Source organism: Massilia sp. 01N417, assembly GCF_056399645.1.
The window spans coordinates 222,581-279,946 of the sequence record NZ_JBFTRS010000006.1 but is presented as its reverse complement, the minus strand read 5'-3'; the positions used below and the strand labels follow the sequence as shown (position 1 = coordinate 279,946).

46 protein-coding genes (2 of these 46 only partly in view) are annotated in these 57,366 nt (G+C 65.6%); 16 read left to right on the top strand and 30 right to left on the bottom strand.

All coding sequences use genetic code 11. The features are described from left to right. From leuB to AC1DOQ_RS09525, 6 genes are all read right to left on the bottom strand, one after another. Window positions 1-159, bottom strand: partial view of a 3-isopropylmalate dehydrogenase gene (gene leuB, locus AC1DOQ_RS09550; RefSeq protein WP_477362518.1) — the beginning only. It extends 912 nt beyond the left edge of the window; the window shows 159 of its 1,071 coding nt (coding positions 1-159); its start codon is at window positions 157-159; its stop codon lies off the left edge, out of view. Between the two features lie 12 nt (window positions 160-171). Further along, the gene (leuD, locus tag AC1DOQ_RS09545) at window positions 172-819 is read right to left on the bottom strand and encodes a 3-isopropylmalate dehydratase small subunit (RefSeq protein ID WP_477362516.1); all 648 of its coding nucleotides are present in this window, start codon (window positions 817-819) and stop codon (window positions 172-174) included. Window positions 820-928: 109 nt separating this feature from the next. Then, a complete protein-coding gene (locus tag AC1DOQ_RS09540) occupies window positions 929-1,051 on the bottom strand; it encodes a lipoprotein (protein ID WP_442124945.1) in 123 nt (40 codons plus the stop codon). 101 nt (window positions 1,052-1,152) lie between these two features. Further along, entirely contained in the window at window positions 1,153-2,553 is a 1,401-nt protein-coding gene (gene leuC / locus AC1DOQ_RS09535; protein WP_477362514.1) for a 3-isopropylmalate dehydratase large subunit, read from the bottom strand. Between the two features lie 220 nt (window positions 2,554-2,773). Then, window positions 2,774-4,645, bottom strand: a complete 1,872-nt coding sequence (locus AC1DOQ_RS09530) for a chemotaxis protein CheA (protein WP_477362512.1) — start codon at window positions 4,643-4,645, stop codon at window positions 2,774-2,776. Next, complete coding sequence (locus tag AC1DOQ_RS09525) at window positions 4,645-5,526, bottom strand: protein phosphatase CheZ (protein ID WP_477362510.1); 882 nt, start codon at window positions 5,524-5,526, stop codon at window positions 4,645-4,647. The genes AC1DOQ_RS09530 and AC1DOQ_RS09525 overlap by 1 nt, the downstream gene beginning before the upstream one ends. A 371-nt stretch (window positions 5,527-5,897) precedes the next feature. Between AC1DOQ_RS09525 and AC1DOQ_RS09520 the strand changes: the two genes are divergently transcribed. The 3 genes from AC1DOQ_RS09520 (at window position 5,898) to AC1DOQ_RS09510 (ending at window position 8,279) form a co-directional block, all read left to right on the top strand. Next, a complete protein-coding gene (locus AC1DOQ_RS09520; RefSeq protein ID WP_477362508.1) occupies window positions 5,898-6,362 on the top strand; it encodes a universal stress protein in 465 nt (154 codons plus the stop codon). Window positions 6,363-6,467: 105 nt separating this feature from the next. Then, entirely contained in the window at window positions 6,468-7,112 is a 645-nt protein-coding gene (locus AC1DOQ_RS09515; protein WP_036232923.1) for a response regulator, read from the top strand. Between the two features lie 372 nt (window positions 7,113-7,484). Further along, window positions 7,485-8,279: a Crp/Fnr family transcriptional regulator gene (locus tag AC1DOQ_RS09510; protein ID WP_477362544.1), complete on the top strand. Its 795-nt coding sequence runs from the start codon at window positions 7,485-7,487 to the stop codon at window positions 8,277-8,279. 71 nt (window positions 8,280-8,350) lie between these two features. Here AC1DOQ_RS09510 and AC1DOQ_RS09505 read toward each other — a convergent pair whose 3' ends face one another. The 7 genes from AC1DOQ_RS09505 to AC1DOQ_RS09475 form a co-directional block, all read right to left on the bottom strand. After that, window positions 8,351-9,469 carry a glycine zipper 2TM domain-containing protein gene (locus tag AC1DOQ_RS09505; RefSeq protein WP_477362506.1) on the bottom strand — a complete coding sequence of 373 codons (1,119 nt, stop codon included), beginning with the start codon at window positions 9,467-9,469 and terminating at the stop codon, window positions 8,351-8,353. Window positions 9,470-9,536: 67 nt separating this feature from the next. Continuing rightward, window positions 9,537-10,205, bottom strand: coding sequence for a ligase-associated DNA damage response endonuclease PdeM (gene pdeM / locus AC1DOQ_RS09500; protein WP_477362504.1), 669 nt, complete (start codon window positions 10,203-10,205; stop codon window positions 9,537-9,539). Next, window positions 10,202-12,697, bottom strand: a complete 2,496-nt coding sequence (locus AC1DOQ_RS09495) for a ligase-associated DNA damage response DEXH box helicase (RefSeq protein ID WP_477362502.1) — start codon at window positions 12,695-12,697, stop codon at window positions 10,202-10,204. The genes pdeM and AC1DOQ_RS09495 overlap by 4 nt, the downstream gene beginning before the upstream one ends. After that, on the bottom strand, window positions 12,694-14,325 hold the full coding sequence (locus tag AC1DOQ_RS09490) for an ATP-dependent DNA ligase (protein WP_477362500.1): 1,632 nt from the start codon (window positions 14,323-14,325) through the stop codon (window positions 12,694-12,696). The genes AC1DOQ_RS09495 and AC1DOQ_RS09490 overlap by 4 nt, the downstream gene beginning before the upstream one ends. Next, window positions 14,318-15,385: a ligase-associated DNA damage response exonuclease gene (locus AC1DOQ_RS09485; RefSeq protein ID WP_477362498.1), complete on the bottom strand. Its 1,068-nt coding sequence runs from the start codon at window positions 15,383-15,385 to the stop codon at window positions 14,318-14,320. Before AC1DOQ_RS09485 ends, AC1DOQ_RS09490 begins: the two co-directional genes overlap by 8 nt. A 21-nt stretch (window positions 15,386-15,406) precedes the next feature. After that, window positions 15,407-17,122 carry a RecQ family ATP-dependent DNA helicase gene (locus AC1DOQ_RS09480; protein WP_477362496.1) on the bottom strand — a complete coding sequence of 572 codons (1,716 nt, stop codon included), beginning with the start codon at window positions 17,120-17,122 and terminating at the stop codon, window positions 15,407-15,409. 445 nt (window positions 17,123-17,567) lie between these two features. Further along, the gene (locus AC1DOQ_RS09475; protein ID WP_477362494.1) at window positions 17,568-17,900 is read right to left on the bottom strand and encodes a DUF805 domain-containing protein; all 333 of its coding nucleotides are present in this window, start codon (window positions 17,898-17,900) and stop codon (window positions 17,568-17,570) included. A gap of 123 nt (window positions 17,901-18,023) precedes the next feature. On the opposite strand from AC1DOQ_RS09475, the gene AC1DOQ_RS09470 reads away from it, so the two are divergent. Beyond that, window positions 18,024-19,940 carry a PAS domain-containing hybrid sensor histidine kinase/response regulator gene (locus AC1DOQ_RS09470; RefSeq protein ID WP_477362492.1) on the top strand — a complete coding sequence of 639 codons (1,917 nt, stop codon included), beginning with the start codon at window positions 18,024-18,026 and terminating at the stop codon, window positions 19,938-19,940. Window positions 19,941-19,982: 42 nt separating this feature from the next. On the opposite strand, the gene ahpF is transcribed toward AC1DOQ_RS09470, so the two are convergent. From ahpF to AC1DOQ_RS09420, 10 genes are all read right to left on the bottom strand, one after another. Continuing rightward, window positions 19,983-21,566, bottom strand: a complete 1,584-nt coding sequence (gene ahpF, locus AC1DOQ_RS09465; RefSeq protein WP_477362490.1) for an alkyl hydroperoxide reductase subunit F — start codon at window positions 21,564-21,566, stop codon at window positions 19,983-19,985. A gap of 305 nt (window positions 21,567-21,871) precedes the next feature. Further along, window positions 21,872-22,435 carry an alkyl hydroperoxide reductase subunit C gene (ahpC, locus tag AC1DOQ_RS09460; RefSeq protein ID WP_230025919.1) on the bottom strand — a complete coding sequence of 188 codons (564 nt, stop codon included), beginning with the start codon at window positions 22,433-22,435 and terminating at the stop codon, window positions 21,872-21,874. A 144-nt stretch (window positions 22,436-22,579) separates the two neighbouring features. Then, complete coding sequence (locus AC1DOQ_RS09455; RefSeq protein WP_477362488.1) at window positions 22,580-23,794, bottom strand: hybrid sensor histidine kinase/response regulator; 1,215 nt, start codon at window positions 23,792-23,794, stop codon at window positions 22,580-22,582. Continuing rightward, window positions 23,791-24,399, bottom strand: coding sequence for a chemotaxis protein CheB (locus tag AC1DOQ_RS09450; protein WP_477362486.1), 609 nt, complete (start codon window positions 24,397-24,399; stop codon window positions 23,791-23,793). Before AC1DOQ_RS09450 ends, AC1DOQ_RS09455 begins: the two co-directional genes overlap by 4 nt. After that, window positions 24,399-25,190, bottom strand: coding sequence for a CheR family methyltransferase (locus tag AC1DOQ_RS09445; protein WP_477362542.1), 792 nt, complete (start codon window positions 25,188-25,190; stop codon window positions 24,399-24,401). Before AC1DOQ_RS09445 ends, AC1DOQ_RS09450 begins: the two co-directional genes overlap by 1 nt. Window positions 25,191-25,210: 20 nt before the next feature. After that, the gene (locus tag AC1DOQ_RS09440) at window positions 25,211-28,672 is read right to left on the bottom strand and encodes a response regulator (RefSeq protein WP_477362484.1); all 3,462 of its coding nucleotides are present in this window, start codon (window positions 28,670-28,672) and stop codon (window positions 25,211-25,213) included. A 122-nt stretch (window positions 28,673-28,794) separates the two neighbouring features. Then, the gene (locus tag AC1DOQ_RS09435; RefSeq protein ID WP_477362482.1) at window positions 28,795-31,350 is read right to left on the bottom strand and encodes an excinuclease ABC subunit UvrA; all 2,556 of its coding nucleotides are present in this window, start codon (window positions 31,348-31,350) and stop codon (window positions 28,795-28,797) included. Window positions 31,351-31,509: 159 nt separating this feature from the next. After that, on the bottom strand, window positions 31,510-32,577 hold the full coding sequence (locus AC1DOQ_RS09430) for an SDR family oxidoreductase (protein WP_477362480.1): 1,068 nt from the start codon (window positions 32,575-32,577) through the stop codon (window positions 31,510-31,512). Between the two features lie 73 nt (window positions 32,578-32,650). Further along, on the bottom strand, window positions 32,651-33,901 hold the full coding sequence (locus AC1DOQ_RS09425) for a glycosyltransferase (RefSeq protein WP_477362478.1): 1,251 nt from the start codon (window positions 33,899-33,901) through the stop codon (window positions 32,651-32,653). Between the two features lie 192 nt (window positions 33,902-34,093). Continuing rightward, the gene (locus AC1DOQ_RS09420) at window positions 34,094-34,918 is read right to left on the bottom strand and encodes a PEP-CTERM sorting domain-containing protein (RefSeq protein ID WP_477362476.1); all 825 of its coding nucleotides are present in this window, start codon (window positions 34,916-34,918) and stop codon (window positions 34,094-34,096) included. A gap of 425 nt (window positions 34,919-35,343) precedes the next feature. On the opposite strand from AC1DOQ_RS09420, the gene AC1DOQ_RS09415 reads away from it, so the two are divergent. Further along, window positions 35,344-36,942 (top strand): ATP-binding cassette domain-containing protein, encoded by a 1,599-nt coding sequence (locus tag AC1DOQ_RS09415; protein ID WP_477362474.1) that lies wholly within the window; start codon window positions 35,344-35,346, stop codon window positions 36,940-36,942. Window positions 36,943-36,944: 2 nt separating this feature from the next. Here the strand turns inward: AC1DOQ_RS09415 and AC1DOQ_RS09410 are convergent, their stop codons facing one another. Both AC1DOQ_RS09410 and AC1DOQ_RS09405 read right to left on the bottom strand, forming a co-directional pair. Then, window positions 36,945-37,412 (bottom strand): cyanophycin metabolism-associated DUF1854 family protein, encoded by a 468-nt coding sequence (locus AC1DOQ_RS09410; RefSeq protein WP_477362472.1) that lies wholly within the window; start codon window positions 37,410-37,412, stop codon window positions 36,945-36,947. Between the two features lie 2 nt (window positions 37,413-37,414). Then, a complete protein-coding gene (locus tag AC1DOQ_RS09405) occupies window positions 37,415-39,700 on the bottom strand; it encodes a cyanophycin metabolism-associated ABC transporter (RefSeq protein ID WP_477362470.1) in 2,286 nt (761 codons plus the stop codon). A 293-nt stretch (window positions 39,701-39,993) separates the two neighbouring features. On the opposite strand from AC1DOQ_RS09405, the gene AC1DOQ_RS09400 reads away from it, so the two are divergent. From AC1DOQ_RS09400 to AC1DOQ_RS09380, 5 genes are all read left to right on the top strand, one after another. Further along, window positions 39,994-42,168: a cyanophycin synthetase gene (locus AC1DOQ_RS09400; RefSeq protein WP_477362468.1), complete on the top strand. Its 2,175-nt coding sequence runs from the start codon at window positions 39,994-39,996 to the stop codon at window positions 42,166-42,168. Between the two features lie 14 nt (window positions 42,169-42,182). Beyond that, entirely contained in the window at window positions 42,183-44,759 is a 2,577-nt protein-coding gene (cphA, locus tag AC1DOQ_RS09395; protein ID WP_477362466.1) for a cyanophycin synthetase, read from the top strand. A gap of 146 nt (window positions 44,760-44,905) precedes the next feature. Further along, on the top strand, window positions 44,906-45,259 hold the full coding sequence (locus AC1DOQ_RS09390; protein WP_477362464.1) for a hypothetical protein: 354 nt from the start codon (window positions 44,906-44,908) through the stop codon (window positions 45,257-45,259). Window positions 45,260-45,336: 77 nt separating this feature from the next. Further along, the gene (locus tag AC1DOQ_RS09385; protein WP_477362462.1) at window positions 45,337-45,555 is read left to right on the top strand and encodes a hypothetical protein; all 219 of its coding nucleotides are present in this window, start codon (window positions 45,337-45,339) and stop codon (window positions 45,553-45,555) included. Between the two features lie 150 nt (window positions 45,556-45,705). Then, window positions 45,706-45,930: a hypothetical protein gene (locus tag AC1DOQ_RS09380; RefSeq protein WP_477362460.1), complete on the top strand. Its 225-nt coding sequence runs from the start codon at window positions 45,706-45,708 to the stop codon at window positions 45,928-45,930. Between the two features lie 119 nt (window positions 45,931-46,049). Here AC1DOQ_RS09380 and AC1DOQ_RS09375 read toward each other — a convergent pair whose 3' ends face one another. Next, window positions 46,050-46,580: a hypothetical protein gene (locus AC1DOQ_RS09375; protein WP_477362458.1), complete on the bottom strand. Its 531-nt coding sequence runs from the start codon at window positions 46,578-46,580 to the stop codon at window positions 46,050-46,052. 377 nt (window positions 46,581-46,957) lie between these two features. Between AC1DOQ_RS09375 and AC1DOQ_RS09370 the strand changes: the two genes are divergently transcribed. From AC1DOQ_RS09370 to AC1DOQ_RS09360, 3 genes are all read left to right on the top strand, one after another. Beyond that, window positions 46,958-47,641, top strand: coding sequence for a hypothetical protein (locus AC1DOQ_RS09370; RefSeq protein WP_477362456.1), 684 nt, complete (start codon window positions 46,958-46,960; stop codon window positions 47,639-47,641). A gap of 377 nt (window positions 47,642-48,018) precedes the next feature. Beyond that, window positions 48,019-50,718, top strand: a complete 2,700-nt coding sequence (gene mutS, locus AC1DOQ_RS09365) for a DNA mismatch repair protein MutS (protein ID WP_477362454.1) — start codon at window positions 48,019-48,021, stop codon at window positions 50,716-50,718. Further along, entirely contained in the window at window positions 50,718-51,806 is a 1,089-nt protein-coding gene (locus AC1DOQ_RS09360) for a hypothetical protein (protein WP_477362452.1), read from the top strand. The genes mutS and AC1DOQ_RS09360 overlap by 1 nt, the downstream gene beginning before the upstream one ends. A 75-nt stretch (window positions 51,807-51,881) precedes the next feature. Here AC1DOQ_RS09360 and AC1DOQ_RS09355 read toward each other — a convergent pair whose 3' ends face one another. After that, window positions 51,882-52,424, bottom strand: coding sequence for an FKBP-type peptidyl-prolyl cis-trans isomerase (locus AC1DOQ_RS09355; protein WP_477362450.1), 543 nt, complete (start codon window positions 52,422-52,424; stop codon window positions 51,882-51,884). A 79-nt stretch (window positions 52,425-52,503) separates the two neighbouring features. Between AC1DOQ_RS09355 and AC1DOQ_RS09350 the strand changes: the two genes are divergently transcribed. The 3 genes from AC1DOQ_RS09350 to AC1DOQ_RS09340 all read left to right on the top strand — a co-directional run bounded on the left by AC1DOQ_RS09350 (window position 52,504) and on the right by AC1DOQ_RS09340 (window position 54,622). Continuing rightward, complete coding sequence (locus AC1DOQ_RS09350; protein ID WP_477362448.1) at window positions 52,504-53,625, top strand: ribosomal protein uL16 3-hydroxylase; 1,122 nt, start codon at window positions 52,504-52,506, stop codon at window positions 53,623-53,625. Window positions 53,626-53,642: 17 nt separating this feature from the next. Then, complete coding sequence (locus tag AC1DOQ_RS09345; RefSeq protein ID WP_477362446.1) at window positions 53,643-54,113, top strand: DUF7931 domain-containing protein; 471 nt, start codon at window positions 53,643-53,645, stop codon at window positions 54,111-54,113. 239 nt (window positions 54,114-54,352) lie between these two features. Then, window positions 54,353-54,622, top strand: a complete 270-nt coding sequence (locus AC1DOQ_RS09340) for a hypothetical protein (RefSeq protein WP_477326051.1) — start codon at window positions 54,353-54,355, stop codon at window positions 54,620-54,622. Window positions 54,623-54,854: 232 nt separating this feature from the next. Here AC1DOQ_RS09340 and bamC read toward each other — a convergent pair whose 3' ends face one another. The 3 genes from bamC to AC1DOQ_RS09325 all read right to left on the bottom strand — a co-directional run. After that, a complete protein-coding gene (gene bamC / locus AC1DOQ_RS09335) occupies window positions 54,855-55,994 on the bottom strand; it encodes an outer membrane protein assembly factor BamC (protein ID WP_477362540.1) in 1,140 nt (379 codons plus the stop codon). A gap of 24 nt (window positions 55,995-56,018) precedes the next feature. Next, entirely contained in the window at window positions 56,019-56,912 is an 894-nt protein-coding gene (gene dapA / locus AC1DOQ_RS09330; protein ID WP_477362445.1) for a 4-hydroxy-tetrahydrodipicolinate synthase, read from the bottom strand. Between the two features lie 114 nt (window positions 56,913-57,026). After that, on the bottom strand, window positions 57,027-57,366 hold the 3' portion of the coding sequence (locus AC1DOQ_RS09325) for a class I SAM-dependent methyltransferase (RefSeq protein WP_477362443.1). Its footprint extends 212 nt past the window's final position; only the last 340 of its 552 coding nucleotides appear in the window; its start codon lies off the right edge, out of view; the stop codon is at window positions 57,027-57,029.

Genomic DNA, 57,366 nt, shown 5'->3' with positions numbered 1-57,366 from the left:
GGTGGCGGGCGGCAGCGGATGGCCGTGGGCCGCGTAGCCGGCGCCGCCGACCTCCGCGCTCTCCAGCTCGAAGCGCTCGTCCAGCGCGTTCAGGACCTTGACCGCCTGGGCCGTGATCTCGGGACCGATGCCGTCGCCCGGCAGGATTGCAATCTTCATGTGATTCCTTGCTTAGATCGTGTTGGCGAGCCAGGGCTGGGCGCGCAGATGGCGTTCCTCGAAGGCGCGGATCTCGTCGGCGTGGCGCAGGGTCAGGCCGATGTCGTCCAGGCCGTTCAGCAGGCAGTACTTGCGGAACTCGTCGATCGCGAATTCGAAGGCCAGCTTGCCGTCCGGCGTGCGGATCACCTGCTGCTCGAGGTCGACCACCAGCTTGAAGCCGGGGAAGGCCTTGACCTCGTTGAACAGGTGGTCGACCTGCTGTTCGTTCAGCACGATCGGCAGCAGGCCGCTCTTGTAGCAGTTGTTGAAGAAGATGTCGGCGAAGCTCGGCGCGACGATGGCGCGGAAGCCGAACTGCTGCAGGGCCCAGGGCGCGTGCTCGCGCGAGGAGCCGCAGCCGAAGTTCTTGCGGGCCAGCAGGATGGAGGCGCCCTGGTAGCGCGGCTGGTTCAGCACGAAATCCGGATTCAGCGGGCGCTTCGAATTGTCCATGCCCGGCTCGCCATGGTCGAGGTAACGCCACTCGTCGAACAGGTTGGGGCCGAAGCCGGTACGGCGGATCGACTTGAGGAACTGCTTGGGGATGATGGCGTCGGTGTCGACGTTGGCGCGGTCGAGCGGCGCCACCAGTCCTTCTTGTACGGTGAATTTGTCCATGGTCTGCTTCCAACTGCTAGTCAGCGGGGTCAGTGCCGCAGGGGTCAGAGCCCGGTGTTGCCTTTAAAAGGGCTCTGACCCCGAAGTTCGCGGCGTATGCCTATCAAAATTATTTCCCGCCCGCGCCAGTAATCACCTGGCCAACCTTCTGCACGTCCTTGCCGACGCCGGAGATGGTATTGCAGCCAGTGACAACGAATGCGATGAGTGCGAGAGCGAGTACTTTTTTCATGGTATCCCTAATATTGATGTCATGATCCGGCCAGGATGATCGACCCCGGCCGGCTAGGTTACGGTTCGTTTCCGGCGCGGATGGCGCCGACGAATTCAATTTTATAGTGCGCGCACGTCGACGAAGTGGCCCGCGATCCCCGCCGCCGCCGCCATCGCCGGCGACACCAGGTGGGTACGTCCGCCCTGCCCCTGCCGGCCTTCGAAGTTACGGTTCGAGGTCGAGGCGCAGCGCTCGCCCGGATCGAGGCGGTCGGCGTTCATGGCCAGGCACATCGAGCAGCCCGGCTCGCGCCATTCGAAGCCGGCGGCCTTGAAGATCTTGTCGAGTCCTTCGCGCTCGGCCTGTTCCTTCACCAGGCCGGAACCCGGCACCACCATCGCCAGCTTGACGTTGGAGGCGCGCTGGCGGCCGCGCACCACGGCGGCGGCGGCGCGCAGGTCCTCGATGCGCGAGTTGGTGCAGGAGCCGATGAAGACCTTGTCGATGCGGATGTCCTCGATCGGCGTATTCGGCTTGAGGTCCATGTAGACCAGCGCCTTTTCCATCGCGTCGCGCTTGACCGGATCGCGTTCCTTGTCCGGATCGGGCACGCGGCCGTCGACCGTGGTCACCATCTCGGGCGAGGTGCCCCAGGTGACCTGCGGGCGGATCTCGGCCGCGTCCAGGGTCACGACCATGTCGAACTTCGCGCCCGGGTCGGTGTGCAGGCTGCGCCAGTAGGCGACCGCCTGCTCCCACTGCGGGCCGACGGGCGCGAACGGGCGGCCCTTGACGTAGTCGATGGTGGTGTCGTCGACCGCCACCATGCCGGCGCGCGCGCCCGCTTCGATCGCCATGTTACAGACCGTCATCCGGCCTTCCATCGACAGCGAGCGGATGGTCGAGCCGGCGAACTCGATCGCGTAGCCGGTGCCGCCGGCGGTGCCGATCTTGCCGATCACGGCCAGCACGATGTCCTTGGCGGTGACGCCGGCCGGCAGCGCGCCGTCGACCTGCACCAGCATCGCCTTCGACTTCTTCGCCAGCAGGGTTTGCGTGGCCATCACGTGTTCGACTTCGGAGGTGCCGATGCCATGCGCCAGGCAGCCGAAGGCGCCGTGGGTCGAGGTGTGCGAGTCGCCGCAGACCACCGTCATGCCGGGCAGCGTGGCGCCCTGCTCCGGGCCGATCACGTGGACGATGCCCTGGCGCTTGTCGTTCATGTTGAAGTAGGTGACGCCGAAGGCCTTCGCATTGCTGTCGAGGGTCTCGACCTGCAGGCGCGAGGTCGGGTCCGCGATGCCGTGGCTGCGGTCGGTGGTCGGCACGTTATGGTCGGCTACGGCAAGGTTGGCGGAGGTGCGCCATAGCGGGCGATCCGCCACGCGCAGGCCTTCGAAGGCTTGCGGGCTGGTCACTTCGTGAACCAGGTGACGGTCGATATAGAGCACGGTGGTGCCGTCCGCGTCGGCACGCACGACGTGCGAATCCCAGAGTTTGTCGTAGAGCGTCTTTAACATGATTTCAATCGCTAGCTATCCACTTGAACAACCGCCTTATGCGGGCATGGTCTTTGATTATGCCATATTTGTGCAGTGCGTCAGCCCGGGCCTTCGGCAAGATTATTTCAACCGGCTCATCCGCATGCAAATTTAATTTGCAGCCAATAGCATGTTTGCAAATAAAAAAAGCCCGCGCAGAGTATGCGCAGGCTTTTCTTGGCTTTGTTTTCGTGTTGCTTTATGCAGCCAGGCGCACGCTCGAGCGGCAGCCGTCCATCAGGAAGGACAGGCCCACGACCAGCACCAGCGAACCCTCGGCGGAGCGCGCGGTACCGGTGATGCCCTCGACGTGCAGGGCCGTCATCGGCTTGATCACCAGGTCGGCCGTGCCGTCCACCGCTTCCACCGCGATGATGTAGGGCTGGGGCGCGTTGATGACGATGCCGACGCGCTCCGAGCACTCCTCGTAGCCCAGCGAAGCCGCCAGCGAACGCACCGGCAGCGGACGGCCCTGGTCCTTCAGCACCGGGGCGCCGCCGACCTGCATGAAGGTTTCCGGCAGCTCGACCACGCGCTCGACCACCGCCATCGGCAGCGCCAGCTGGGCGCCCGAGGTCGACACCAGCATGGTCGGCACGATCGACAGTTCGATCGGCAGGCGGATCGAAAATTTGGTGCCGGCGCCGAGCCTGGAATCGATGCGGATCGCGCCGCGGTTCTTCTCGACCGCGGTCTTGACCACGTCCATGCCGACGCCGCGGCCCGAGACCGACGACGCCACTTCCTTGGTCGAGAAGCCCGGCAGGAAGACCAACTGGTAGGCCTCGTCGTCCGAGGTCGCCTGGTGCTCGGTGATCAGGCCCTTCTCCATCGCCTTCTTGCGCAGCTTGGACGGATCCATGCCGCGGCCGTCGTCCTGCAGCACGATCATGACGCTGTTGGCTTCCTGCCAGGCTTTCAGCAGGATGTAGGCCTTGGCCGGCTTGCCGTTGGCGACGCGGTCTTCCGGACCTTCGACGCCGTGGTCCAGCGCATTGCGCAGCATGTGCACCAGCGGGTCGTAGAGGCTGTCCACCACCACGCGGTCGACTTCGGTCTCGGCGCCTTCGATGGTCAGCTCGACTTCCTTGCCGAGGTCCTTGGCCAGCTCGCGCACCAGGCGCGGGAACTTCTGGAACAGGCGGCCCACCGGCTGCATGCGGGTCGCCAGCGTGGCGCGCTGCAGCTCGGTCGAGTAGCGCGAGGCGCGTTCCAGGGTCTCGGTCAGGGTCGCCATCAGCGTGGCGGCCTGGCCTTCGAACTTGAACTGCGACAGGCGCTCGAGCAGCACGGCGGCCTGGTTCGCGGCCTGCACCGATTCGCCCGCCACTTCCAGCAGCGCGTCCAGCTTGACCGCGTCGATACGGATGCTTTCGTCGGCCTTGGCGGCGGCGTTTTGCGCCGGCTTCTCGGCGCCACGGCGCTCGATGCCGTCCCAGCCGGACCTGGCCGGGGCAGCTTCCGCGGCGGCCGCCGGAGCCGTCACGGCGCTTGCGGCGGCCGGCGCGGCTTCCTGGCCCGCGGCCGGGGTGTAGCTGCCCGGCGGCACGACCGCCATGTACATGGCTTCCCAATCCAGGCCGTCCTCACCGATCGCCGCGGCTGCCGGCGCAGCGGCCGTCACCGGCGCGGCGGCCGCCACCGGCGCAGCGGCCGGAGCGGCGGCGGGCGCGGCTTTCGGCGCATCCTTGCCGGCGATCGCATCCTTCAGCATGCGCTCGAGGTCGGCCGGCATCGAGGCCAGCTGCTCGGGCGGCGTGCCGTTGTTCAGGTCGTTGAGCTGGTCGGCGACGAAGCCGGAGGCCTGCAGCGAGGCCTCGATAGCCGACGGCGTGACCGGCGCCGCGCCGGTGCGCAAGGCGTCGAACAGGTTCTCGGTCAGGTGGCAGGCGGTCACCAGCGCGGGCAGTCCCATGAAGCCCGCGCCACCCTTGATGGTGTGGAACGAGCGGAACACCGCGTTCAGCGTTTCCTTGTTATCCGGATCGCGTTCGAGAAGGAGCAGGTGCTCTTCGACGTTGGTCGACAGATCCAGCGCCTCGACGACGAAATCCTTGAGCATCTCATCCATTAGAATCCCAGATCGGCAAGAAGGTCATCGACACTATCCTGGTCCAGCGCGGCGGACGGCACCGACGGACCCTGCATCAGTTCCGCAGGCTTTTCCTGTTCCTGGGCGGCCTGCTTCTGCGCCAGCTTTTCCTTGACCTCGGCCGGTGCGCTGTCGCGCAGCAGCTGCGCCAGTTCGTTCTCGACGGTCTGCGTGATCTTGACCACCTTCTTGATCAGCTGGCCGGTGATGTCCTGGAAGTCCTGCGCCATCATGATCTCGAGCAGGCGCGCCTTCTCGGCTTCGGTGGCTTCCGACACCGCCTGGGCGAAGCCGCGCGAATCGCCGGCCAGCGCCTTGAACTGCTCGATCGACAGCTTGCCCGCGAACAGGTCGGCCCAGCGGCCTTCCATGTCCTTGGCCTGCTTGGACAGCTGGTCCTGGGCCGGCATGCCGTCGTCCAGGGTGTTCAGCACCTTGTTGGCGGCCTGCTCGGTCAGGGTCGCGACGTATTCCAGGCGGTCCTGGGCGTCGACGATCTGGGACGAAGCCTCGGTGAGCGCCTTGTCGTAGCCAAGTTCGCGCAGCGAATCGTGCATGATGCGCACGATGCTGCCGAGGCGGGCGTACATCATCTGGCCATCCGGGTCGTCGGTGCCTTCATGGCCGGTCGCCACGCTTGCGGCGGCGGCGGCGGCGGGCGCGGCCTCGGGGGCCGCGGCGGCGGCGGGCGCGGAGCTCGATGCGACCTGGTCGAACAGGGCTTCGAGGTCGTCGTCGTCCCCACTGTCGCCGCCGGCGGCGGGCTCGGGCGCCGGAGCCGGTGCGGGAGCGGGCGCGCTGGCTCGCTGCGCTGCCACTTCCTCGAATAATGCGTCGAAATCGTCAGCGGCGTCGGTCATAGTCCCTGCTTCTCCATAATGTGTAAATGTCGCGATGATCTGTACTGTGTGCTGTGCTTGCTGCCGTCGATACGGACGGTCTGGGGTATTGCACGAGTGTAGCAGTGTGGTTGCCGTAGGTAAATCTCGGAACAGGGGCCGTTGTCGATTGGGATCGTAAACTTAGTTCCGCGACAATTATTTCCACCAGTTTCTGAATATTTTCACCAAGCAAGTGTTGTATTTTTTTATCGCACCGCCTTTTGTGACATTCGTTGTTTTCGCGCAGGCAAGCGAACATATCACTGAGCAAGATCAATCATTTACGATCTGCTAAGGATGAAAACGAGGACTACAATACAAAGGTAACGTGACGTGAGGGAGGGCTCACCATGTACCAGAAAATTCTGATCACCACCGACGGTTCCGCGGTGTCCCAGCACACCGCCTGCGCCGGCGTACAGTTCGCGCAACAGATGGGCGCCGAAGTGCTGGCGCTGTTCGTCGCGCCCGACTACCAGTACCCCGTGTATGTCGAAATCATCCCGCCGTCCTACCCCAGCGAAGAGGAATACATTGCGCAGATGCGGCGCACGGGCGAGGAATACATGGGCAAGATCATGCGCTCCTGCGACAACTGCGGGCTGAAGCACTCCTGCATGACCGCGTTCTCCGACTCGGCCGCGCTGAAGATCGTCGACGTGGCAGAACAACAACACTGCGACCTGATCTTCATGGGCTCGCACGGCCGCAGCGGCTGGGGCCAGTTGCTGCTCGGCAGCGTGACGAACAAGGTGCTGTCCCAGACCAGCAAGCCGGTACTGGTGCACCGCCTGATCCGCGAGCCGGGCACCTGAACCATCTCCTCAGGGCATGACCTTATTCCAAAAATAATACTGTTTGTTATCTTGCAATGTGGTAGCGTGGCAACCGCATCCGTATTGCACTCACAGGGAAGCCCCATGATTCGCATAGTCATCGCTGACGACCATACCATCATGCGCGAAGGCCTCAAGCGCATCCTCGACGGCGCACTCGATATCGAGATCGTCGGCGAGGCCATCAACGGTTTCGAAGTCCTGTCGCTGGTGCGCCAGGGCGGCTTCGACCTGTTGCTGCTGGACCTGTCGATGCCGGGACGCAGCGGCGTCGACCTGATCCGCCAGGTGCGCAGCGAGGCGCCCAAGCTGGCCATCCTGATCCTCACCATGCACGAGGAGGAACAGTATGCGGTGCGTGCGATCCGCGCCGGCGCCCAGGGCTACCTGACCAAGGAAAGCGCCGGCACCCAGCTGGTCGGCGCGATCCGCAAGGTCGCTTCGGGCCGTCCTTATATCAGTACCGAAGTGGCCGAGCAGCTGGCGCTGAACATCATGGCGCCGAACGAGCAGCTGCTGCACAAGCAGCTCTCGGACCGCGAATTCGAAGTATTTTCCCTGCTCGTCGGCGGCAAGTCGATCACCGAGATCGCCAACAACCTGCACCTGTCCGTGAAGACGGTCAGCACCCACAAGACCCGGATCATGCAGAAGATGGGCATGACCTCGCTGTCCGAGATGGTCCAGTATGCGGTCGCGCACCGCCTGCTGGCGCCCATGAAGGCGTGAGCGCCGCATAAACACATTTTGACCCGCTGCCAGGCCATTGGTGCCCGCCACCGTCCGCGTGGCGCGCATGAGACGTCCTCTTCCTCCCGCCCTTCCTACACGGGCATGCCCTTGCTCCACTCGGAACTGAGCCCAGACATTAAGAAATTTCCTACAGTCTGACTCCCCTTCCTACCTACACATTCAGCCGTTGCTGATATGAATGCCGAACTCGTGTTGGCATACTGACTTCAGCGTTTCGACTTGCTTGCGGTCCATTCTCCGCATTGAGCCGCCTGAAACAGTGTTTTCACAAACCTGGAGATGAGTATGCAGTCCCAGCCAATGTCAGAACAACGCAACCCCTCCCCATCGACCCTGCACTCGTCACAGATGGAGGCCGGGCGCCAGCGCCAGGGTCGCCTGTGGTCCAACCTGAAAGAGGTCTGCGACCTGCTCCATATCCCGGCCGCCGTATCGATGAACACGGAGGAACTCCTGTTCCAGCACGTACAGTTCAAGACCGGCCAGCGTGTGCACACGATCGGCCAGGCCTTCGACACCCTGTACATCGTCAATTCCGGCTTCCTGAAAACGGTGCTGATCGACGAATTCGGCAACGAACAGGTGCTGAGCTTCCCCATGAAGGGCGACATGCTCGGTGTCGACGGCATCCACACGCGCCATTACGCGTCGGAAGCGGTCGCCCTGTCGGACTGCGACCTGATCCTCGTCCCGTTCAAAAAGCTCACGGCCCTGGGGAGGGTGCACGCCGAGCTCGAGAACCTGATGTATGGGGTGATGAGCCGCGAACTGGTGCGCGAACAGGCCATGATCGGCATGCTCGGCGCGCTGTCGGCGGAAGCGCGGGTGGCCCGCTTCCTGATCTCGCTGGCCGAGCGCTTTGCCGCGATGGGCTATTCGAGCAAACTGTTCAACCTGCGCATGACGCGCCACGAAATCGGCAGCTATCTCGGCCTCACCCTCGAAACCGTCAGCCGTACGCTGTCGGCCTTCAACGAGATCGGCCTGATCACCGTGGACCAGCGCACCATCGGCATCAAGGATCCGGAAGCGCTCAAGACCCTGCGCCGCCTGCCGCCCTCGCGCTCGCGCGCCAAGCAGAATGCCAAGCACAAGGCGGACGCCGAATCCTCGGGCGACGGCCAGGTGCTGGCCGCGGTCTGAAGCCCGGAAGTCCCGCCGAAAAAAAGCCGGCTCATGCGGAGCCGGCTTTGTCATTTCTGGCCTGAGCGCGATCAATCCCGCGTCAGCACGCCATCCGTCACCCGCACCTGCTCGCCGGCGCGGAAGCCCGGGTCGTTATCGTAGCGAATCGACTGGGTCGCACCGTTTTCGTAACGCACCACCACCTCGTAGCGCGGGGCGCGGGCATTGCGCTCGACCGCACGTCCGGCGATGGCGCCGCCGACCGCGCCGGCCACCGTCGCCGCCGTGCGTCCGCTGCCGCTGCCGACCTGGTTGCCCAGCAGGCCGCCGACCGCGGCGCCGCCCAGGGTTCCGGCCGCGCCGGCTTCGCCCTGGATCACGTTCACCGATTCCACCGTCGCGCAGTTGGTGCAATAGCGCGCCACGCGCTGGCTGTCGCCGGAACGGCGATCCTCGCGGCGGTCGTCCATGCGGTCGTCGCGGATGCGCCCGCCTGCCAGCAGCGGCTGGCCCAGGGTCGCGGTCGAATAGCGTCCGTTAGCCCGGATGGTCGCCGTCACGGACGCGTCCGGTGCGATATTGTCGCCGCGGCGGATCGTGTACAGGCCGGCGTACTCGCCCGGACGCACTTCGGGCAGGGTGAAGATGCCCTTCGTGCCGGCGATCTGGACCTCGACCTTGGAGCCCGGCGTGCCGACCACGGTGAACTTCAGCTCGTTGCCGGGGCCGAGGTCGTCGCTGCCGCGCACGTCGAAGGTGCGGACCACCGGGGCCGCCGCCATCTCGCGGTCGCCGGGAGATACGCGGTCCGGCACGCGCACGATGGTCGCCGCCAGCGCCTGGGTCCTGACCATGCCGTTCACGCGTAGGTTGGCGGTGATCGAGCTGTCCGGACGGATACGGTCGTGCACGCCGATCGTATAGGTGCCCTGGTAGGTGCCGGGGCGGGTTTCGGTCAGGTTCAGGTTGCGGGTGGCGCCGTCGATGCGCACGGTGGCGCTGCCGCCCGGCGTGCCGTAGACCTCGAAGTTCAGCTCGGCGCCCGGCTCGATGCGGCGCAGCTCGTTGACGTTGAAGCCTTCGATGCGCGGCTCCATCGCGCGGGCCCGCGGATGGTCCTGGGCCTGCACCGGAACCGGTACAGCTGCCGTGAAGAGAGGGAGCGCGGCAACCACTGCCGCGGCCAGTGTCTGTCGGGTTGTTGCCATGATGTCCTCCAGCGCGCGAATTATCAATATGGCCAGCTTACGCCGCACGCGGCCGTGGCTCGGTGCGCTAACGAACGCTGTGCACGGCCTCGCCTGAGCTGACCCAGACACGCTCATCCGGCGCCAGGCGCATCGCATGTCCACCAGTAAATGCACCAAAGGAAGGAAGAATCATGCGATGCGGCCCGGCGATAAAACAGGGCAGGCGCAGGGCATCGAAGCGCGTCGCCAGCACATACACCGGATGCACGTGGCCGGCCAGCACATAGCCGGGCGCATCGATGTCGGGATGGTGGCAAAAGGAGAACGGCCCGACGGTATATGGCTCGTCGACCAGGTCGATGCCGAGCTGGGCGGCCGGATCGCCGGCATGCCTGTCGTGGTTACCGCGCACCAGGGTCAGCACCAGCTCGCAACGCCGCCGGCGCCAGGCCAGCATCGCCGCCTGGGTACTGGCCGCATGGGCCGCGCGCGCATGCAGGAAGTCGCCGAGGAAAAGCACGTGCCGGGCGCCGGTCAGTTCGACCAGCTCGTCGAGGGCCTGCAGGTTCTCGCTGGTCGTCCCTTTCGGCACCGGGATACCGAGCGAGCGGAAGGTCGCCGCCTTGCCGAAGTGGATGTCGGCGATGACCAGCATGCGCTCGCGCGGCCAGAACGCGGCCTTCTGCGGCAGCAGGACCAGCTGCTCTCCTTTCAACTCGAGCGCCAGCGCGCCCGCCATCTGCGTCGCGCTCATGCCGCGGCCGCCTTTTCCAGTTCCCGCACCATGCGCGCCACGCGGTCGGACAGCTTCTCGGTCGAGACCTTTTCGCGGAAGCGTTCGACCATCAGCGGAAAGCCAAAGGGCGTGGCGCGCTTGACCTCGCGCCAGGCCAGGCGGCGCGCATGCAGTTCGAGCAGGGTGTCGCGCAGCCGGGTCAGCTCCAGTTCCTGCTCCAGCACCTCGCGCTCGGCCTGGGTCAGCAGCAGGTTGCCGCTGTCGTGCTTGCGGAAGACTTCGAAGAACAGCGACGACGATGCCTGCACCTGGCGCATCGACTTGTGCTGGCCCGGATAGCCCTGGAATACCAGCCCGGCGATGCGCGCCACCTCGCGGAAGCGCTGCTGCGACAGCTGGGTCGCGTTCAGGCTGTCGAGCACGTCCTCCAGCAGGCGGGAGGTATCGAACAGGGCGACATCAAGGCCGGTCTCGCCGGCGAACATGCGGGCCCAGTCGACCGGCTCCGGCGCCAGCAGCTCGAAGCCGTAGTCGTTGACGGCCACCGAAAAGGTCGAGGGCAGGATGCGCCCCACGCGGAAGGCCAGCAGCGAGGCCAGGCCGGTGTGCACCGAGCGCCCGGCGAAGGGATAGACGAACAGGTGATAACCTTCCCTGCTCTTCATGCTCTCGACCACCAGCACGTCGCTGCTGGGCAGGGCCGACCAGCGTTCCTGGATCTCCAGCAGCGGCCGCAGGGCGCGCATCTCCGGCCCCTCGTACCTGCCCTCGGCCGCCAGGCGCAGCTCTTCCAGCGCGGCATGGGCCAGCTCGGAACTGAGCGGCATCTTGGTGCCGTTCCAGCGGCTGATCGCGCCCTTGGTGCTGGTGCTGCGCTTCACGTAGGCCGTCATCTCGTGCACCCGCACCAGTTCCAGGATGCGGCCGCTGAACAGGAAGTGGTCGCCCGGCTTCAGGCGCCCGATGAAGGATTCCTCGACGCTGCCGATCCGTCCGCCGCTCATGTACTTCACCTGCATCTGCGCATCCGAGACGATGGTGCCGATACTCATCCGGTGGCGGCGGCCGATGGCGGCGTCCGGCACCCGGTAGACGCCCTCCTCGTCCGGCAGCACGCGCCGGTACTCGGGATACACGGACAGGCTGGCGCCGCCATGCGCGACGAAGTCCAGCGCCCACTGCCATTCTTCCTTCGTGAGCTTGCGGTAGGACCAGGCGCTCGTCACTTCCTCGTACAGCTCGTCGGAGCGGAAACCGCCGCCCAGCGCCACCGTCACCAGGTGCTGCACCAGCACGTCGAAGGGCTTGTTCGGCACCAGCCTCGCCTCGATGCGGCGGCTCTCCACCGCGCGCCTGGCGCCGGCCGCTTCCAATAATTCCAGGCTGTTGGTCGGCACCAGGGTCACGCGCGAGATCCGCCCCGGCGCGTGGCCGCTGCGCCCGGCCCGCTGCAGCAGGCGCGCGATGCCCTTGGCGCTGCCGACCTGCAGCACGCGCTCGACCGGCAGGAAGTCCACGCCGAGGTCCAGGCTGGCGGTGCAGACCACGGCCTTCAGCTCGCCGCGTTTCAGGCCGCCCTCGACCCACTCCCTGACCTCGCGGTCGAGCGAGCCGTGGTGCAGGGCCACCAGGCCGGCCCAGTCCGGGCGGGCCTCGATCAGGTTCTGGTACCACACCTCGGACTGCGAGCGCGTGTTGGTGAAGACCAGCGTGGCCTCGTGCTTCTCGATCTCGTCGATCACCGGCTGCAGCATCTGCAGGCCCAGGTGGCCGCCCCAGGGAAAGCGCGAGACGTTTTCCGGGATCAGGCAGTCGACCACGATCTGCTTCTTCAGGTCCCCTTCGACCAGCACGCCCTTTGCTTCATCGGACTCGGTGCCAAGCAACACATGGCGCGCCTCCTGCAGATTGCCCATGGTCGCCGACAGGCCCCACACGACCAGTTCCGGATTCCAGCGCCGTAATCTCGCCAGCGCCAGCTGCACCTGCACCCCGCGCTTGCTGCCCATCAGTTCGTGCCACTCGTCGATGATGATCATGTCGAGATGCTTGAACTGATCGCGCGCGGCCGCGTGCGAAAGCAGCAGCGACAGCGATTCCGGCGTCGTGATCAGCGCGCCCGGCAGGCTTTTCGATTGGCGCGCGCGCTCGGCGGAGCCGGTGTCGCCGGTGCGCGCGCCCAGGGTCCATACGCCGATGGCATCCGGACTCGCGGCGCCGAGTTCCGCGGCCGAGACTTCGAGCGAGCGCTGGGTATCGGCGGCCAGCGCACGCATCGGCGTGATCCACAAAACGCGCAGGCCGGTGCGGTCGCGGCGCGAGCGGTTTGCGCCCCTCAGCATCGCGGCGAACCAGACCGCATAGGTCTTGCCGGCGCCCGTGTTCGCATGCAGCAGGCCGGACTGGCCGGCCAGCGCGGCCTTCCATACGGCGCGCTGGAAGGGAAAGACTTTCCAGCCACGCGCCGCGAACCAGGCATCGATGGCCTGCTCGGCTTGCGACTTGCTCATGGCGACGCTGCCAGCAGCAGCCCTTTGAGCGTGTCGAGGGTGTCCGCCTCCTCCACCGCCTTGTCATCGCGGCGGCGCAGGATGCGCGGGAAGCGCACCGCGATGCCCGCCTTGTGGCGCGGCGACAGCGCGATGCCTTCGAAGCCCAGCTCGAACACCATGGTCGGCTTCACGGAACGCACCGGCCCGAATTTCTCGACCGTGGTGCGGCGGATGGTGGCGTCGACCTGGCGGATCTCGGCATCGGTCAGGCCGGAATACGCTTTCGCGAACGGCACCAGCCGGCGCTGCTCGCCCTCCCCGTCCCACACGGCGAAGGTGTAGTCGGTGTACAGGGAGGCACGGCGGCCGCTGCCCGGCTGGGCGTAGATCAGCACGGCGTCGACGGCGTAGGGATCGATCTTCCACTTCCACCAGGTGCCGACATCCTTGGTGCGGCCAACGCCATACCGGGCTTGCCTCGCCTTCAACATCATGCCTTCGACGCCGCGCGCGCGAGACTCTTCGCGCAGGCCGGCCAGGTCGTCCCAGGTATCGGCCGTCACCAGCGGCGAGATGCGCAGCTGCGGCTTGGCGACGCCGGTTACCAGGGTCTCCAGCAGTGCGCGCCGCTCGTGCTGGGGCAGGCTGCGCAGGTCGACGCCGTCCAGTTCCAGCAGATCGTAGGCCAGCAGCACCGCCGGCAGCTCGGCCAGCAGCTTGCTGCTCAAGGTCTTGCGGCCGATGCGCTTCTGCAGGTCGGCAAACGGCGCCGGCGCGTCGGCATCAAGCCAGATCAAGACTTCGCCGTCGACCACCGTCCCTTCCGGCAGGCTCAATGCGGCCAGCTCCGGGAAGCGCTCGGTGATCAGGTCCTCGCCGCGCGACCACAGGTAGTTCTGGCCACCGCGCCGTACCAGCTGGGCGCGGATGCCGTCGTACTTCCACTCGACCTGCCAATCGGCCATCTCGCCCAGTTCGCCGGGCTCGCCCTGCAGCTGGTGGGCCAGGAAAAATGGATAGGGCTGGCCGCCGCGCAGCTTGTGCTCGTCCTCGGACTGGGCCGCGATCAGCTGCAGGAAGCCGGCCGCGGTCGGGCGCACGCGGCCGTCGGTCCAGCCCATCAGGCGCTGGGCGATCAGCTTGGCGTCGACCGCGGCGATGGCGGCCAGCGCGCGCGTCACCAGCAGCTTCGACACGCCGACCCGGAAGCCGCCGCCGATCAATTTGACGAACAGGAAGCGCTCGCGCCAGGTCAGCTCGTCCCAGTACTCGAACAGCTTCTCGCGGATGAAGCCGGGGTCGGCGCCGCGCAGCGGTCCGATGCGCTCTTCCATCCACACCGCCAGGCCGACGTCGCTGTGGCGCTTCGGCGCCGGCAGGATGTGGGCGATGGTCTCGGCCATGTCGCCGACCGCCGCGTGGCATTCCTCGAACAGCCACTCGTCCAGGCCGGCGTAGGCGATGGCCGCCTCGCGCAGCACCTTGGTCGGCACCGCCTGCCGCGGCTTGCCGCCGGCCAGGAAGTAGACCGCCCAGGCGGCGTTCTCGGGCGCGGCGTGCTCGAAGTAGTTCTGCAGGGCCTCGAGCTTGCGGTTGGTGGCGGTGGTCTCGTCGAGGTCGGCGTAGAGGCGGGCGAATTCACGCATCCTTCACCTCCTTCCCGCCCTCCTCCGGCGCGGCCGAGCCGGTGGCTTCGTCGTTCGATAACGCGACGTCAGTCGCCTCATCGTCGCCGAACTCGGTATCGAAGGCCTTCGCATCCAGGCCGATCTGGCACAGCCAGCGCACCATCACCGGAATCGAGCCGTGGGTGACCACGACCTGCCGGGCGCCGGTGGCTTCGATGGCGCCGAGCAGGCCGGGCCAGTCGGCATGGTCGGACAGCACGAAGCCGCGGTCGACGCCGCGCCGGCGGCGCGCCCCGCGCAGCAGCATCCAGCCGCTGGCAAACGCGTCGCTGTAATCCCCGAAGCGCCGGGTCCAGGTCGAGCCGGCGGCGGAAGGCGGCGCCAGCACCAGGGCGCGCTTCATCTCCTCCTTGCCGGTCTCGCTGACCAGTTGGGTCTGCGGCAGTTCGACGCCGCCCTCGCGGTAGACGCGGTTCAGCGGTTCGACCGCGCCATGGCAGACGATCGGCCCGATCGAGGTATCCAGGCCGGACAGCACGCGCTGGGCCTTGCCGAACGCATAGGCGTACAGCACGCTGGTGCGGCCTTCCTCGGCGTTGCGGCGCCACCAGCGGTTGATCTCGTCGAAGACTTCCTGCTGCGGGTCCCAGCGGTAGATCGGCAGGCCGAAGGTGGATTCGGTGATGAAGGTATGGCAGCGCACGGCCTCGAAAGGCGCGCAGGTCTTGTCGGGTTCGACCTTGTAGTCGCCGGACGCGACCCAGATTTCGCCCTCGTGTTCCATCCGCACCTGGGCGGAACCCAGCACGTGGCCGGCCGGGTGCAGCGAGACCGTCACGCCCTTGTGCACGATGCGCTCGCCGTAGGCCAGGCCGTCGATATCGATGTCGGCGCCCAGGCGCGACTTCAGGATGTTCACGCTCTGGCTGGATGCCAGGTAGTGCTTGTGCCCCCAGCGCGCGTGGTCGCCGTGGGCATGGGTGATGACCGCCCGGTCCACCGGCCGCCAGGGGTCGATGTAGAAATCGCCTGGTACGCAGTACAGGCCCTCCTTCCTTACGACGACCATGTCACCCATGCACTCTCCTCATCGCACTTCTCATCCTAGGCGCTCCACGAAGTCCTTCACGAAGGAACGCTGTTCGCCGTCAGGGAATTCGATCGTCACCTGCTCCCCGGCCGCGGCCAGCACCACGCCCTCGCCGTACTTCGGCACCTTCACGCGCAGGCCGGCTTCGAAGACGGTCGAGGGGTCGGGCGCCGGCTCCGGTTCGCGGTCGAATTCGTCGTCACGGATCTCGATCTCTTCCGTGAGCACGGCCGCCGGCGGGTTCAGGCAGTTATCGCAGCGGCAGCACTTCTCGAAGCCTTCGACCTCGTCGCCGAAGTAATCCAGCAGCAGCTTCCAGCGGCAGAAACCGCTGACGGCATAGCCGACCATCTGCTCCAGGGCGCAGCGGTCGCGCTCCTGCTTCTGGCGGTAGACCTCGGCCATGGCGGCGAACAGGCTCTCCTTCGGCGCCTGGGCGGTCACGTTATAGGCCAGCTTGCGCGACTGGCGCAGCAGCTTCGCGTCCTTCAGCAGCTTGAGGCAGACCTTCAGGTGCGGCCCTGCCAGTTCGCCGGCGACGTCGTCGACGCGCTCCGGGGTCGCGGTCTCCTTGCCCGCCAGTTCGCGCACGGCTTCGTAGACGGCGCGGATCTCGTCCGCGCTCGGGTAGTGCTTCACCAGGAAGAACTGCTGCACCCGCTTGTCGTCCTGCAGGAACAGCAGCGTGCATTCGGCATCCTGGCCGTCGCGCCCGGCGCGTCCGGATTCCTGGTAATAGGCTTCCAGGTTGGCGGGAATCTGCAGGTGGATGACGAAGCGGGTGTCCGGCTTGTCGATGCCCATGCCGAAGGCGTTGGTGGCCACCATCACGCGCCGTTCGTCGTCCATGAACAGGTCCTGGTTGGCCTTGCGCTCGGCGGACGGTAGTTTGCCGTGGTAGATCGTGACCGACTCGCCCTGCTCCTGCAGCAACTGGTACATCTCTTCGGCGCACTTGACGGTAGCGGCGTACACGATGCCCTTGCCTTCGGTTTCGTGGACCAGGCGCTGCGCTTCCTCCAGCTTTTCCTGAGGATTGGTAACCTGGATTACACGGTAGTGCAGGTTCGGACGGTAGATGCCGGTATTGATGACCTTCATGCGCGGGCGGCCGAGCTGGCGGCCGATGTCCTCGACCACGTCCTCGGTGGCGGTGGCGGTCAGGGCCAGCACCGGCGGCCGGTCCAGGGCGTCGATCGCGCCGGCCATCTCGAGGTAGGCCGGACGGAAGTCATGCCCCCATTGCGAGATGCAGTGGGCTTCGTCGATCACCACCAGGGCGATCTTCACCTGCTTCAGTGTCTCCACGAATTCCGCCATCACCAGCCGTTCGGGCGTGCAGAACACGATCTCGCAGCGGTTCTCGCCGATCGCGGCCAGCGCCTCGCGCTCTTCCTCGGCGGACAGGCTGCTGTTGACCTGCACGGCGCGGATGCCCATCTGGTCCAGCTTTTCGAGCTGGTCCTTCATCAGGGAGATGAGCGGGGAAACGACGATGGTCATCCCTTCGAGGATGCGGGCGGGGATCTGGTAGCACAGCGATTTTCCGCTGCCGGTAGGCATGATCGCCAGCGTGTCCTTGCCGTCGAGGACGCTGTCGATCACGCGTTGCTGGCCGTCGCGCAGCTGTTCGATACCGAAGACGGTATGCAGGAGCCGGCGGATGGTGTTGCGGCGTACCGCAAGCAGGCCTTTGTGCAGGAGTTTGGGTTCGTGTCGGGTCATGATGGCCCAACTTTAGAATGGGCCGAACTGGACCGGTATAGGACGCAACCTACAGTCACCGTAGGAGGGCCACCAGAGCTGCTCGCGCAAGCTCAGACAGAGCGACAAGGTGTTTTCCTACAACTCGGCGGATTGCCCGCCGATAGTTGCTAGGCAGCAGCCGACCTATGATGGAAGCATATTCTCCCTCAACCTGCATAGCCCTGGAGGTTCATCATGATCCGCATCTTCCCCGCCACCTGGACCGCGCTCCACGTCGGACTGATCAGCATCGCCACCTGGCTGGTGGTGGAAACCGATGCCCTGAGCGGCATGGCACCCATGTTCTTCCACTGAGCGATGCTGCAGACCCCGCAGTTTTACCGCATCTGCAGTTTCCAGGCGACGCTACCCTGAGTCCTCACGGGTCGGCGCGCTTTCCCACGTCCCTGCTCCACCAGCCTAGTCAAGCATACACCGTCGCCGAATCGTAGCGATTCGGACGCGACTCCTGCACCCAGAACACGATCAGCACGATCCAGCCAACCAGCGGAACGAAGAACAGCAACTGCCACCAGCCGCTGCGGTCGGTGTCATGCAAACGCCGGGCGCCGGCTGCAAGTGAAGGCAGCAGGGTCAGGAGATTGAATATCACTTGCAGCTTGTCGCTGAATACGCCGCAGACGCCCGCTGCCAGGCACAGGAAAAGGAAAAACCACCAGTATTCCGAACGCGACGCCGTTCCTTCGAAGGTGGCGTATTTGCGGAAGCAGGTCTGGATCGATTCGAAAAACGTCATGGGATCTCCGGTTGGCGGGCAAGGCAGCCACGATGGCCGCCGGCGCCCCAATGTTAAACGCGCACCGTCCCGGTACGCGCTTCTTTTACAATGACGGACAAACCCGGCATAACGACCAAGCACATGCTCTCCACGTCCCTTCTCGAAGCCGTCTTCAGGCATTCCCCGACCGGCAATTACCTGTTGTCGCCGACGCCGGAAGCGACCGTGCTCGCGGTGAACGACGCCTTCCTGAAAGCCTCGGGGCGCAGGCGCGAGGAGATGCTCGGCGTCAGCCTGTTCGAAGTCTTCCCCCGCAACCCCGACGATCCGACCGATACCGGCGAATCGGCACTCCGGAATTCGCTGGCGCGGGTGGTCGCCACCGGCAAGCCGGACACCCTGCCCGCGCAGCGCTATCCGATCCGCGTGCTGCTGCCGAATGGCGAAGTGGCCTTCGAGGAGCGCTTCTGGGATGCCGTCAGCACGCCGATCTTCGACGGCGACGGCCACATTTTATGCATCTCGCATACCACCTCGGACGTCACCGAAAGGGTGCATGCGGCCGCGGCGATCCGCGAGAGCGAAGCCCGGTTCCGGGCGCTCACCCACGCCTCGGCCGACGTCATCTACCGCATGAGCCCCGACTGGAGCGAGCTGCGACAGCTCGACGGCCGCGGCTTCATCAAGGACACCCCCGATCCGCGCCGCCTCTGGCTCGACGACTACATTCCGCCGGAAGACCAGCCGCTGGTGCACGCGGAGATCGAGGATGCGATCCGCAACAAGCGCGTCTTCGAACTGGAGCACCGCGTGCGCCGGGTCGACGGCAGCCATGGCTGGACGCTGTCGCGCGCAGTGCCGATGTTCGGTGCGGATGGCGAGATCGAGGAATGGATCGGCGCCGCCAGCGACATCACCGAGCGCAAGATGGCGGAACAGAAGCTGAGGGAACTGGACCGCCGCAAGGACGAATTCCTGGCGATGCTGGCGCACGAACTGCGCAACCCGCTGGCGCCGATCGGCGCCGCGGCCGACCTGCTGCAGCGCGCCCAGCCGAGCGAGTCGCTGGTGCGCACCACCAGCCAGATCATCGGCCGCCAGGTGCGGCACATGACGGAACTGATCGACGACCTGCTGGATGTCTCGCGGGTCACGCGCGGCCTGGTCGAACTGGAGGAAGCGGTGCTGGACGTCGGCCAGGTTGCCGCCGAGGCGGTCGAGCAGGTGACGCCGCTGGTGCAGGCGCGGCACCAGGACCTGCAGGTCCAGCTGCCGCCGGCGCAGGTGCTCGTATGCGGTGACAAGAAGCGCCTGGTGCAGGTGCTGGCGAACATCCTCAACAACGCCGCCAAGTACACCCAGGAAGGCGGCCGCTTGCGGCTCGAGGTGGAGGCGGATGCCGGCCAGGTGCGCATCGCGGTGAGCGACAACGGCATCGGCATGGCGCCGGAAGTAGTGGCGCGCGCCTTCGAGCTGTTCGCCCAGGCCGAACGCAGCGCCGACCGCGCCTCCGGCGGGCTGGGACTGGGACTGGCGCTGGTCAGGAGCCTGGTCGAGCTGCACGGCGGGACGGTGGCCTGCGAGAGCCCGGGACTCGGCAAGGGCAGCCGCTTCATGGTGACGCTGCCGCGCCTGTCCGAACGGCACACGGCGGCGCCGGGACCGGCGGGCGGCGAGGCGGCACCCAATACCGGAGCGCTGCGCATCCTGGTGGTCGACGACAACGAGGACGCGGCGGATACCTTGGCGATGCTGCTGGAAGCCTCCGGCCATGAGGTGATGGTCGAGCACTGTCCGCACCGGGCGCTGGCGCGGGCGCGTGAAACCGCGCCCCAGGTCTGCCTGCTCGACATCGGCCTGCCCGACATGGACGGCGCCGAACTGGCGCGCCGCCTGCGGGCCATGCCGGAAACCGCGCACGCGGTGCTGGTGGCGGTGACGGGCTACGGCCAGGAGAGCGACCGCGCCCGGACCAGGGACGCCGGCTTCGACCATCACCTGGTCAAGCCGCTCGACCTCGACAAGCTGCACGCGATCCTCGACCGCGTGCCTGCCTGATACCGCTGCCGATACCGCTGCCGATACCGCCGCGGCTACCGTTTACGCGGCTTCGACCGCCACCGGCATCCGGATCAGGTAGTCGAAAGCGGACAGCGCGCACTTGGCGCCGTCGCCGGCCGCGATCACGATCTGCTTGAACGGCGTGGTGGTGGCGTCGCCGCCGGCAAACACACCCGGGATATTGGTGCGGCCGTGGGCGTCGACCACGATCTCGCCGAAGCGCGACAGTTCCACGCTGCCCTTCAGCCATTCGGTGTTCGGCACCAGGCCGATCTGCACGAACACGCCTTCCAGTTCCACGTGCCGGTCTTCGCCCGACACGCGATCCTTGAAGCTGATGCCGTTGACCTTCTTGCCGTCCCCGAGGATCTCGGTGGTCTGGGCGTTCACGTGCACGGTCACGTTCGGCAGGCTGTTCAACTTGTTGACCAGCACCGCGTCCGCTTTCAGCTGGTTCGCGAACTCGATCAGGGTCACGTGCTGGACGATGCCGGCCAGGTCGATCGCCGCTTCGACGCCCGAGTTGCCGCCGCCGATCACGGCCACGCGCTTGCCTTTGTACAGCGGGCCGTCGCAGTGCGGGCAGTAGTTCACGCCGGCGTTCTTGTACTGCTCCTCGCCCGGCACGTTGACATTCCTCCAGCGCGCACCGGTCGACAGGATCACGGTGCTCGACTTCAGCGAACCGCCGTTGGCGAAGCGCACCTCGACCAGCTCGCCCGGCGCGGACGGCGCGATCAGCTGCGCGGCTTCCTGCTGGGTCATGATGTCGACGCCGTAGTGGCGTACCTGGGCTTCAAGCGCGCTTGAAAATTTTGGACCGTCGGTTTCCAGCACCGAGATGTAATTCTCGATCGACATCGTGTCGTTCACCTGGCCACCCATGCGGCCGGTGGCGATGCCGGTGCGGATGCCTTTGCGGGCCGCGTACACGGCGGCTGCCGAGCCGGCCGGGCCACCGCCGACGATCAGCACGTCATACGGCTCTTTCGCATTCAGCTTGGCGGCGTCGCGTTCGCCGGCGCCCTTGTCCAGCTTGGCGACGATCTCTTCGATCATCATGCGGCCGGAACCGAACATCTCATTGTTCAGGAAGACCATCGGCACCGCCATCACCTGGCGCGCCTCGACTTCCTTCTGGAAGGCGCCGCCTTCGATGACGGTGGTCTTGATCCGCGGGTTCAGGATCGCCATCAGGGACAGGGCCTGCACCACGTCCGGGCAGTTATGGCAGCTCAGGGACATGTACATTTCAAAGTCGTACTCGCCGTCCAGCGCCTTGATCGCGTCGATGACATCCTGCTCGACCTTCGGCGGATGGCCGCCGGTCCACAGCAGGGCCAGCACCAGCGAGGTGAACTCGTGGCCCAGCGGCAGGCCGGCGAAGCGCAGGCTCGTGTCGGAACCCAGGCGCTGCAGGCTGAAGGACGGCTTGCGGGCGTCGTTGCCGTCGAGGCGCAGGGTGATCTTGTCGGCACGCAGGCCCTGGATGGTCTGCAGCAGGTCGAGCATCTGCTTCGAGGTCTCGCTGTCGTCGAGCGAAGCGACCAGTTCGAAGGGTTGCTGCACGCGTTGCAGGTAGGCGCCGAGCTGGGTTTTCAGGTCATTGTCGAGAACGCTCATGGTCATTTCCTTTTCTTCAGTCGTGTTCAGGCCGATGGCGGACACATATGAACTCACATGCGGGCGCATCCGGTAATCTAAATAGTGAATCTGGACCGGCAGATCGACTAGTTGGATCGCCTGTCAGTGCTGCGTGGCAGGTCCATCGTCATGGACTGCCTCCGGGGAGGGGTGGCGCCGGCCGCCCCTCGCGGACGGCGCCTTTTGCTGCTGGTGCTGCGTGTGGGCTCGGCGAGCCCACCCTACGTTGGCGCTACCGTAGGGTGGGCACCCCGTGCCCACGTTCCGATAGCGCCGTGCCAGTCTTAGATCTTGCCGACCAGGTCCAGCGACGGCTTCAGGGTTTCGGCGCCTTCGGTCCACTTGGCCGGGCAGACTTCGCCCGGGTGGGCGGCGACGTACTGGGCAGCCTTGACCTTGCGCATCAGTTCCGATGCGTCGCGGCCGATGCCGTTGTCGTGCACTTCCATGACCTTGATCTGGCCTTCCGGATTGATGACGAAGGTGCCGCGCAGCGCCATGCCTTCTTCTTCGATCATGACTTCGAAGTTACGCGACAGGGTGCCGGTCGGGTCGCCGATCAGCGGGTAGTTCACTTTCTTGATCGCATCCGAGGTGTCGTGCCATGCCTTGTGGGCAAAGTGGCTGTCGGTCGACACGCCGTAGACTTTGACGCCCATCTTCGCGAATTCCGGCTGGAAAGCAGCCAGGTCTTCCAGTTCGGTCGGGCAGACGAAGGTGAAGTCAGCCGGGTAGAACATCAGGACCGACCAGGTGCCCTTGAAATCGGCTTCGGTCAGGTCGACGAACTTGCCGTCGTGGAAAGCGGTTGCCTTGAACGGTTTGATTTCGGTGTTGATGATGGACATGAAAGCTCCTCTTTCGGGGTTAAAAAAAACGTTAGGTACGCACTATACCGCGCACGCCGGTGAATGTGAAATTAATTGAACGGATTTCATCAATTGATTTTAGCTATCGACTTGCGTGGGCACGGGGTGCCCATGCCAGGAGAGTCAGGCTGAAGCCACCGCCGGCACCGCCGCCTCGGTACAAGGCAACAGCAAGCTGAAGGTCGCCCCCTGCCCCGGCGTACTCTGCACGGTCAGTTCGCCGCCGTGCGACGTGGCCAGCTGGCGCGAGATGTAGAGGCCCAGGCCGAGGCCCTTCGGTTCGCCGCTCCTGGCGCCGCGCTCGTAGGGTTCGAAGATGCGGTCGATGTAGTCGGGGGCGATGCCCTTGCCGTGGTCGCGCACGTCGATGCGCACATGGCAGCCGACTTCCTGTACGTCGACCTCGACCGTGCCGCCGCCGCCGTAGCGCAGCGCATTGGTCAGCAGGTTGACGATCACCTGTTCGATGCGGAACTCGTCCCACCAGCCTTCCACGGGCGCATGCACGCACAGTTGCAGGGTCGTGTTCGCCGCCGCCGCCTGCAGGGACAGGTCGTTGACCACCCGCTCCAGCAAGCCCATCAGTTCGACCTTGCCCGGCCGGATCGACAGCGTGCCGCTCTTCATGCGCGAGACGTCCAGCATGTCGTCGATCAGGCGGATCATGGCCTTGATCTGGCGTTCGTCGCGCTTGATCATGTCCGCCATCTGCCCGGGATCGAAGGCCGGCACGTTGCCGCGCTTGAGCTGCAGGCTGCGCATCTGGGTTTCCAGGAACAGGGTGTTGAGCGGGGTGCGCAGCTCGTGGGCGACCAGCGACATGAAGTCGTCGCGCATGCGCAGCGAGCGCTGCAGCTCTTCCTGGGTCTTGTTCAGCTCGCGCAACAGGGTTTCCTGTTCGCGCCGGCCGCGTTCCAGCGCCTCCATCTGGCGGCGCATCTCGCGGCGCTGCTGGTCGAGGGTGACGAAGACGTTGACCTTGCTGCGCACCGCGTCCGGATCGAGCGGCTTGTAGAGAAAGTCGACGGCGCCCTGCTCGTAGCCCTTGAAGGCATAGTTCAGTTCGCGGCCGGCGGCCGAGACGAACACGATCGGGATGTTACGGGTACGTTCGGTGCCGCGCATCAGTTCGGCCAGCTCGAAGCCGTCCATGCCCGGCATCTGCACGTCGAGGATGGCGAGTGCGAATTCGTGCTCGAGCATCAGGGTCAAGGCTTCCTCGCCGGACGATGCCTGGAACACCTGGCGCTTGTCGTCGCGGATCAGGGCGTCCAGGGCCCGCAGGTTTTCCGGCAGATCGTCGACGATCAGCAATTTGCTTGGGTCTTGTGCGCTCATGGCAATTCGGTCTCCAACATGGGCAGCAACGCCCCGATGCGGGCCAGCGGCAGGATCAGGTGCGGAGAAAAACGGTCGATGGCGCTTTGCGGCATGGTGGCCACCTGGGCGTCATCGGGGTCTTGCACGACGGTCAGGCCGCCGCTGGCATGGATGGCGGCCATGCCGGCGGCGCCGTCGTGGTTGGCGCCGGTGAGCAGGATGCCCACCAGGCCCGGGCCATAGGCGTCGGCGCACGATTCCATCAGCACGTCGATGGCCGGGCGCGCGAAATGCACGGGCGGTTCGCAGCTCAGCGAGAACGTGAAATCCCGTTCCACCGACAGGTGGTAGCCCGCACCGGCAAAGTAGACGGTGCCGGGCTCGATCGGCTGCTTGTCGGCGGCTTCCCTGACCGGCAGCGGCAGGCGTTCGCCGAACAGCTCGGGCAGCCGGCTCTCGCGGTCGGCCGGCAGGTGCAGGATGCACACCACCGGCAGGCGGTAGCCGGCCGGCAGCGCCGGCAACAGCGTGCCGAGCGCCTCGACGCCGCCGGCCGAGGCGCCGATCACCACCGCTTCGATGCGGCGGCCGGCGAGCGCGGCGTGCAGGTCGGCGCTGTCCATTACGCCCCCACCTTGCGGAATACCCGTTCGCGCCTGGCCAGCGGTTCGAAGCGCTGGGCGTAGCTGGAGAAGTCGATGCTCTCCTTGCTGCCCAGGCCGAGGAAGCCGCGGTGCACCAGCGATTCGTGGAACAGGCCCAGCACCCGGTTCTGCAGGCGCCGGTTAAAGTAGATCATCACGTTGCGGCAGCTGATGAAATGGGTCTCGGCGAACACGCTGTCGGTGGCCAGGCTGTGGTCGGCGAAGGTGACGTTCTCCACCAGCGAACGCTCGAACAGCGCGCCGCCATAAGCGGCGGTGTAATAGTCCGAGAAGGCCCGGGTGCCGCCTGCCTTCTGGTAATTCTCGGTGTACAGGCGCATGCGATCGAGCGGCATCACGCCGCGCCGCGCCGCTTCCAGCGATTCCGGATTGATGTCGGTGGCGTAGATCAGGCTGCGCTCCAGCAAGCCCTCTTCCTTCAGCAGGATGGCCAGCGAATACACCTCTTCGCCAGTGCTGCAGCCGGCCACCCAGATCTTCAGCGAGGGATAGGTCTCCAGGTGCGGCACGACCTGCTGGCGCAGCGCCAGGTAGTACTCGGGATCGCGGAACATTTCCGTGACCGGAATGGTCAGGAATTGCAACAGCCGGGCAAAGGCGCTCGGCTCGTGCATCACCCTGGCCTGCAGCGCGGACACGGTCTCGCAGTCCATGGCGCGCATGGCGGCCAGCACGCGGCGCTTTTGCGAAGCGCCCGTATAGTCGCGGAAGTCGTAGTTGTACTTGAGATAGACAGCTTCGACCAGCATCCGCAGTTCGATGTCGATACTCAAATCCGCTCCAGGGTAGGCATCCACACGCGCAGCAGCGAGTACAGCCGCGTCAGGTCGATCGGCTTGGCGAGGTAGTCATTGGCGCCGGCCGCCAGGCATTGTTCCTGGTCATCCTTCATCGCCTTGGCCGTGATCGCGATGATCGGCAGGCGCGTGAAGCGGGCGTCCTGGCGGATCCTGCGCGTCGCTTCCAGACCGTCCATACCCGGCATCATGACATCCATCAGCACCAGGTCGATAGAGTCCACTTCGTCGAGCTTGGCAATGGCTTCGAAGCCATTACGGCCCACCTCCACATGCGCACCGCGCTGCTCCAGCGCGCTGGTCAATGCGAACACGTTACGCACGTCGTCGTCCACCAGCAGGATGGTCCGGCCTTCGAACACCCGGTCGCGCCCGCGCACGCTCTTGAGCATGGTCTGGCGCTCGGACGACAGCTGCGACTCCACCTTGTGCAGGAACAGCGTCACCTCGTCGAGCAGGCGTTCCGGCGAACGTGCTCCCTTGATGATAATCGAGCGCGAGTATTTCAGCAGCTCCGCCTCCTCCTCGCGGGTCAGGTTGCGTCCGGTGTACACGATGACCGGCGGGAAGGAGCATAGCTCTTCCAGCGACATGCGTTGCAGCAACTCGTTGCCCTGCATATCGGGCAGCTTCAAATCGATGATCATGCAGTCGAAAATCTGCGTGCGCAACAGGTTCAGTGCTTCCTCGCCGGAACCGACGGCGGCGATCTCGACGTCGTTATCGGCGATCAGCCGGACCACGCTGTCGCGCTGGCGCTCGTCGTCCTCGACCAGCAGCACCCGCTTGACCTGCTGCGAAGACTTGTCCTTCAGCTTGCGGAACACGTCTTCCAGCTGTTCGCGTGTGGTCGGCTTCAGGGCGTAGCCGATCGCGCCCAGGTGCAGGGCTTCGCCGCCGTTCTCCATGCTCGAGACCACGTGCACGGGGATGTGGCGGGTGGCCGGATTGTCCTTCAGCTGCTGCAGCACCGACAGGCCGGAGCGGTCCGGCAGGCGCATGTCGAGCAGGATGGCGTCCGGGTTCTCGCCGGCCGCCAGTTCCAGGCCCTCCTCCGCGGTCAGCGCGACCAGGCAGCGGAAGTCCATGTCGTGGGCCAGGCCGTAGAGGATGCGCGCGAATTCCGGCTCGTCCTCGATCACCAGCGCGGTGCGGCGGCCGGACGGCGCTTCGGCGCGGTCGTCATCGAAGCGCGGCGCGGCCGGGACGGCGGGCTCGGCTTCTGCCACGGCCGGCGCCGGCGCGCGCACCGGCTTGGCCGCATGCACCAGCTGGGGCGCCGGCGGGGTGGCGGCGACGGCGCCGTTGCGCGGCAGGCTCAGGGTGAAGGTACTGCCCTCGCCCATCGTGCTGGCGACCGTGAGCGTGCCGCCCAGCAGGCTGGTGAGGTCGCGCGAGATCGACAGGCCCAGGCCGGTACCGCCATACTTGCGCGCGGTCGAGCCGTCGGCCTGGTGGAAGGCGTCGAAGATCTTTTCCTGCTGCTCGGGCGCGATGCCGATGCCGGAATCCTGCACCTCGAACTGCACCCAGCCGTCGGCATTCGCGCTGACCGTCAGGCTGACGCGGCCGGCGTCGGTGAACTTGACCGCGTTCGACAGCAGGTTCTTCAGGATCTGCTCGAGGCGCTGGCGGTCGGTGTGGATGGCCACCGGCACGCTCGGCTCGACGGTGAGCGAGAACTCCAGGTTCTTCTGGTGGGCCAGCGGCTCGAAGGTGCGCGCCAGGCCTTCGATCACGCGGCGCAGCGGCAGTTCTTCCGGCACCAGTTCGAGCTTGCCGGCCTCGACCTTGGAGATGTCGAGGATGTCGTTGATCAGGTTCAGCAGGTCGTTGCCGGCCGAATAGATGGTCTGGGCAAAGCGCACCTGTTCCTCGTTCAGGTTGCCGCCGGCATTGTCCGCCAGCAGCTTGGCCAGGATCAGGGAGCTGTTGAGCGGCGTCCTCAGTTCGTGCGACATATTCGCCAGGAACTCGGATTTATAGCGGCTGGCGCGCTCCAGTTCCAGGGCGCGATCGCGCAGCTGTTCCTGGACCGTGGTCAGGGCCGTGTTCTTGAGGTCGAGGTTGGCGGCCTGCTCGGCCAGCTGCTCGTTGGTCTGCTCCAGCTCGGCCTGCTGGTTTTCCAGCGCCGTCTGCGATTCCTCGAGCGCGCGCGACTGCTCTTCCAGCTCCTCGTTGGCGGTGCGCAGCTCTTCCTGCTGCACCTGCAATTCCTCGTTCATGGCCTGCTGCTCTTCCAGCGCCAGCTGCAGGCGGTGGCGGTAGACGACGGACGCGACCGAGGCGCCGACGGCCGGGCCGATCAGCTCCATGAACTCGGTATCGCGCTCGCGCACGGGGTGCAGGAAGCCGATTTCGATCACGCCCTTGATCTTGCCGTGGTTCGAGATCGGCGCGATCAGCAGTTCGCGCGGCGCGGTCTCGCCCAGTCCGGAACCGACCTTGATATAGTCGGGCGGCAGCTCGCGCAGGGTCAGGATGCGCTTCTCGTTGGCGGCCTGGGCGGCCAGCGATTCCTTGGCGTGGATCACCTTGGCGTGCCCCTCCTGGTGGGCGAAACCGTAGGCGCCGATGCGGGTCAGGGTGCCGTCTTCGCCACGCGCGTACATCGCGGCCACCACGCCGCCCAGGTAAGGCGTCACGTAATCCAGCACGGCCGCGGCCAGGGGCTCCAGCTCGTGCAGGTTGGCGCTCCTGGTGGCCAGCTCGGCCTGGCCGGTTCGCAGCCAATCCTGGTGACGCAGCTGGGCGTTGTGCTCGGCCTCGTGCGACAGGATCTCGCCATACGAGTGTGACAGGCCCATCAGTTCGCGGCGGCCGAACAGCGCCAGCAGGCCGGCCACGATCAGGCTGAACAGCAGGAAGGCGCCGACCGACCAGCCGATCACGCTGCGCGAGGAGCTGTTGCGTTCCTGCAGTATGCGTTCCTCGTTGGTGATGAAGGCGCCGAACTGGGCACGCACCTCGTCGGTCAGCAGCTTGCCGCGGCCGCTCTTGACCAGCGCGATCACGTCGTCGTTCTTGCCGCGGCGGGCGATGACGTCCTCGGCATACCGCTGCCATTCCTGCTGCGCGGAACGGATGCGCCGGACCCGTTCGATCTGGTTGGGATTGTCCTCCACCATGCCGGCCAGCGTGGTCAGCTCGGCGTCGATCCTCGGCTTGGCCTGCAGGTAGGGGGCCATGAAGTCGTCGTCGCCGGACAGCAGGTAGCCGCGCATACCCGATTCCATGTCGGCCGACATGCGGCTGACCTCGTTGGCCTTGCCGATCACGCGCTCGGAGTGCTCCACCCAGGTGAGCACATTGATGAGGTAAGCAATGATGCCGACGAAGACCAGCGCGCTCAACACCCCCATGCCCAACGGCATGGCGACATTGCGGGACAGGATGCGGCGGAACTGGCTGCTATCGATACTCGATCCGGTCATGCTTATATGTGTACTCTTAGGAAAAAATATCCTAAGTGTAACGCAATTGCAAAATTCCGCGCGTCCTGTTGACCCGCTCTTTTTGCATTGCTGAGCGGAAATTAACAGCAGATCCCGGGCTTTTACCGTAAATACTTCGCCAGATACGGTGCGGTGCGACTCCGCTTGCTGGCCGCGACCCGTGCCGGCGGACCGGACGCCACCACCGTGCCGCCGGCCTCGCCCGCCCCCGGCCCGATGTCGATCACCCAGTCGCAGGCGGCCGCCACCCGCATGGTGTGCTCGACCATGATGACGGTATTGCCGGCATCGACCAGGCGGTTCAGCTGGGCCACCAGGCGGTCGGTGTCGAGCGGGTGCAGGCCGGTGGTCGGCTCGTCCAGCACGTACAGGGCGCCGCCGCGGGTGGCGCGCTGCAGTTCCGTCGCCAGCTTGATCCGCTGGGCTTCGCCGCCGGACAGCTCGGTGGCGCTCTGTCCCAGGCGCAGGTAGCCCAGGCCGACTTCGCGCAGCACCTGCAGCGGCCGCGCCACCGCTTCCTGGTCTTCGAAGAAGGCGTGCGCCTCGTCCACCGTCATGTGCAGCACGTCGGCGATGTTCTTTTCCTTGTAAGTGATCTTCAAGGTGTCGGCGTTGTAGCGCGCGCCCTCGCAGGTCGGGCATGGCGCGTACACGCTGGGCAGGAACAGCAGCTCGACCATCACGAAACCCTCGCCCGCGCAATGCTCGCAGCGGCCCTTGGCGACGTTGAAGGAGAAGCGGCCGGCATCGTAGCGGCGCTTCTTTGCCGCCGGCGTCGCCGCGAACAGCTTGCGCACCTGGTCGAACAGGCCGGTATAGGTGGCCAGGTTCGAGCGCGGCGTGCGGCCGATCGGCTTCTGGTCGACCCGCACCAGGCGTTTTATCCCCTCCATGCCGGCGGCGATGCGGCCTTCGCTTGCGATCTGCGGTTCCTGTTCCAGGCCCGGCTCCTGCTCGGCTTCCTCGTCCGGCGCGCCCTGGCCCAGCGCTTCGGTCACGAGGTCGACCAGCACCTGGCTCACCAGGCTCGACTTGCCGGAGCCGGAGACGCCGGTCACGCAGCTCATCACGCCCAGCGGGAACTCGACCTCCAGCGCGTGCAGGTTGTTGCGGGTGACGCCTTCCAGCTTCAGCCAGCCGCCGGGCTCGCGCAAGCTGCGCGGCTCGGGCCGCACCTCATCGAATAAATAACGCCGCGTGTGGGACTGGGCAACCTGCTTCAGCCCCTCGGGCGCGCCGCTATACAGAATCTCGCCGCCGCCCTCGCCCGCCTGCGGGCCGACATCGACGATCCAGTCGGCGCGCCGGATCACGTCCAGCGCGTGCTCGACCACGAACAGCGAGTTCCCGGCCGCCTTCAGCTGGGCCAGCGCCGCCAGCAGGGCCTCGGTATCGGCCGGATGCAGGCCGGCCGAAGGTTCGTCCAGCACGTACACCACGCCGAACAGGCTGGAACGCACCTGGGTCGCCAGGCGCAGGCGCTGCAGTTCGCCGGGCGACAGGGTCGGCGTGCTGCGCTCCAGCGCCAGGTAGCCGAGTCCCAGGTCGAGCAGCACGCCGAGCCGCGCGCACAGGTCGGCGGCGATCCGTTTGGTGACGATCAGCTGTTCCGGGTGTTTGGCGGCGGCGGTATCGGGAGGCACCTCGCCCTTGGCGAAAGGCTTCATCAGCTGCGCCAGCCGCTCCAGGGGCAGGCGCGACATTTCCGTAATATCGAGGCCGGCGAAGGTGACGGACAGGGCTTCCTGGCGCAGCCGCCTGCCGCGGCACAGCGGGCACTCGGTACTGACCATGTAGCGCGCGACGCGTTTCTTCATCGCCGCGCTTTCCGTGTTGGCGAAGGTTTGCAGCACGTAGCGGCGCGCGCCGCTGAAGGTGCCCTGGTAGCTGGGCGTTTCCTTGCGCTTCAGGGCGCGCTTCGTCTCTTCCGGCGTCAGGCCGGCGTACACCGGGACGGTCGGCGTCTCGTCGGTGAACAGGATCCAGTCGCGGTCCTTCTTCGGCAGCTCGCGCCAGGGCGTGTCGACGTCGTAGCCCATGGTGACGAGGATGTCGCGCAAATTCTGGCCATGCCAGGCCGGCGGCCAGGCGGCCACCGCCCGCTCGCGGATGGTGAGCGTATCGTCGGGCACCATCGACTGCTCGGTGGCTTCATAGACGCGCCCCAGGCCCGAGCACTGCGGGCAGGCGCCTTCGGCGGTGTTGGGCGAGAAGGATTCGGCATACAGCAGCGGCTGGCCGGGCGGATAGTCGCCGGCGCGCGAATACAGCATGCGCAGGGAATTCGACAAGGTGCTGACGCTGCCCACCGAGGAGCGCGCGGTGGGCGTGCCGCGCTGCTGCTGCAGGGCCACGGCCGGCGGCAGGCCGTCGATCTCGTCGACTTCCGGCACCGGCATCTGGTGGAACAGCCGGCGCGCATAGGGCGACACCGATTCCAGGTAGCGCCGCTGCGCCTCCGCGTACAGGGTGCCGAAGGCCAGCGAGGATTTGCCGGAACCGGACACGCCGGTGAACACGACCAGCGCATCGCGCGGCAGGTCCACGTTGACGTTCTTGAGGTTGTGCTCGCGCGCACCGCGTACGCGCACGAGGCCGTGGTCGATGTGACTATCCAAGGTATCGCGGGTTTCGGCTTGGTTCTGCTTGCGGCGCATCGGCCCTCCGGTGATCGTGTCGGGATGGCGCTATTACAGCGCACCCCGGGCTTTGCAGCGGTGCGTTGCCGCACCCAGCGCGGCCTTGGCCGCCTGCAGCGAGGCAAGGGCCAGCAGGACGTGTCGGCGGGTCGAAGATGTCCTCGTGGCATCCAGGCATCAGGGAATCAGGCGCTCCGCCCGCAAGGCCGTGAACAGGTCGAAGAAGGAATCCTCGGTCGATTGCCAGCTGGAAAAGCCCAGCCGGCGGCTGTTGGCCATGTCGGTCATCACCTCGAGCGGGCGGCCGAGGTCGAGGTCGGTGTGCCAGGGCGAGGCCAGGCGCTTCAGATCGGCTTCCTGCAAGCCGTGGCGGCGCGCCATGTCGGCCCACAGTTCCGCGTCGTTCGCCATGATCTCTTCCAGCGGCTGCACGGTGCCGCTGAAGCCGGCCGCCTGCACACCGAACCAGGCCGCCAGCCGGCGCCACAGCCAGCTCCAGCGGAAGTAGTCGCCGTTGGTGATGTTGAAGGCTTCGTCGCGCGCGGCGTCGCAGTCGGCGGCCCAGCGCAGCTGCCTGGCCAGCATGCGGGCATCGGTGACGTCGGACAGGCCGTTCCACTGCGCCTCCGAACCGGGAAACTGGAACGGGCGGCCGGTCTCCTTGCAGATCGAGGCATACACGGCCAGGGTGGTGCCCATGTTCATGGCGTTGCCGACCGCCATGCCGATGACGGTGTGCGGGCGGTGGACGGTCCAGGTGAAACGGTCGCGCGCCGCCGCCGCGTAGACCTCATCCTCCTGGGCGTAGTAGAAATTCTCGATGGGCAGCCGCGGCTGCGACTCGCGCAGCGGGGTGTCCGGCAAGGTGCCGGAACTCGCATAGGCTTCGAAGGGGCCGAGATAGTGCTTCAGGCCGGTCACCAGGGCCACGTGGCGCAGCGACTTCTTCGGCGACAGCGCGTCGAGCAGGTTGCGCACCATGAGGGCGTTGACGCGGATGTTCTCGGCCTCGCTGTCCTGGCGCATCCAGGTCGTGATGAAGACGTGGGTCGGGGCGACGTCCGCCAGCGCCGCCTGCAGGCCGACCTCGTCGAGCAGGTCGGCAACCACCGGAATCAGGCCCGGCAGGTCGCGCGGCGGGCGGCGCGCCAGTCCGTACACGGTCCAGCCATGTGCCAGCAGTTCGCGTGCCGTGTAGCGGCCGCCGATGCCGCTGGCGCCGACGACCAGTGCGGTTCGTTGCATAAAATCCCTTCCATGTTGATCGAGTCGTCATTCTTGCGTGCTTCGCTGCTCGCTGGCGCGCCGTTGCCCTGGCTCATCGACCGGCCTGGCCGGCCAGTGCTTCCAGGCGCAGGCGCAAGCCCTGCAGGCCCTGTCCGAGCGCGAAGCGGCGGCTGATCTTGCGGCAGTGCGGGACCAGCTCGCGATCCCCCAGCAGCAGCTGCAGCGCCCGCGCCAGGCGCACGCCGTTGAGCCGCGGCGCCCTCGCGCGGAAGGCCACGCCCAGCGCCGCCACGCGCGCCGCGTTGTCGAACTGGTCATGCGCCAGCGGCACCACCAGCTGGGGCGTACCGGCGCGCAGGGCTTCGGCCGTGGTGCCGATGCCGCCGTGGTGGACCAGTACCATCGCCCGCGGCAGCAGGCGGCGCAGGGGCACGTAGTCCTGCCACAGGATGGAGGGCGGCAGCTCGGCGGGCAGCTGCTCGCGGTGCGGGGTCAGGAAGATGGCGCGCAGGCCGAGCAGCTCCACCGCCGCGCGCGCATGCTCGAAGTAGGCGCGCGACTGCGTGTTGCCGGTGCCGTGGGTGAAGACGACGGGCGCGGCGCCCTGCCCGTCGTCCAGGAAGCGTTCGAGCGCGGGCGGCAGTGCGGCGTCCGGATGCGGGTCGAACAGGGGAAAGTCGGCGCGGTACAAAGGCTTGGGCCAGTCCGGCTGGGTCGGCGCGAACCACTCCGGAAACAGGGTCAGCGACAGGTCCGGCACCGCGAACAGGTGCTCGAGCATGCTTGCCACCTCCGGCATGCCGCGCGCCCGGCGCGCCGCGTTCACCTCGCCCAGCGCCACCGGATCGATGAAGCGCGCCGCCAGGCGCCGCAACAGCCAGCGCCGCAGGCCGGGCGGCACCCAGTGCGGCACGCGCCAGGGGCCGAACATCAGCGGATCGTGGACGGTAGGCAGGTTCTGCGGCGCCAGATAGGCCGCCGCCACTTTCAGGCCGGGACGCGCGGCCCGGCACAGGTCGGCCTCCGGCAGCGCCAGCGGATGCGCCAGCAGCACGACCGCTTCGTCATGCGGCAAGGCGTCGACGAAGGGCACGATCCTGGCCATTGCCGGCCGCGTGGCGCGCCAGACCACGCCAAAGCCGCGCGTCGGATGCCAGAGGTCGGGATCGAGCAGCACGGCCGGGTCGGCGGGCAGGCCGACGAAGTGCAGCCCGGTGCCGCGCACATAGGGTTCGTGCTGTTGCGGCGCGAGGAAGCTGATCCGATGGCCCGCATCCCGCAGGACCAGGGCCATCGCCATGAAAGGGAACAGGTCGCCGGCCGAGCCGATGGTGATCACCACGAAATGCGTCCTGCCTGCTGCCGGCGTATCGATACTTCCTCCTGCCCCTCGTATTGCGCTGTCTTGCCGACACTGTACGCGAAAAGCGGCCAGAGCACGTAAGGGGCAAAAAAAACCCTGCAGGGCAGGCGCCGTGCAGGGTTGGAGCAAGCTTGCCGATGCAGGCCGGGAGCGGCCTGCACCAGGCGTCGATCAGCCGCGGCGCGCGCGGCGGACGCCGGCGATGCCCGCCAGGGCCATGCCGAACAGGGCCAGCGATGCCGGTTCCGGCACGTCGTTGGACGGCGGCGGGGTGGTGTCGGTATAGTCGATGTTCAGAGTCGCGCTGACCAGTTTGAGGTCGCCATGGACCTTGAGGCTGAAGTCCAGCGATTTGTTGCTCATCAGTGCGGCCAGCAGGGCGTCATAGGACTGCAGCGAATCGGCGATCTCGAAGCCGCCAGTATAGTCGGTCGTGGTGGTTGCCGTCTGCTCGTTGGTGACGGTGTAGGAGGTCACGGGCTTGCACAGACCGAAGATGATTTCCCATACATCGCATGGAACACCGTTCCTGGCATAGATGGTGCCCCTTTTCGTCTTGCTGCTTGTTGGTACCGTGACCGTGTCTGGCGTGCCGACGGCGGTTGCTCCGTTGAAGCTCACGTCGCCGAAGGACAGCAATACCGACTCTCTTTCGCCAGTCTTCGTGACTGGCGTGGTCTTGGTGATGGTGGTGGTGAAGGTGTTCGTCTTGCTATCGTAGATTGCACCTGAAGAAGTGCTCGACGCGATGCCGGTCACGCTCTTGAACGGGTCGGTGGCATCGTCATCGAAGACAAACGAAAAGCCGATGGTGTTCACGGTGAACTGCTTGGACAGGAGGAGTTCGCCGGCATCGAAGCTGCCTTTGTATGTTTTGTTTTTCAGATATCCCGACACGCCGCTGGCATCCACCGAGATGACTTCCGCACCTGCGTGGGAAGCCAAGCCAAACAGGAGTGCAGCGCATGCTGCTTTGATGGTGTTCTGGATTTTCATATTATTTTCTTTCAAAAAATAGGTATTTTTATTTGGACACTGCCGTTACCAACAACGCATGGGTTTTCGGATCGCAAAGCCGGTTCAAACGAATTTACTTTCCAACCGGTACCAAGTATTGAGCAATTGTCATGCCATAATGAAAATACTTATTAAAATCAAGAAATTATGTTTTAGGAGAAATTGTTCTGTAAGTTTTCCCGACATCAAAATGGTAACTATATTTTCCTTGCCGCAACAATGCTGCCATTACCCAGCCCGAGCATGGCTGCAGGGATGCTGCTAGAATGGCTGTTCCATATACAAGGGGGATTCCACCGATGCGCCTGTAATGCCTGCTCTCGCGCCCGCCGCGACAGCACAGAAACCTCATCGCCATGTTCGCAGGAACCTGGCGCGGCTTCGACGCATTACAAGGAGTACTCATGGCCCATCCCTACCACCTGGCCCTGCACGGGGTCGACATTGCCCTCCCCGACGGGCGCATCCTGTTCCAGGACATCCACGACAGCTTCAAAGCAGAAACCGTCGCCCTGATCGGCCCCAACGGCAGCGGCAAGTCCTCGTTCGGCCGCGTCGTCGCCGGGCTTGCGGCGCCGGCACGCGGCCGTATCGAACGCGCCGTGCCGGTTCATTACGTTGAACAGCAGACCGGCCCCAGCTTCGCCGCCAGCCTGGCCCAGCTGGCCGGACTCGATGCACCGCTGGCTGCGCTGCGGCGGCTGGCGGCCGGCGAGGCGCGCGATGAGGACTTCGACCTGATCGGCGAACGGTGGGACCTCGAAGCGCGCTGGCGGGCGATGCTGGACCAGGCCGGACTGGACGAGGCCATGACGCCGCAATCGCTGTCCGGCGGCCAGCGCACCCTGCTGTCCCTGATCGGCGCCTTCTGCAGCGAGGCCGGCCTGCTGGTGCTGGACGAACCCAGCAACCACCTGGACCGCGAACGGCGGCGCTTCCTGGTCGAGCAGATGCGGGCCTGGCGCGCGGCGGGCCGCGGGCTGCTGCTGGTCAGCCACGACCGCGAACTGCTGGAGCACGCCGAGCGCACGCTGGAAGTGCATGCCTGTGGACTGCGGCGCTATGGCGGCGGCTGGTCGTTGGTCGAGGAGCAACGCGGCGCCGAACTGGCGGCGGCCGGCGTGCGCCTGGAGCGGGCACGGGTCGAACGAAAAACCGCGGAAGCGGCGATGCGGCTCGATGCCGAACGCGCCGCGCGCAGGAATGCCCGCGGCGCGCGCGCAAAGGCGGCCGGCGGCCAGCCCAGGATCGTCCTCAACGCCCTGCCCCAGCGCGCCCAGCAGACCGACGGCGCGCGCGCCGAACGCCATGCGCAGCGGCGCCAGGACCTGCAGCAGGACGTGCACGAGGCCTTCGACGCGCTGGACGGGGCGCTGGAGCGGCCCAGCTTTCCGATGCTGGACCTGCAGATTCCGGAGGGCCAGGCCGCGCTGGTGCTGGAAGAACTGGTCGCACCCTGGGGGCCGCGCCAGCCGCTGGACTGGGGCGCCCACGGCGCGGCCAGGATCGCCATCCGCGGACCGAACGGCTGCGGCAAGTCGACCCTGCTGCGCACGATTGCCGGAGAGATCGCGCCGCTGTCGGGCCGCTGCCGCACCCTGCCCTCGGTACTGCTCGACCAGCACCTGGCCCTGCTCGATCCGGCGCGCAGCCTGCTGGACCAGCTGCGCAGCGCCGCCCCAGGGCACGACGAAGGCCGGCTGCGCCAGTACCTGGCCCTGGCCGGCCTCAAACCGGACCGCGTGCTGCGCCCGGCGGACAGCCTGAGCGGCGGGGAAAGGATGCGCGGGGCGCTGCTGTGCGCGGTGCTGCGCGAACCGGCGCCGCGCCTGCTCCTGCTGGACGAGCCGACCAACCACCTCGACCTGCAGGGTGTCGAGGCGCTGGAAGCGATGCTGCAGTCATGGCCGGGAGCGCTGGTGGTGGTGTCGCACGACGAGCGCTTCCTGGCGCGGCTCGAACTCAGCCACCGGATCGACTGGACGGCGGCGGGCTGGCGCTGAGACTACAGGAAGCGGTCGAGGATCTTCCGGCTGCCCTTGTCGATCGCAAACATGTCGCGGATCAGGAAGTGGATGCCGTGGCTGTCCGCGATCAGCAGCGAGTAGGCGCCCAGGCGGCGGATGTCTTCCTCGCCCTTGAGCACGAATTCGGTATCGCCGCGGTCGGTCCTGACGGTCCAGGTGGAGGGGGTGGCGAAGCTGGACACGCCCTTGATCGACTGGATCTCGGGCATGAATTCGCGCCCTTCCAGTTCTTCGGTCACCAGCTTGCGGATCTCGGCCGGCATGGTCTCGAGGTCGTCGATCCAGCCGACTTCCTTGCCGCCCTCGCGCACGAGGGAGATGCCGCGGGTCGGCGCCTGCACCGGGAAGGATCGCACCGGCGCCACGCCGACGAATTCCTCGCCCTCGCTGTTCGTCAGCACCAGCTTGCCGAAGGCGTCGCGGCGTAATTCAAAAGCAGTCATCATCATCAATCTTCCTGGCTGGAGTCGTCGGGATCCTGGTCGACGTTACGCGCCTGCGCCTCGTACAGGCGGTAGTAGGCACCTTCTTTCGCCATCAGCTGGTCGTGGCTACCCTCTTCGACCACCACGCCGCGGTCCAGCACCACCAGGCGGTCGGCGCGGTGCAGCGTGGACAGCCGGTGCGCGATCGCGATCGTGGTGCGGCCCTGCACCAGGTTGTCGAGCGCCTTCTGGATCTCTTTTTCGGTTTCCGAGTCCACCGACGAGGTCGCTTCGTCCAGGATCAGGATCGGCGGGTCGATCAGCAGGGCGCGCGCGATCGAGATGCGCTGGCGCTCGCCGCCGGACAGGCCCTGGCCGCGTTCGCCGACCATCGAATCGTAGCCCTGCGGCAGGCGCAGGATGAATTCGTGGGCGTGGGCGGCACGGGCGGACGCGATGATCTCTTCGCGGGTCGCATCCGGCTTGCCGTAGGCGATGTTCTCGGCGATGGTGCCGAAGAACAGGAAAGGCTCCTGCAGCACCAGGCCGATGTGGCGGCGGTAGTCGGACACGGCGAAGGAGCGGACGTCCTTGCCGTCCAGCAGGATGGCGCCCTCGGCCACGTCGTAGAAGCGGCAGATCAGGTTGACCAGGGTCGACTTGCCGGAGCCGGAATGGCCGACCAGGCCGACCATCTCGCCGGCATTGATCTTCAGCGAGATGCCGCGGTTGACCGCGCGGTTGCCGTAGCGGAAGCCGACTTCGCGCAGTTCGATATTGCCGTCGACCTTGTCCAGCTTCACTGGATTGACCGGGTCCGGCACGCTCGACACGTGGTCGAGGATGTCGAAGATGCGCTTGGCGGCCGAGGCCGATTTCTGGGTCACCGATACGATGCGGCTCATCGAATCCAGACGCACGTAGAAGCGGCCGCTGTAGGCGATGAAGGAGGCCAGCGTACCGACGGTGATCTCGCCGCGGCTGATCTGCCAGATGCCGAAGCACCAGATCACCAGCAGGCCCAGTTCGGTCAGCAGCGACACGGTCGGCGAGAACAGCGACCAGACCTTGTTCAATTTGTCGTTGACGGCCAGGTTGTGCTTGTTCGCTTCGCGGAAGCGGGAAGCCTCGCGCTTTTCCTGGGCGAAGGCCTTCACCACGCGGATGCCGGGAATGGTGTCGGCCAGCACGTTGGTGACCTCGCCCCAGACGCGGTCGATCTTTTCGAAGCCGGTGCGCAGGCGGTCGCGCACGACGTGGATCATCCAGGCGATGAAGGGCAGCGGCACCAGGGTGATCAGGGCCAGCTTGGCATTGATCGAGAACAGGATCACGCCCGTCATGATGATCATCAGGACGTCCGACAGGAAGTCCAGCAGGTGCAGCGACAGGAACACGCAAATGCGGTCCGAGCCGCTGCCGATGCGGCTCATCAGGTCGCCGGTGCGCTTGCCGCCAAAAAATTCCAGCGACAGGCGCAGCAAATGCTCATAGGTTTCCGAGCGCATGTCCGCGCCCATGCGTTCCGACACCAGCGCCAGGATATAGGTGCGGCCCCAGCCCAGCGCCCAGGCCAGGATGGCGGAAGCGAACAGGCCGCCCATGTACATATAGACCAGCGAGGTATCGATCTGCTTGCCGTTCTGGTAAGGGATCAGGACGTTGTCCATCAGGGGCATCGTCAGATACGGCGGGATCAAGTGTGCGCCGGTACTTGCCAGCATCAGCAAGAATCCGACCAGGAGCTGGCCTTTGTACGGCCTGGCGAAGCGCCACAGGCGGAACAGGGTCCAGGTCGACGGCGGGGTGTGCAGCACCTTGGTGCAGATCGGGCAATCTTCCTGGTCCGGCTCGAGCGGCGCCTTGCAGCTCGGGCAGGTGTGCTGCTCGGGCGGCTGGACGGCGACGCCGGTCAGGTAGCTTTCGAGCTGGTCGTGGAACTGGTCGACCAGGCGGATGGCCTGCAGGTTCTGGCCGAGGGTAAAGCGCCAGGATGCCAGCAGGCCGTTGGCGTCGACCAGCTCGATGTGGCCGACGCCGGCGTGGTCGTAATGGCGCAGGGCCAGGCCGGCACGGTAAGGCCAGTCGCGCCAGTGCTTGTCGCCGGGGCTGAGAGTCAGTAGACGAAGGCTGGTGACGACCAGTACCCCTTTGGTGAAACGTAATTTCGCATCGAGGTCAACCTCAAGGGCGCTTAAAACGTTTTCCCCTGGCGCAAGCTTTTTCTGGACGTCCGCCTGCCAGTGCTCAGGCAGGAAACTGGCGGTGACCGCCAGCGGCGCGGAAGGAACAAGTTGTTGATTCGTCATGTGCTTTTGGAAACGGGGTTTGCGCTGAACTGCGCGGCGACCGCAAGGTCGTCAAGGTCATTCGAATGGAACGCTGAGCATGGCACGCCGGTTGACAGGCGTACGGTATTCTATCGGCGGGGGCGTGACTGGCAGAATTCGGTTCGGCGCGGTAAGCTTCGTTCCCGCAAGTATACAACATGTGCACCGCAGCAAATGGACCTCCCCGGTGGGGCAGACCATGGTGTAATGGCACAAACATAAGGCAACGCCGAGCGGTGAGTGAGCGGTCACTGCGGGGCAAGATATTTTTCATGACAAACAAGAAAGACATTAAGATTCTTCGTGTAACCCACTTGCGTGGCCCGAACATCTGGACCTACCGCCCGGTCATCGAGGCCTGGCTCGACATCGGCGAGCTCGAAGAATGTCCTTCGAACACCCTCCCCGGCTTCAACGAGCGCCTGACCGCCTGGCTGCCGGGACTGATCGAACATCGCTGCGGCGTCGGCGAACGCGGCGGCTTCCTGGAACGGCTGCGCGACGGCACCTGGGCCGGCCACATCCTCGAACACGTGGTCCTCGAACTGCAGAACCTGGCAGGCATGAAGACCGGCTTCGGCAAGACCCGCGGAACAAGCGACTACGGCATCTACAAGATGGCCTTCCGCACGCGCGACGAAGTCGTCGGCCGCGCCGCCCTCGATGCCGGCCACCAGCTGCTGATGGCCGCCATCAACGACACCCCCTTCGACATGAAGGCCACGGTGGCGAAACTGACCGAACTGGTCGACCGCTACTGCCTCGGGCCCTCGACCGCCAACATCGTCGATGCCGCCACCGAGCGCCGCATTCCCTCGATCCGCCTGACCGAAGGCAACCTGGTACAGCTCGGCCACGGCGCCGCCCAGCGCCGCATCTGGACCGCCGAAACCGACCGCACCAGCGCCATCGGCGAAAGCATCGCCAGCGACAAGGACCTCACCAAGACCCTGCTAGGCGCCGTAGGTGTGCCGGTGCCGGAAGGCAGCGTCGTGCGCAGCGCCGAGCGCGCCTGGGAAGAAGCCGAGGACATCGGCCTGCCGGTGGTGGTCAAGCCGGTCGACGGCAACCACGGCCGCGGCGTGACCCTGAACCTGATGAACGAAGCGGACGTGAAAGCCGCCTATGCGATCGCCGCCGAAGCGGGCGACTCCAGCGCCGTGCTGGTCGAGCGCTACGTGCCGGGCAACGAGCACCGCCTGCTGGTGGTCGGCTCGAAGGTCGTGGCCGCCGCCAAGGGCGAGTCCCTGTTCGTGACGGGCGACGGCAAGTCGAACGTCATCGCCCTGTGCAACAGCCAGATCAATACTGATCCGCGCCGCGGCGAGAGCGAGGAACACCCGCTCGGCCTGGTGGAGCCGGACAAGAGCGACGAAATCAAGCTCGACCTGCAGCGCCAGGGCTTGAGCCCGGAATCCGTGCCGCAGGCCGGCCAGAAAGTGCTGATCCAGCCGAACGGCAACGTCGCCGACGACGTCACCGACGAGGTGCACCCGGACGTGGCCTATGTCGCGGCGCTGGCCGCGCGCGTGGTCGGCCTCGACATCGCCGGCATCGACCTGGTGTGCGAAGACATCTCGCGCCCGCTCGAGGAACAGCGCGGCGCCATCATCGAAGTCAATGCCAGCCCGGGCCTGCTGGCCCACATCAAGCCGGCCACCGGCAAGTCGCGTGACGTCGGCAAGGCCATCGTCGAACACCTGTTTGCGGACGCCGGCTGCGTCGACGGCGAATGCGGCCGTATTCCCGTGGTGGGCGTGACCGGCAGCGCCGGCGCCAGCCTGGTCGCCAACCTGGTGGGCACGGTGCTGCTCCAGTCCGGGAAGCACGTGGGCGTGGCCAACCGCCAGGGTCTGTTCCTCGACGAGCGCCGCGTCAGCGCGGTCGACTCCACCCGCTTCGATGCCGCCCAGCGCCTCCTCATCAACCGCAACGTGCAGGCCGCCGTGTTCGAATCGAACGCGCGCGCGATCCTGTCCGAGGGCCTGCCCTACGACCGCTGCCTGGTGGGCGTGGTGACCGACATGGGCCGGGTGGCGGACGTGGAAGACCTGTATGTGCGCGACGAGGACGCCCTGTTCAACGTGGTGCGCAGCCAGGTCGACGTCGTGCTGTCCGAGGGCGCGGCCGTGCTGAACGCCGCCGATCCGCAGGTCGTGCAACTGGCCGGACTGTCCGACGGCGCCGTGATCTTCTATGCGGTGGACGAAGACAACGAAGTACTCAAGCAGCACCGCGCCGGCGGTGGAAGAGTCGCCTTCCTGCGCGACCAGCACATCGTGCTGGCCCAGGGCAGCGAGGATGCGCCGCTGCTCGGCCTGTCCAGGCTGAAGCCGGCGACCGCCGCCCAGCCTGAAGCCGTGCTGGCCGCCGCCGCCGCCAGCTGGGCGCTGGATGTGCCGACCGACCTGATCTGCGCCGGTCTGCGCAGCTTCGAGAACAAATAAAGGATTCGAGTTTTATGGAAGTATCACGCGTCCGGGCCCTGCGCGGCCCCAACCTCTGGAGCCATCACACGTCGGTCGAGGCGATCGTCTCCTGCACGGCGGACGAAGAATCGATCAGCGCCCTGCCCGGCTTCGAGGCGCGCCTGCGCGCCCTGTTCCCGCAGATCTGGCCGCTGCAGCCGACCGGGCATGACGACACCATCCCGCTGGCCCAGGTGCTGGAAGTGGCGGCCCTGGCCCTGCAGGCCCAGGCCGGCTGCCCGGTCACCTTCAGCCGCACCACCGCCACCATCGAGCGCGGCATCTACCAGGTCGTGGTCGAATATAGCGAAGAAGACGTCGGCCGCCTGGCGCTCACGCTCGCCGAGCAGCTGATCCAGGCTGCGCGCGACGACCGCTCCTTCGACCTCGACGGCGCCCTCCACCAGCTGCGCGAACTCGACGAAGACGTGCGCCTCGGCCCCTCGACCGGCTCGATCGTGAACGCCGCCGTCGCCCGCGGCATTCCCTTCCGCCGCCTGACCGAAGGCAGCCTGGTGCAGTTCGGCTGGGGCAGCCGCCAGCGCCGCATCCAGGCCGCCGAGATCGACGCCACCGGCGCCATCGCCGAGACCATCGCCCAGGACAAGGAGCTGACCAAGAAGCTGCTCGACGCCGCCGGCGTGCCGGTGCCGCTGGGCCGCGTCGTGGCGGATCCGGATGACGCCTGGGCCGCCGCCCAGGAGATCGGCCTGCCGGTCGTGATCAAGCCGAAGGACGGCAACCAGGGCAAGGGCGTGACCGTCAACGTCAACACCCGCGAACAGCTCACCGCCGGCTTCCATGCGGCGTCCGAATTCCGCGACGACATCCTGGTCGAAAAATACCTGCCGGGCCACGACTACCGCCTGCTCGTGATCGGCAACAAGCTGATCGCAGCGGCCCGCCGCGACCCGCCGCACGTGGTCGGCGACGGCGTGCACAGCGTGCGTCAACTCGTGGAGACCGTCAACCTGGATCCGCGCCGCGGCACCGGCCACGGCACCGCGCTGACCAAGATCCGCTTCGACGACATCGCCCTGGCCAGCCTGGCCAAGCAGGGCTATGACGCCGAATCCGTGCCGCCGAAGGGCCAGCGCGTCACCCTGCGCAACAACGCCAACCTGTCGACCGGCGGCTCGGCCACCGACGTCACCGACGACGTGCATCCGGAAGTGGCCGCGCGCGCCATCGCCGCCGCCCACATGGTCGGCCTCGACATCTGCGGCGTCGACCTGGTGTGCGACAGCGTGCTCAAGCCCATCGAAGACCAGAACGGCGGCATCGTCGAGGTCAACGCGGCGCCCGGCCTGCGCATGCACATCTCGCCATCCTTCGGCAAGGGCCGCGCGGTCGGCGAAGCCATCATGGACACCCTGTACGCGCCCGGCGACGACGGCCGCATCCCGGTGGTGGCCGTGACCGGCACCAACGGCAAGACCACCACCGTGCGCCTGATCGCCCACCTGCTCGGCGCCTCCGGCCTGCGCACCGGCATGACCAACACCGACGGCGTGTACATCCAGGGCCGCCGCATCGACAGCGGCGACTGCAGCGGTCCGCGCAGCGCCCGCAACGTGCTGCTGCACCCGGACGTCGACGCCGCCGTCTTCGAGACCGCGCGCGGCGGCATGCTGCGCGAAGGCCTGGCCTTCGACCGCTGCCAGGTGGCGGTGGTGACGAATATCGGCGCCGGCGACCACCTCGGCCTGAACTACATCACCACCCTGGAAGACCTGGCCGTACTCAAGCGCGTGATCGTGCAGAACGTGGCGCCGGGCGGCATGGCCGTGCTGAACGCGGCCGACCCGATCGTGGCCGCAATGGCCGAGAACACCCGCGGCGACGTCACCTACTTCGCGATGGACTGCTCGCTGCCGCTGATGCAGAAGCACCGCGCCCAGGGCCGCCGCATCGTCTACGTCGACGAAGGCCACCTGGTGGCGGCGCAGGGCAAGACCGAAGAACGCATCCCGCTGTCCGAGGTGCCCATCACCCGCGGCGGCGTGATCGGCTTCCAGGTCGAGAACGTGATGGCCTCGGTGGCCGCGGCCTGGGCCGTCGGCATCGAATGGAACATCATCCGCACCGGCTTGAAGACTTTCGTCGGCGAGAGCGACAACGCGCCGGGCCGCTTCAATGTGTTCGATTACAAGGGCGCGACCGTGATCGCCGACTACGGCCACAACCCGGACGCGATCCAGGCCCTGACCAGCGCCGTCGAAGCCATGCCGGCCAAGCGCCGCTCGGTGGTGATCAGCGGCGCCGGCGACCGCCGCGACGAAGACATCCGCGACCAGACGCGCATCCTGGGCAAGGCCTTCGACGACGTGCTGCTGTACGAAGACCAGTGCCAGCGCGGCCGTTCCGAAGGCGAAGTCGTGGCCCTGCTGCGCGAAGGCCTGCAGGAAGCGTCCCGCACCAGCCGCATCGAAGAGATCCGGGGCGAATTCGTCGCCATCGACCGCGCACTCGAGCTGCTGCAACCGGGCGACCTGTCGCTGATCCTGATCGACCAGGTCGATGAGGCGCTGGCGCATATCGGCAAGCGGGTGGCGGAAGCCAAGGCTTGATCCCCAGAACGTCCCCCGCGAAAGCGGGGGGCCACGTTTTACCCGCAATCCGCGAACGCCACACGATTCAGTTAGCAATCGCACCGGCCGCAAACGCCTCATGCCTTACCATTGACCGATCACGATATCGGCAAGGCAGTGAGATCATGACCATTGACAAGCAAACAAGCGAAGAAGCCCCAGAACTCCCCTTCCGCTCCCTGCTCTACCGCTTCCTGTTCTTCGACTGGCTGTTCCGCGACGTCAGCGCCGCCCGCACCCGCATCGAACGCCACGCCGCCTTCCAGCACAACCGCCGGATGAGCCGCTACCTGCCGGTCTACCTGCGCCGCTGGTCCTTCCTCACCGCCTTCGACTTCGCCCTCGGCCTGCTGTTCGAAAGGGTGCTGCAGGCCGGGCTGCTGTCCGCATGGTTCTTCACCTGGAGCTGCGTGACCCTGGCCGGCATGGTGGTGATCACGGTGGCCTGGATCATCCTGACCAATGTACGCCTGTCGTAAATTCTTGAGGATAACTAATTTTTCCTAATCTCAAATGCGCGAAGATGCCTCTACCGACAACCACCACGGAGGCATGCATGATCCCCAGAATGTACCCCGGCAAACGCAGCTTCGAGCGCCGCATCGACGAGCGCACCGCGAAGGACATCGGCGACGCCCTGCGCGCAGACAGCGTCCAGGCGGCGGCGATGGCAATGGAACATCTGCAAGTCGACGTACAGGTGGCGCTGCGGGTGCTGGCCGGCACCAACGACGACCGCGGCGGCAAGCGGCGCGAGAACGCCCCCGGCGCCTGAACCGTCAACTTTCCGGTCTGTATTTTTCGAAGTCCTGCGCCGGCATTGCCGGGCAGGACTTCGTTGCTTCAAGCCCCGTCTTTCGTTGACGTCAGCTAAGTTGCCAACTCAACAAGGCGCGATGATGAAACTTCAACAACGGAGGCAGATATGAGCTACCAATGGATCGACGATCACGGCCGCTCGCGCATTCCGCGCAGCGACACCCTGGGCGAACGCCGCACCGACCTCGTCACTGCGGAAAAGATCCGCGACGCGCTGCGAGCGCGCAGCGTCCACGCGGCGGCGCAGGCGCTGGAGCATCAGCAGGTCGATCTGGCGACGGCGCTGCGGGTGCTGGCCAAGCCGGAGTGGCGGCGTCAATGCGGGCAGTGAGTCGCACGGCTCCGACATAATAAGGGCGAGCCGGTCCGGCGCCCTGTCGGGCTTTAGTTTGCCAGGCCATCATAAGCAGCGAATAGCCTTGCTTGCTCCATAAAGGCCGGTCACTTCCGCTAATCTTCCGATTTCAAATCGACCGTGCACTTAATACGCTCGGCCTCGCCGGTTTCATTTGTCTTGTGAAGCCAAACTCGACAGTCATATTGATGTGGCTTTTTGTCGGCTTTCTTGATGAAATCCATCCCGGAAACAAGCTGACAACCGAAGCCGAAAAGGATAACACCAATACCAATGGCGCAATGGCGCGACGCGGTCTTGAAGGTCTCAATGACATGAGCATGCAGTTGTGCAGGGCTCAGCTCCTCGGTCGGGGCAATGTACATCACCCCTGCTGCGATCCAGATAGTTCCAATGACGGTGGACCATAAGGAATATGTTTGAAAAAGGTCTCCTAAATTAGTGTCGCTTGCTCCTTTTTTCGCGAGAGTAACGAGAACCAGCATAAGAAAGATACTCGCCAAAGCCAGAACCAACTGATGAAGACGATTTACTTCCTGCCGGATTAACAGCGTGTTCAATTTTTTATTTATTTGAACCCATCCTTGAATTACATTGGATACATATTTACCAACCAGTGAACTCATGCGCCACCCTTATTATCGTACAAATAACTTGATGGATTTTCTCACAGGAAATCAAATATCGTAATTCTACTTGTTTATAGTTGGGGGCAACCGGACCCAAACCTTTCACTCTACTCTCCCTGCCAGCCCTAACGCGGTAAAATGGCAACCCAAAGCCCGGCGCCCTGTCGGGCTTTGGGTTGCCAAGCCATGAACGTCCCACATGAAATCAATGCCGCCGCGGCCAAGGCCCTTGCCACCGCCGAAAAACACGCTACGATGATGCGGCAACACATGTGTGCGAATTTTTTGTTCGCAATTTAGTCTCTCAGCGCGCGCCGAGAAGCTTCGTTCCCTGTTCAGTTGCCTTCTGATCCCACTGCAAATGTTTAGCTAGGATGAAAACCGATCACATGAACGAAATGCGAAAACACACTAAGCCCGTGCAGGCCGCGCTGCTGCGACTGAACGGCGATCAGCAAACGATGCTCGCCTCTTGGAAGGCTATGATCGGTGGCGGCGCCGCGCCGATGTTCCCCTTGGATTTGCTTGCGAGTGGCGCAGTCAAACGCGCCCTTAGCGCGTCTGCCGCAATGAAGCTTTTAATCGAATCGTGGAATATGGTCAGCGCGCGATCCCTGCTGCGGACTCACCTTGACACCTCGCTACGGTTTTCAGCCGCGTGGCTCGTGAAGAATCCGCACGAGTTCGCAACGCTTGTCATCTCGGGCAAACCTATCAACAAGCTTAAAGACCTCCAGGGCGAGCGGTTGACCGATGCGCGCTTGGTCCAGATTCGATCGAAAGACTACACTTGGCTGCCCGCTGTCTACGACAATCTATGCGGCTACGTCCACTTCTCGGCCTCGCACCTTTGCGATGCCGTGGAGTCGGTCCACGAGGACGGGACCATGGATCTATTGATCTCCGAGACGGACCTGAATTTCCCCGAATCTAGCTGGCTTGAAGTGATCGACTGTTTTCGAGAGGGCAGCGCAATGCTCGTGAAGTTTTTGGACGGCTACGCTCTCACTAAACGGCTGACACGAGAGCAACTTGAAGAAGGTCGCCGACAGATTTAATGCAGGTCGCCGCCCTAACCAGAGCGCCGTAGCGGCGCCTTGGAACGATCTTCAGACACATCGGCCCTGCCAGCCTAACTATACGTGTTCACTGCGGATAAAGATCCCGAATCCGCGCGAACGGATAGCCTGTTTCGGCGGCGCGCCTTATTTTTCGTTCGAGGGCTTCGCCAAGTGGAATGCCCCGATAAATGATGTCACACAGATTCAGGCCGTCCACGCAAACCAAACGCTAACTCTTTGCTTACCAAGCAGCAACTCCCTGGCTAAGCGATAGGTGTTGTCAAACGCTATCGCCCCTCTCCCCGCACAGCCCTAACGCGGTAAAATGGCAACCCCAAAGCCCGGCCCCCTGCCGGGCTTCCGATTGCCAAGCCATGAACGTCCCACACGAAATCAATGCCGCCGCGGCCAAGGCCCTTGCCACCGCCGAAAAACATACTCCGATGATGCAGCAGTACCTCCGGATCAAGGGAGAGTACCCGACCATGCTGGTTTTCTACCGCATGGGCGACTTCTACGAGCTGTTCTTCGAGGACGCCGAGAAGGCCGCGCGCATCCTGGGCATCACGCTGACGGCGCGCGGCAACTCGAACGGCAATCCGATCAAGATGGCGGGCGTGCCCTTCCACTCGCTCGATCCCTACCTGGCCAAGCTGGTCAAGCTGGGGGAGTCCTGCGCGATCTGCGAACAGATCGGCGATCCGGCGCTGTCCAAGGGTCCGGTCGAGCGCAAGGTGGTGCGCGTGGTGACGCCGGGCACCCTGACCGATTCGGACCTGCTGCCGGAAAAGGCCGAGCGCCCGCTGCTGTCCGTGTGCACGGTCCCGAACCGCAAGCAGGTGACCACCGGCCTGGCCTGGCTGTCGCTGGCCAGCGGCGCATTGAAGCTGATGGAGTTCACGGCGGATTCGAAGACCGCCGCCCTGCGCCTGGTGCAGGAACTGGAACGGATCGCGCCGGCCGAAGTGCTGCGCGCGGACACCCACGGCGGCGACATGTTCGAAGAGAGCACGATCGGCCACAACCAGCGCGTGCCCGAGTGGCATTTCGAAGTCGTGCACGGCCACAAGGCCCTGCTCGACCAGCTCGGCGTGTCGACCCTGAGCGGCTTCGGCGCGGACGGCCTCGGCGCCGCCTTCGGTGCGGCCGGCGCGCTGCTGCGCTACGCCCAGTCGACGCAGGGGCGCGGCCTGCAGCACGTGAAGAGCCTGGCCGTCGAATCGGAGAGCGAATTCATCGGCCTGGATGCCGCCACGCGCCGCAACCTGGAACTGACCGAGACCATCCGCGGCCTTGAGGCGCCTACCCTGTTCTCGCTGCTGGACGGCTGCCGCACCGCGATGGGCTCGCGCCTGCTGCGCCACTGGCTGCACCACGCGAAGCGCGACCAGTCGGTGGCGCGCGGCCGTCATGAAGCCATCGCCGCGCTGGCCGAACACGATGCCATGGCGGTCCTCTCGGGCACGCTGGCCCATGTGCCGGACGTCGAGCGCATCACCACCCGCATCGCCCTGCTGACCGCGCGCCCGCGCGACCTGGCCGCCCTGCGCGACGGCCTGAAACAGCTGCCGGTGCTGCGCGACCAGGTGGCGCGCTGCTTCATCCCTGGCGACTCGTGCCTGCTGCGCGACATTCATGAAGCCATCGCGATCCCCGAGGATTGCCTGGACCTGCTGGCGCGCGCCATCGCCGAGGAACCGGCCGCCATGGTGCGCGACGGCGGCGTGTTCGCGCGCGGCTTCGACGCCGAGCTGGACGAGCTGCGCGCGCTGTCCGAGAACGCCGGCCAGTTCCTGGTCGACCTCGAGACCCGCGAACGCGCCCGCACCGGCATCGCCAACCTGCGCGTCGAGTACAACAAGGTGCACGGCTTCTACATCGAGGTCACCAACGGCCAGGCCGACAAGGTGCCCGAGGACTACCGCCGCCGCCAGACCCTCAAGAACTGCGAGCGCTACATCACGCCGGAGCTGAAGGCCTTCGAAGACAAGGCCCTGTCGGCCCAGGACCGCGCCCTCTCGCGCGAGAAGCTGCTGTACGACCAGCTGCTCGGCGACCTCGCCCCGCACATCGTCTGCCTGCAGAAGGTTGCCGGCGGCATCGCCCAGGTCGACGCGCTGGTGGCGCTGGCTTCGCACGCGACGCGCAACAACTGGTGCCGTCCGCAGCTGGTGGACGCGCCTTGCCTGACCATCGTCGAGGGCCGCCATCCGGTGGTCGAGAACCAGATCGAGCGCTTCATCGCCAACGATTGCCGCCTGTCGAACGACAAGCGCCTGCTCCTGATTACCGGTCCGAACATGGGCGGCAAGTCGACCTTCATGCGCCAGGTCGCCCTCATCACGCTGCTCGCCTATGTGGGCAGCTATGTGCCCGCCACCAGCGCGACCATCGGCCCGATCGACCGCATCTTCACCCGCATCGGCGCCTCCGACGACCTGGCCAACGGCCGCTCCACCTTCATGGTCGAGATGACGGAATCGGCGGCGATCCTGAACGGCGCCACCGAGCATTCGCTGGTGCTGATGGACGAAGTCGGCCGCGGCACCTCGACCTTCGACGGCCTGGCCCTGGCCTGGGCGATCGCGCGCCACCTGATCGACCACAGCCGCAGCTTCACGCTGTTCGCGACCCACTACTTCGAGCTGACCCAGCTGCCCGAAGCCCATCCGAGCGCCGCCAACGTGCACCTGTCGGCGGTCGAGCACAAGGACAGCATCGTGTTCCTGCACGCGGTCCAGGACGGCCCTGCCTCGCAGAGCTACGGCCTGCAGGTGGCGCAACTGGCCGGCGTGCCGCCCGCGGTGATCCGCGCCGCGCGCAAGCACCTCGCGCGGCTGGAATCGCAGGCGCTGGACGCCACGCCCCAGCTCGACCTGTTCGCCGCGCCGCCTTGCGACGATGCCGATGCCGAGCCGGCGCCGGCCACCGCAGCGCCGGCCGTGGCGGCTGCCGCGCCGGCGGCCGAGGAGTCGCCCGCCCTGCTGCTGCTCGACACCATCGATCCGGATGCCCTGACCCCGCGCGAAGCGCTCGAGCGCCTGTACGAGCTCAAGCGCCTGGCCAGCGCATAATGCCCTCGACCGGTCCACGCGCGCGCCTGCGCCTCGGCATTCTGCTGGCCGCCTTGCTGGTCTCGGCCGGCGCGCTGGCGGCCAAGGAGCCGAAAGCGGCGAAACCCGCAAAGGAAGTCAAGACAGCGGAAGCCGAGGAGGCGCATACCTTCGCGGTGATCGGCCACAGCTTCGCCGACGGCTTCGAAGGACGCCTGAAGCAGGCCCTCGACCAGAGCGACGACAAGTCGAGCGCCTTCATGGTGGTCACCGGCATCAAGGGCGTGAAGGAAGCCTGCACCGACAAGGTCTACCAGCAGCGGCGCGAGCTGATCGGCGATGCGCGCCGTCCCGCCATCGTGGTGCCGGCCGCCAGCGACTGGACCGAGTGCCGCAACAGCGCCGGCCGCTCGAATGCGATCGAGCGCCTGAACCGGCTGCGCGAACTGTTCTACGGCGAGCCGAAAGCGCTGGGCGCGCGCAAGCTGCCGCTCACGCGCCAGTCGATGAGCCCGCGTTTCCGCAGCTATGCAGAGAATGCCCACTGGTCGGTCGGCAAGGTGCTGTACGCCACCCTCAACCTCCCGGCCAATAACAATCACTACCTGACGGAAGCGGGCCGCAATAGCGAATACGAAGACCGGCTGGTGGCCAACCGCTTCTGGCTGAACCGTCTGTTCACCATCGCCCGGCGCGACAAGGCGGAAGCCATCGTGCTGTTCAGCGAAGGCGACCTGAAAGCGCTGTCGCAGCCGACCGGCCTGCGCGCCCTGCTGCGCCGCGCCGTGCCGGACAACGACGGCTTTGCCGAGACGCGCCGCCAGGTGCTGGCGCTGGCGCAGAAATTCCCGGGCAAGGTATTGCTGGTCGACGGCGCGCCGCTGGCCAAGGGGGCGAAACCGGCCATCGAATGGCGCGGCAACCTGGGCCATCTATCGGTCGGGCATGACGAGATCGACGTCGCGGTGGAGCCGGGGACCAAGGCCCTGTTCAGGGTGAGCGAGCTGGAAGATGCCGGCGCGAAGGCCAGGCCGGAGAAGCAGGAAAAACAGGACGACGGGCGTCATCCCAAGGCGGTCAGGGAAGCAGGCAAGGATAGCGCCAGATAAGTGCTCGACTGAGCAGAAAAAAGTACGCAAATGAGCACGGACCGCGCGCTGCGGTCCGTTGCCTGGCCAGGCCGATCAGTTCAGCGGCTGGCTGCGGAAGTGGTCGCCTTCCTCGCCGTCGTCCATGTCGTCGTCATGGCCGTGGTGGCCGTGAGCGCCGTGCACATGGCCGTGGGCAATCTCTTCTTCGGTTGCGGCGCGCACGTCGATGACCGACAGGTCGAAGCGCAGGGCCATGCCGGCCAGCGGGTGATTACCGTCGAGCACGACCTTGTCGTCCGCGATTTCGGTGACGGTGAAGATGGTCGCTTCGTCTTCGCTGCCCTCGGCAACGCCTTCGAACTGCATGCCGACTTCGAGCGGCTCCGGCAGGCGCGAACGCTCTTCGACTTTCAGCAGGGTCGGGTCGTAGTCGCCGAAGGCGTCCTCCGGCTCGATTTGGATGGTCGACGAGTAGCCCACTTCCTTGCCGTCCAGTTCCTCTTCGATCTTCGGCAGCGTGTTCTCGTAGCCGCCGTGCAGGTACACCATCGGCTGGGCACCGTCTTCGATCAGGTTGTTCTGGGCGTCGGACAGCTTGTAGTTGACCGATACTACCGTGTTCTGGGCAATCTTCATTGCGCTTCCTTTCGTGGATAAGGCTCGGATTATAACCCTCTCGGCGCCGAAGCCTTCCGATGGCTGGTTATAATGTCGCATGAAAAAATTACAGCTCCTCGGGAACATAACTCCCGCCCAGTTTCTTCGCGATTACTGGCACAAGAAGCCGCTGCTGATCCGTCAGGCCATCCCCGGTTTCAAACCCCTGCTCAAATTCGACAAGCTGGCCGAGCTGGCCAAGCTCAACCATGTCGAATCGCGCCTCGTCACCCAGACCGGCAAGCAATGGGACATGCAGCACGGCCCGCTCCAGGAACTGCCGCCGCGCAGCGAGCGCGAGTGGACCATGCTGGTCCAGGGCATCAACCTGCACGATCCGAAAGCCGACGAACTCCTGCGCGAATTCCGCTTCGTGCCGGACGCGCGCCTGGACGACCTGATGGTCAGCTTCGCCACCGACGGCGGCGGCGTGGGTCCCCACTTCGATTCCTACGACGTGTTCCTGCTGCAAGCCCAGGGCCGGCGCCGCTGGCGCATCGGCGCCCAGCAGGACCTGAGCCTGGTCGAAGGCCTGCCGCTGAAGATCCTCGCCAACTTCGAGCCGGAAGAAGAGTTCGTGCTCGAGCCGGGCGACATGCTCTACCTGCCGCCGCACTATGCCCACGACGGCGTGGCCGAGGGCGAGTGCATGACCTATTCGATCGGCTTCCGCTCGCCGTCCTTCCAGGAACTGGGCGAAGCCTTCCTGCAGTTCATGGCCGACTCGATCGACCTGCCGGGCCGCTACGCCGATCCGGATCTGCAGCCGGCCAGGAATCCGGCCGAGATCCCGAAGGACATGCTCACCAGCATCACCGAAGAACTGAACAAGGTGCGCTGGGACGAGGAAGACGTCACCATCTTCCTGGGCGAACACCTGTCCGAGCCCAAGCACAATGTGTTCTTCACGCCGGTCGCCAAGCCGCTGACCGTGGGCCGCTTCATGGAACAGGCCGCCAAGCGCGGGCTGAAGCTGTCTGCCAAGACCCTGATGCTCTACCGCGGCAAGCACGTCTTCATCAACGGCGAATCGTTTGAGCTCAAGCGTGCGGACAGGGCCGTGCTCGAGCAGCTGGCCAACCAGCGCGGCCTCGACGGCGCGATGCTGGACCAGGCGTCCGACGACGTGCTGGAAGCGCTCTACACCTGGTATTCGGACGGCTGGCTGGAACTGGGTTGAAGGCGTAGACTGGGCACATGGACATCCTGCGCTTCGACACCCGTGCCGAGTTCCAGCGGCTGCTGGCCGCGGTGCTGGAGCGGGCGCAGGCCTCGCTCGACATGTTCGATCCGGATTTCTCGCTATTCCTGCTGGGCGATCCGGATGTCGACACCACCCTGCGCCGCTTCTTCCTGGGCGGCGGCCGGTTGCGCCTGGCGATGCATGACAGTGCGTACACCGAGCGCCACTATCCGCGCTTCCTGCGCCTGCTGCGCGACCATGGCCACCGTATCGAATGCCGGCTCACCGGGCGCGGCATCCGCCAGCTCACGGACTCCTTCTGCATCGCGGACGGCGTGCATCTCGTGCGGCGCTTTCACAGCGATCATTTACGGGGCGAAGCGGCGTTTGATGCGCCGCAAGAAACCGAAATCCCGCGCGAGCGTTTCGCGACAATCTGGGAAGAATCGCAGCCGGGCTTGAGCCCGTCCACGACCGGGCTGTGAGCCGGTTTTCCCTATGAAACAAGACCTGCACATTCGTGTTACAAGTTGATACAATATGAACGTTGTTGTTACCTCTAAACGTGCCATCCTGGCATGAGTTTTCTATTGCGATTCAGTAAATTTGGCTATAATATCGGGTTAGGAAGATTCCGTATCGAAATTCCTAACGAGCGATAATTACCGGTAATTATTCATCGCACTAGATGTACCTTACCTTTTGAATTTACTAAGGAAAAATCATGAAAAAATCTCTGCTGATCGTGTCCCTGCTGGCTGTTGCTCTGGCTGCTTGCAGCAAGAAAGAAGAAGCTCCTGCTGCTGCTCCGGCACCGGCTGCTGAAGCCACCGCTCCGGCTGCTGCTCCGGCCGCTCCGGCTGACGCTGCTGCAACCCCGGCTGCTCCGGCCGCTGCTGACGCTGCCGCTTCGGCTGCTTCGGCTGCTGCTTCGGCCGCTTCGGCTGCTGCTGACGCTGCTGCCGCTGCTGCTGCTCCGGCTGCTTCGAAGTAATTCTGAATTGCTTCAAAAAAGACCGGCCTGCGGGCCGGTTTTTTTACGCCTGTTGATTTTGGAACGTCGTTCCCGCGCAGGCGGGAACCCAAGGTATGTTTGCAGACCATTTAATAGGAATTGAACAGGTACGCGACTAAACTTGGATTCCCGTCTGCGCGGGAATGACGTTTTGGACGTCAACAATAAAAAACCGGCCAGCAGGCCGGTTTTTCTTTGGGCGCAAACCCGATTACTTCAGCTCATCCACCAGCAGCTTCAGGATCTTGGCGCCGGTTTCCGAGGTCTCCGGCTTGCCGTCGTGGCTCTGGACGGTGATGTCGGTGGTCGTCGCGTTCGGGACTGCCGAGACCAGCACGCGGTAGCGCTGGGCTTCCTTGTTCTTGTCTTCGCTGCCGAACAGCTTGCTGAAGAAGCCTTCCTTGCCGGCCTTGTCCGGATCAACGTAGCGCACGAAGTAGATGCCCTGCACGCGGTCGCGGTCTTCGACGGTAAAGCCGACGCGGTCGAGTGCCAGGCCGACACGGCGCCATGCGCGGTCGAAACCTTCGTCGACGACGACCTTGCCGTTTTCCAGCTTGGCGTGCTGGGCTTCCGGCGCGGCGTTGGCGACGGCTTCGGTGGCCTGCTTGACTTCCGCCGGCTTGAGCTGGCCGGTCAGCTGGGCCATCAAGCGGCCCAGGAATTCGGCTTCCAGGCCCGGATCGCTCGGACGCGAAGTCCAGGTCGTGCTTTCCTTCTGCGGACCGACCAGCACTTCCTCGGCGCCGCGGTGGCTGATGTAGATTTCGGTCGAGCCGTCCGGACGGCGCTCCAGGCGGGTGCGGTACTTGTCGCGCTCGCCGGTCGAGTAGGCCGAATCGAAGACCTTGCCGATGGTGCGGCGAATGATGTCTTGCGGGATCTTGGCGCGGTTCTCGGCCCAGTTGGTCTCCATGATGCCGGTCTGGAGGTTCTCGGATTCCACCGTGAAGCCGACGCTCGGCCAGAAGGCCTGGAGCTGCGGCCACAGCTGTTCCGGGGTCTCCTTGACCACCAGCCAGCGCTGGCTGCCGGCGCGCTCGATGCGTACGGCATCGGTCGAGACCGGACCCACGGCGCCGCTCGCAGCTGCCGGGCCGGCGGCCGGGGTGCCGCGCGCCTGCTGGAAGCCGGAAGCGGTGGCAATGCCGCGGCCGTCAGGCACGGCGTAGCGGTTGTCCTTCTGGAGTTGGGTCAGATCGGGCGGGATGTCCAGCGGTGCGGCTTTCTTGGCCGAGCGGTAGTCCACTTTATCCGATTCGAACACGGTCGTGCAGGCGGCCAGGCTGAGCGCCACGGTGGCCAGGGCGACGGTGCGGGCTGCGTGGTGAGTCTTGAACTTGCGATTCATCATGTCGTTCTGAGTCTGAAGCTATCAAAGGACGCCGGAGTCGCGCAACGCGGCGCGCACGGTGTCGTGGTATTGCGCGGACAGCGGCGCCAGCGGCAAACGCAGGCCCGCCGGCATCTTGCCCATTTCAGCCAGCGCCCATTTGACCGGGACCGGATTCGGTTCTACAAACAGCTTGCTGTGCAGCGACAGCACGCGGTTATTGATTTCCACGGCACGGGCAACCTGCCCCGCCATCGCCGCCTCGCACAGTTCGTGCATGGCGCGCGGTGCGACGTTGGCCGTCACCGAGATATTGCCGGCGCCGCCCATCAGCATCAGCGCCATCGCGGTCGGATCGTCGCCCGAATACACGCCGAACGGCTTGCCGCCGGCGAAGGAGCGATCGAGTTCGCGCAGCAGCTCGGCTCCGCGGCCGATGTTGCCGGTCGCATCCTTGATGCCGACGATGTTCTCGATCGGCGCCAGGCGCAGCACGGTCTCGTTGCTCATGTCCGCCACGGTACGGCCCGGCACGTTGTACAGGATCACCGGCAGGTCGACCGCTTCCGCGATCGCCTTGAAGTGCCGGTACATGCCTTCCTGGGTCGGACGGTTGTAGTACGGAACCACCTGCAGCGAGGCGTCGGCGCCGACGGCCTTGGCATGGCGGGTCAGTGCGATCGCTTCGGCGGTCGAGTTACCGCCCGAACCGGCGATCACCGGAATACGGCCAGCGACGTGCTCGACCGTCAGCTTGATCAGTTCGCAGTGCTCTTCCGGGCTGACGGTGGCGGATTCGCCGGTCGTGCCGACGATGACGATGCCGTCCGTACCCTCCGCAACATGCCAGTCGATCAGTTTTCGGAGGCTGTCTTTGTCCAGACTGCCATCTTCAAACATCGGAGTGACGATTGCTACTATGCTGCCCTTAATCATAATCAGTGGACCGTGCCGTTAATAAATAAAAATTCGATTGTACTGGATAGCCCGCGGTTATGGTTCATTACACCTTAGATAAATGACCTTACTTACCGGACATTTACAGCTCAGTTACAAATTACCAGGAACCAGGCTTGCCCTGCCGGGATCGAAGCCCGGCCCCACCGCGCACAGGCGCTGAACGCGCGCAGGTTTCGGCGCGTCGATGACGCCATCCTCGTAAGCCACCACGCGCAGACCGCCGCGCGCGGCCAGCTCCAGCAGCTCGCCCGGATTCAGCAGGAAGTCCGGGTTCGACGGCTTGCCGAAGATTTCGTTCCCGCAGGCGAAAGTTTCGTAGATCAGCACCCCATCCGGCGCCAGCGCCGCGGCGATATCGCCGAACAGCGGGCGGTGCAGGTAGTTGGTGACGACGAGTCCCGCCAGGCTGCCCGGCGCGATGGGCCAGACC

Excerpts from the sequence above, each read along its gene's own strand:
- AC1DOQ_RS09355 (WP_477362450.1), bottom strand. The coding sequence starts at position 52,424 with ATGAAGATTGCCCAGAACACGGTAGTATCGGTCAACTACAAGCTGTCC.
- AC1DOQ_RS09360 (WP_477362452.1), top strand. The coding sequence starts at position 50,718 with ATGCCCTCGACCGGTCCACGCGCGCGCCTGCGCCTCGGCATTCTGCTG.
- AC1DOQ_RS09540 (WP_442124945.1), bottom strand. The coding sequence starts at position 1,051 with ATGAAAAAAGTACTCGCTCTCGCACTCATCGCATTCGTTGTCACTGGC.
- leuD (WP_477362516.1), bottom strand. The coding sequence starts at position 819 with ATGGACAAATTCACCGTACAAGAAGGACTGGTGGCGCCGCTCGACCGC.
- AC1DOQ_RS09475 (WP_477362494.1), bottom strand. The coding sequence starts at position 17,900 with ATGACGTTTTTCGAATCGATCCAGACCTGCTTCCGCAAATACGCCACC.
- AC1DOQ_RS09345 (WP_477362446.1), top strand. The coding sequence starts at position 53,643 with ATGGACATCCTGCGCTTCGACACCCGTGCCGAGTTCCAGCGGCTGCTG.
- AC1DOQ_RS09380 (WP_477362460.1), top strand. The coding sequence starts at position 45,706 with ATGAGCTACCAATGGATCGACGATCACGGCCGCTCGCGCATTCCGCGC.
- AC1DOQ_RS09455 (WP_477362488.1), bottom strand. The coding sequence starts at position 23,794 with ATGAGCGCACAAGACCCAAGCAAATTGCTGATCGTCGACGATCTGCCG.
- AC1DOQ_RS09340 (WP_477326051.1), top strand. The coding sequence starts at position 54,353 with ATGAAAAAATCTCTGCTGATCGTGTCCCTGCTGGCTGTTGCTCTGGCT.
- AC1DOQ_RS09415 (WP_477362474.1), top strand. The coding sequence starts at position 35,344 with ATGGCCCATCCCTACCACCTGGCCCTGCACGGGGTCGACATTGCCCTC.
- AC1DOQ_RS09375 (WP_477362458.1), bottom strand. The coding sequence starts at position 46,580 with ATGAGTTCACTGGTTGGTAAATATGTATCCAATGTAATTCAAGGATGG.
- dapA (WP_477362445.1), bottom strand. The coding sequence starts at position 56,912 with ATGATTAAGGGCAGCATAGTAGCAATCGTCACTCCGATGTTTGAAGAT.
- pdeM (WP_477362504.1), bottom strand. The coding sequence starts at position 10,205 with ATGAGCGCGACGCAGATGGCGGGCGCGCTGGCGCTCGAGTTGAAAGGA.
- AC1DOQ_RS09510 (WP_477362544.1), top strand. The coding sequence starts at position 7,485 with ATGGAGGCCGGGCGCCAGCGCCAGGGTCGCCTGTGGTCCAACCTGAAA.
- AC1DOQ_RS09350 (WP_477362448.1), top strand. The coding sequence starts at position 52,504 with ATGAAAAAATTACAGCTCCTCGGGAACATAACTCCCGCCCAGTTTCTT.
- AC1DOQ_RS09390 (WP_477362464.1), top strand. The coding sequence starts at position 44,906 with ATGACCATTGACAAGCAAACAAGCGAAGAAGCCCCAGAACTCCCCTTC.
- AC1DOQ_RS09435 (WP_477362482.1), bottom strand. The coding sequence starts at position 31,350 with ATGCGCCGCAAGCAGAACCAAGCCGAAACCCGCGATACCTTGGATAGT.
- AC1DOQ_RS09525 (WP_477362510.1), bottom strand. The coding sequence starts at position 5,526 with ATGACCGACGCCGCTGACGATTTCGACGCATTATTCGAGGAAGTGGCA.
- AC1DOQ_RS09400 (WP_477362468.1), top strand. The coding sequence starts at position 39,994 with ATGACAAACAAGAAAGACATTAAGATTCTTCGTGTAACCCACTTGCGT.
- mutS (WP_477362454.1), top strand. The coding sequence starts at position 48,019 with ATGAACGTCCCACACGAAATCAATGCCGCCGCGGCCAAGGCCCTTGCC.
- ahpF (WP_477362490.1), bottom strand. The coding sequence starts at position 21,566 with ATGAGCGTTCTCGACAATGACCTGAAAACCCAGCTCGGCGCCTACCTG.
- AC1DOQ_RS09470 (WP_477362492.1), top strand. The coding sequence starts at position 18,024 with ATGCTCTCCACGTCCCTTCTCGAAGCCGTCTTCAGGCATTCCCCGACC.
- AC1DOQ_RS09440 (WP_477362484.1), bottom strand. The coding sequence starts at position 28,672 with ATGACCGGATCGAGTATCGATAGCAGCCAGTTCCGCCGCATCCTGTCC.
- AC1DOQ_RS09385 (WP_477362462.1), top strand. The coding sequence starts at position 45,337 with ATGATCCCCAGAATGTACCCCGGCAAACGCAGCTTCGAGCGCCGCATC.
- AC1DOQ_RS09515 (WP_036232923.1), top strand. The coding sequence starts at position 6,468 with ATGATTCGCATAGTCATCGCTGACGACCATACCATCATGCGCGAAGGC.
- ahpC (WP_230025919.1), bottom strand. The coding sequence starts at position 22,435 with ATGTCCATCATCAACACCGAAATCAAACCGTTCAAGGCAACCGCTTTC.
- AC1DOQ_RS09370 (WP_477362456.1), top strand. The coding sequence starts at position 46,958 with ATGAAAACCGATCACATGAACGAAATGCGAAAACACACTAAGCCCGTG.
- AC1DOQ_RS09520 (WP_477362508.1), top strand. The coding sequence starts at position 5,898 with ATGTACCAGAAAATTCTGATCACCACCGACGGTTCCGCGGTGTCCCAG.
- AC1DOQ_RS09410 (WP_477362472.1), bottom strand. The coding sequence starts at position 37,412 with ATGATGACTGCTTTTGAATTACGCCGCGACGCCTTCGGCAAGCTGGTG.
- bamC (WP_477362540.1), bottom strand. The coding sequence starts at position 55,994 with ATGAATCGCAAGTTCAAGACTCACCACGCAGCCCGCACCGTCGCCCTG.
- AC1DOQ_RS09480 (WP_477362496.1), bottom strand. The coding sequence starts at position 17,122 with ATGACCCGACACGAACCCAAACTCCTGCACAAAGGCCTGCTTGCGGTA.
- cphA (WP_477362466.1), top strand. The coding sequence starts at position 42,183 with ATGGAAGTATCACGCGTCCGGGCCCTGCGCGGCCCCAACCTCTGGAGC.
- leuC (WP_477362514.1), bottom strand. The coding sequence starts at position 2,553 with ATGTTAAAGACGCTCTACGACAAACTCTGGGATTCGCACGTCGTGCGT.
- AC1DOQ_RS09450 (WP_477362486.1), bottom strand. The coding sequence starts at position 24,399 with ATGGACAGCGCCGACCTGCACGCCGCGCTCGCCGGCCGCCGCATCGAA.
- AC1DOQ_RS09490 (WP_477362500.1), bottom strand. The coding sequence starts at position 14,325 with ATGCGTGAATTCGCCCGCCTCTACGCCGACCTCGACGAGACCACCGCC.
- AC1DOQ_RS09505 (WP_477362506.1), bottom strand. The coding sequence starts at position 9,469 with ATGGCAACAACCCGACAGACACTGGCCGCGGCAGTGGTTGCCGCGCTC.
- AC1DOQ_RS09530 (WP_477362512.1), bottom strand. The coding sequence starts at position 4,645 with ATGGATGAGATGCTCAAGGATTTCGTCGTCGAGGCGCTGGATCTGTCG.
- AC1DOQ_RS09405 (WP_477362470.1), bottom strand. The coding sequence starts at position 39,700 with ATGACGAATCAACAACTTGTTCCTTCCGCGCCGCTGGCGGTCACCGCC.
- AC1DOQ_RS09485 (WP_477362498.1), bottom strand. The coding sequence starts at position 15,385 with ATGGGTGACATGGTCGTCGTAAGGAAGGAGGGCCTGTACTGCGTACCA.
- AC1DOQ_RS09430 (WP_477362480.1), bottom strand. The coding sequence starts at position 32,577 with ATGCAACGAACCGCACTGGTCGTCGGCGCCAGCGGCATCGGCGGCCGC.
- AC1DOQ_RS09495 (WP_477362502.1), bottom strand. The coding sequence starts at position 12,697 with ATGAGCAAGTCGCAAGCCGAGCAGGCCATCGATGCCTGGTTCGCGGCG.
- AC1DOQ_RS09420 (WP_477362476.1), bottom strand. The coding sequence starts at position 34,918 with ATGAAAATCCAGAACACCATCAAAGCAGCATGCGCTGCACTCCTGTTT.
- AC1DOQ_RS09445 (WP_477362542.1), bottom strand. The coding sequence starts at position 25,190 with ATGCTGGTCGAAGCTGTCTATCTCAAGTACAACTACGACTTCCGCGAC.